46 protein-coding genes and 4 tRNA genes (2 of these 50 cut by a window edge) are annotated in these 57,671 nt (G+C 71.1%); 19 read left to right on the top strand and 31 right to left on the bottom strand.

Annotated elements, in window-relative coordinates; genetic code table 11:
- On the bottom strand, nt 1–1,367 hold the 5' portion of the coding sequence (locus H343_RS0127025) for a serine/threonine-protein kinase (protein ID WP_028433665.1). Its footprint begins 559 nt before the window's first position; only the first 1,367 of its 1,926 coding nucleotides appear in the window; the start codon lies at nt 1,365–1,367; its stop codon lies off the left edge, out of view.
- A gap of 185 nt (nt 1,368–1,552) precedes the next feature.
- The gene (locus H343_RS33140) at nt 1,553–3,436 is read right to left on the bottom strand and encodes a protein kinase domain-containing protein (protein WP_037905366.1); all 1,884 of its coding nucleotides are present in this window, start codon (nt 3,434–3,436) and stop codon (nt 1,553–1,555) included.
- Between the two features lie 401 nt (nt 3,437–3,837).
- Here H343_RS33140 and H343_RS0127015 point away from each other — a divergent pair, with 401 nt between their 5' ends.
- The 3 genes from H343_RS0127015 to H343_RS0127005 all read left to right on the top strand — a co-directional run bounded on the left by H343_RS0127015 (nt 3,838) and on the right by H343_RS0127005 (nt 6,828).
- Complete coding sequence (locus tag H343_RS0127015; protein ID WP_028433664.1) at nt 3,838–5,235, top strand: aspartate aminotransferase family protein; 1,398 nt, start codon at nt 3,838–3,840, stop codon at nt 5,233–5,235.
- A gap of 20 nt (nt 5,236–5,255) precedes the next feature.
- Nucleotides 5,256–6,023 (top strand): GntR family transcriptional regulator, encoded by a 768-nt coding sequence (locus H343_RS0127010; protein ID WP_037905364.1) that lies wholly within the window; start codon nt 5,256–5,258, stop codon nt 6,021–6,023.
- Nucleotides 6,024–6,174: 151 nt separating this feature from the next.
- Complete coding sequence (locus tag H343_RS0127005; RefSeq protein ID WP_028433662.1) at nt 6,175–6,828, top strand: hypothetical protein; 654 nt, start codon at nt 6,175–6,177, stop codon at nt 6,826–6,828.
- 25 nt (nt 6,829–6,853) lie between these two features.
- Here the strand turns inward: H343_RS0127005 and H343_RS0127000 are convergent, their stop codons facing one another.
- Nucleotides 6,854–7,597: an SLATT domain-containing protein gene (locus H343_RS0127000; protein ID WP_028433661.1), complete on the bottom strand. Its 744-nt coding sequence runs from the start codon at nt 7,595–7,597 to the stop codon at nt 6,854–6,856.
- Nucleotides 7,598–7,897: 300 nt separating this feature from the next.
- Here H343_RS0127000 and purD point away from each other — a divergent pair, with 300 nt between their 5' ends.
- Both purD and H343_RS0126990 read left to right on the top strand, forming a co-directional pair.
- On the top strand, nt 7,898–9,172 hold the full coding sequence (gene purD / locus H343_RS0126995) for a phosphoribosylamine--glycine ligase (RefSeq protein WP_028433660.1): 1,275 nt from the start codon (nt 7,898–7,900) through the stop codon (nt 9,170–9,172).
- Nucleotides 9,173–9,479: 307 nt separating this feature from the next.
- A complete protein-coding gene (locus H343_RS0126990) occupies nt 9,480–11,180 on the top strand; it encodes a hypothetical protein (RefSeq protein ID WP_486587071.1) in 1,701 nt (566 codons plus the stop codon).
- Nucleotides 11,181–11,271: 91 nt separating this feature from the next.
- Here the strand turns inward: H343_RS0126990 and H343_RS0126985 are convergent, their stop codons facing one another.
- Nucleotides 11,272–12,033 carry a phytanoyl-CoA dioxygenase family protein gene (locus H343_RS0126985; protein ID WP_028433658.1) on the bottom strand — a complete coding sequence of 254 codons (762 nt, stop codon included), beginning with the start codon at nt 12,031–12,033 and terminating at the stop codon, nt 11,272–11,274.
- Between the two features lie 201 nt (nt 12,034–12,234).
- Here H343_RS0126985 and H343_RS0126980 point away from each other — a divergent pair, with 201 nt between their 5' ends.
- The gene (locus H343_RS0126980; protein WP_028433657.1) at nt 12,235–13,749 is read left to right on the top strand and encodes a N,N-dimethylformamidase beta subunit family domain-containing protein; all 1,515 of its coding nucleotides are present in this window, start codon (nt 12,235–12,237) and stop codon (nt 13,747–13,749) included.
- A 147-nt stretch (nt 13,750–13,896) separates the two neighbouring features.
- On the top strand, nt 13,897–14,838 hold the full coding sequence (locus tag H343_RS0126975; RefSeq protein WP_028433656.1) for a phosphoribosylaminoimidazolesuccinocarboxamide synthase: 942 nt from the start codon (nt 13,897–13,899) through the stop codon (nt 14,836–14,838).
- 301 nt (nt 14,839–15,139) lie between these two features.
- Here H343_RS0126975 and H343_RS0126970 read toward each other — a convergent pair.
- Nucleotides 15,140–15,215, bottom strand: a tRNA-Gly gene (locus H343_RS0126970).
- 294 nt (nt 15,216–15,509) lie between these two features.
- On the opposite strand from H343_RS0126970, the gene H343_RS0126965 reads away from it, so the two are divergent.
- Nucleotides 15,510–16,502 (top strand): LuxR C-terminal-related transcriptional regulator, encoded by a 993-nt coding sequence (locus tag H343_RS0126965; protein WP_028433655.1) that lies wholly within the window; start codon nt 15,510–15,512, stop codon nt 16,500–16,502.
- Between the two features lie 19 nt (nt 16,503–16,521).
- Here H343_RS0126965 and H343_RS33135 read toward each other — a convergent pair whose 3' ends face one another.
- The 14 genes from H343_RS33135 to H343_RS0126890 all read right to left on the bottom strand — a co-directional run bounded on the left by H343_RS33135 (nt 16,522) and on the right by H343_RS0126890 (nt 29,546).
- A complete protein-coding gene (locus H343_RS33135; protein WP_037905356.1) occupies nt 16,522–18,075 on the bottom strand; it encodes a phytoene desaturase family protein in 1,554 nt (517 codons plus the stop codon).
- Entirely contained in the window at nt 18,072–20,066 is a 1,995-nt protein-coding gene (locus H343_RS33130) for an ABC transporter ATP-binding protein (protein ID WP_486587070.1), read from the bottom strand. Before H343_RS33130 ends, H343_RS33135 begins: the two co-directional genes overlap by 4 nt.
- Before the next feature lie 14 nt (nt 20,067–20,080).
- A complete protein-coding gene (locus H343_RS0126950) occupies nt 20,081–20,839 on the bottom strand; it encodes a class I SAM-dependent methyltransferase (protein WP_028433654.1) in 759 nt (252 codons plus the stop codon).
- Between the two features lie 196 nt (nt 20,840–21,035).
- The gene (locus tag H343_RS33125; RefSeq protein WP_486587069.1) at nt 21,036–21,743 is read right to left on the bottom strand and encodes a hypothetical protein; all 708 of its coding nucleotides are present in this window, start codon (nt 21,741–21,743) and stop codon (nt 21,036–21,038) included.
- On the bottom strand, nt 21,740–23,677 hold the full coding sequence (locus tag H343_RS33120; protein WP_051266157.1) for an alpha/beta fold hydrolase: 1,938 nt from the start codon (nt 23,675–23,677) through the stop codon (nt 21,740–21,742). The genes H343_RS33125 and H343_RS33120 overlap by 4 nt, the downstream gene beginning before the upstream one ends.
- 283 nt (nt 23,678–23,960) lie before the next feature.
- Nucleotides 23,961–24,140, bottom strand: a complete 180-nt coding sequence (locus tag H343_RS0126930) for a hypothetical protein (protein WP_028433653.1) — start codon at nt 24,138–24,140, stop codon at nt 23,961–23,963.
- Nucleotides 24,141–24,222: 82 nt separating this feature from the next.
- The gene (locus tag H343_RS35415) at nt 24,223–24,396 is read right to left on the bottom strand and encodes a hypothetical protein (protein ID WP_158679626.1); all 174 of its coding nucleotides are present in this window, start codon (nt 24,394–24,396) and stop codon (nt 24,223–24,225) included.
- Between the two features lie 547 nt (nt 24,397–24,943).
- Nucleotides 24,944–25,546, bottom strand: a complete 603-nt coding sequence (locus H343_RS0126920; protein ID WP_028433652.1) for a response regulator — start codon at nt 25,544–25,546, stop codon at nt 24,944–24,946.
- 62 nt (nt 25,547–25,608) lie between these two features.
- Entirely contained in the window at nt 25,609–26,928 is a 1,320-nt protein-coding gene (locus H343_RS33115) for a sensor histidine kinase (RefSeq protein WP_486587068.1), read from the bottom strand.
- A 20-nt stretch (nt 26,929–26,948) separates the two neighbouring features.
- The gene (locus H343_RS0126910; RefSeq protein ID WP_051266148.1) at nt 26,949–27,761 is read right to left on the bottom strand and encodes an ABC transporter permease; all 813 of its coding nucleotides are present in this window, start codon (nt 27,759–27,761) and stop codon (nt 26,949–26,951) included.
- On the bottom strand, nt 27,758–28,741 hold the full coding sequence (locus H343_RS33110; RefSeq protein ID WP_051266144.1) for an ABC transporter ATP-binding protein: 984 nt from the start codon (nt 28,739–28,741) through the stop codon (nt 27,758–27,760). The genes H343_RS0126910 and H343_RS33110 overlap by 4 nt, the downstream gene beginning before the upstream one ends.
- A gap of 155 nt (nt 28,742–28,896) precedes the next feature.
- Nucleotides 28,897–28,969, bottom strand: a tRNA-Gly gene (locus H343_RS0126900).
- Between the two features lie 80 nt (nt 28,970–29,049).
- Nucleotides 29,050–29,121: transfer RNA gene (locus tag H343_RS0126895), tRNA-Gly, on the bottom strand.
- Nucleotides 29,122–29,228: 107 nt separating this feature from the next.
- On the bottom strand, nt 29,229–29,546 hold the full coding sequence (locus tag H343_RS0126890) for a histone-like nucleoid-structuring protein Lsr2 (protein WP_028433650.1): 318 nt from the start codon (nt 29,544–29,546) through the stop codon (nt 29,229–29,231).
- Between the two features lie 410 nt (nt 29,547–29,956).
- On the opposite strand from H343_RS0126890, the gene purS reads away from it, so the two are divergent.
- The 3 genes from purS to purL are packed head-to-tail and all read left to right on the top strand — an operon-like array spanning nt 29,957 to nt 33,221.
- A complete protein-coding gene (gene purS / locus H343_RS0126880) occupies nt 29,957–30,229 on the top strand; it encodes a phosphoribosylformylglycinamidine synthase subunit PurS (RefSeq protein ID WP_028433649.1) in 273 nt (90 codons plus the stop codon).
- Nucleotides 30,226–30,912 (top strand): phosphoribosylformylglycinamidine synthase subunit PurQ, encoded by a 687-nt coding sequence (gene purQ / locus H343_RS0126875; RefSeq protein WP_028433648.1) that lies wholly within the window; start codon nt 30,226–30,228, stop codon nt 30,910–30,912. Before purS ends, purQ begins: the two co-directional genes overlap by 4 nt.
- On the top strand, nt 30,909–33,221 hold the full coding sequence (purL, locus tag H343_RS33105; RefSeq protein ID WP_051266141.1) for a phosphoribosylformylglycinamidine synthase subunit PurL: 2,313 nt from the start codon (nt 30,909–30,911) through the stop codon (nt 33,219–33,221). Before purQ ends, purL begins: the two co-directional genes overlap by 4 nt.
- 123 nt (nt 33,222–33,344) lie before the next feature.
- Here the strand turns inward: purL and H343_RS33100 are convergent, their stop codons facing one another.
- The 5 genes from H343_RS33100 to H343_RS33090 all read right to left on the bottom strand — a co-directional run bounded on the left by H343_RS33100 (nt 33,345) and on the right by H343_RS33090 (nt 39,333).
- Entirely contained in the window at nt 33,345–34,193 is an 849-nt protein-coding gene (locus H343_RS33100; protein ID WP_078506148.1) for a polysaccharide deacetylase family protein, read from the bottom strand.
- A 291-nt stretch (nt 34,194–34,484) separates the two neighbouring features.
- A complete protein-coding gene (gene arfA / locus H343_RS0126860) occupies nt 34,485–36,014 on the bottom strand; it encodes an arabinosylfuranosidase ArfA (protein ID WP_028433647.1) in 1,530 nt (509 codons plus the stop codon).
- A 177-nt stretch (nt 36,015–36,191) separates the two neighbouring features.
- Nucleotides 36,192–37,106, bottom strand: coding sequence for a carbohydrate ABC transporter permease (locus H343_RS0126855; protein ID WP_028433646.1), 915 nt, complete (start codon nt 37,104–37,106; stop codon nt 36,192–36,194).
- Nucleotides 37,107–37,111: 5 nt separating this feature from the next.
- Nucleotides 37,112–38,014, bottom strand: coding sequence for a carbohydrate ABC transporter permease (locus tag H343_RS33095; protein ID WP_051266136.1), 903 nt, complete (start codon nt 38,012–38,014; stop codon nt 37,112–37,114).
- Nucleotides 38,011–39,333 carry an extracellular solute-binding protein gene (locus H343_RS33090; RefSeq protein ID WP_486587074.1) on the bottom strand — a complete coding sequence of 441 codons (1,323 nt, stop codon included), beginning with the start codon at nt 39,331–39,333 and terminating at the stop codon, nt 38,011–38,013. Before H343_RS33090 ends, H343_RS33095 begins: the two co-directional genes overlap by 4 nt.
- Nucleotides 39,334–39,540: 207 nt before the next feature.
- On the opposite strand from H343_RS33090, the gene H343_RS0126840 reads away from it, so the two are divergent.
- The 4 genes from H343_RS0126840 (at nt 39,541) to purM (ending at nt 44,323) form a co-directional block, all read left to right on the top strand.
- The gene (locus H343_RS0126840) at nt 39,541–40,548 is read left to right on the top strand and encodes a LacI family DNA-binding transcriptional regulator (RefSeq protein WP_028433645.1); all 1,008 of its coding nucleotides are present in this window, start codon (nt 39,541–39,543) and stop codon (nt 40,546–40,548) included.
- Nucleotides 40,549–40,689: 141 nt separating this feature from the next.
- The gene (locus H343_RS0126835) at nt 40,690–41,496 is read left to right on the top strand and encodes a maleylpyruvate isomerase family mycothiol-dependent enzyme (protein WP_028433644.1); all 807 of its coding nucleotides are present in this window, start codon (nt 40,690–40,692) and stop codon (nt 41,494–41,496) included.
- 110 nt (nt 41,497–41,606) lie between these two features.
- A complete protein-coding gene (purF, locus tag H343_RS0126830) occupies nt 41,607–43,178 on the top strand; it encodes an amidophosphoribosyltransferase (RefSeq protein ID WP_028433643.1) in 1,572 nt (523 codons plus the stop codon).
- A gap of 68 nt (nt 43,179–43,246) precedes the next feature.
- Complete coding sequence (purM, locus tag H343_RS0126825; protein WP_028433642.1) at nt 43,247–44,323, top strand: phosphoribosylformylglycinamidine cyclo-ligase; 1,077 nt, start codon at nt 43,247–43,249, stop codon at nt 44,321–44,323.
- Between the two features lie 110 nt (nt 44,324–44,433).
- On the opposite strand, the gene H343_RS0126820 is transcribed toward purM, so the two are convergent.
- Complete coding sequence (locus H343_RS0126820) at nt 44,434–44,682, bottom strand: DUF3073 domain-containing protein (protein ID WP_028433641.1); 249 nt, start codon at nt 44,680–44,682, stop codon at nt 44,434–44,436.
- Between the two features lie 270 nt (nt 44,683–44,952).
- On the bottom strand, nt 44,953–46,113 hold the full coding sequence (locus H343_RS0126815; RefSeq protein WP_028433640.1) for a Glu/Leu/Phe/Val dehydrogenase dimerization domain-containing protein: 1,161 nt from the start codon (nt 46,111–46,113) through the stop codon (nt 44,953–44,955).
- 195 nt (nt 46,114–46,308) lie between these two features.
- Here H343_RS0126815 and H343_RS0126810 point away from each other — a divergent pair, with 195 nt between their 5' ends.
- Both H343_RS0126810 and bldC read left to right on the top strand, forming a co-directional pair.
- Entirely contained in the window at nt 46,309–47,184 is an 876-nt protein-coding gene (locus H343_RS0126810) for a DUF8083 family protein (protein WP_028433639.1), read from the top strand.
- 532 nt (nt 47,185–47,716) lie between these two features.
- A complete protein-coding gene (bldC, locus tag H343_RS0126805; protein WP_027749187.1) occupies nt 47,717–47,923 on the top strand; it encodes a developmental transcriptional regulator BldC in 207 nt (68 codons plus the stop codon).
- 545 nt (nt 47,924–48,468) lie between these two features.
- Here the strand turns inward: bldC and H343_RS33085 are convergent.
- The 4 genes from H343_RS33085 to hrpA all read right to left on the bottom strand — a co-directional run bounded on the left by H343_RS33085 (nt 48,469) and on the right by hrpA (nt 53,940).
- Nucleotides 48,469–48,657 (bottom strand): DUF6274 family protein, encoded by a 189-nt coding sequence (locus H343_RS33085; protein WP_037905352.1) that lies wholly within the window; start codon nt 48,655–48,657, stop codon nt 48,469–48,471.
- Nucleotides 48,658–48,703: 46 nt separating this feature from the next.
- A complete protein-coding gene (locus tag H343_RS33080) occupies nt 48,704–49,366 on the bottom strand; it encodes a DsbA family protein (protein WP_051266130.1) in 663 nt (220 codons plus the stop codon).
- Between the two features lie 161 nt (nt 49,367–49,527).
- Nucleotides 49,528–49,602, bottom strand: a tRNA-Asp gene (locus H343_RS0126790).
- A gap of 96 nt (nt 49,603–49,698) precedes the next feature.
- Nucleotides 49,699–53,940, bottom strand: coding sequence for an ATP-dependent RNA helicase HrpA (gene hrpA, locus H343_RS0126785; RefSeq protein ID WP_028433638.1), 4,242 nt, complete (start codon nt 53,938–53,940; stop codon nt 49,699–49,701).
- Nucleotides 53,941–54,108: 168 nt separating this feature from the next.
- On the opposite strand from hrpA, the gene H343_RS33075 reads away from it, so the two are divergent.
- Nucleotides 54,109–55,350 (top strand): ABC-2 transporter permease, encoded by a 1,242-nt coding sequence (locus H343_RS33075; RefSeq protein ID WP_158679624.1) that lies wholly within the window; start codon nt 54,109–54,111, stop codon nt 55,348–55,350.
- A 232-nt stretch (nt 55,351–55,582) separates the two neighbouring features.
- Here H343_RS33075 and sph read toward each other — a convergent pair whose 3' ends face one another.
- Nucleotides 55,583–56,641 (bottom strand): sphingomyelin phosphodiesterase, encoded by a 1,059-nt coding sequence (gene sph / locus H343_RS0126775; RefSeq protein WP_078506140.1) that lies wholly within the window; start codon nt 56,639–56,641, stop codon nt 55,583–55,585.
- A gap of 299 nt (nt 56,642–56,940) precedes the next feature.
- Here sph and H343_RS0126770 point away from each other — a divergent pair, with 299 nt between their 5' ends.
- Nucleotides 56,941–57,671 carry the beginning of an FG-GAP-like repeat-containing protein gene (locus tag H343_RS0126770; RefSeq protein ID WP_028433636.1) on the top strand. The gene runs 790 nt beyond the window's last position, so 731 of the gene's 1,521 nt are visible here — the first part of the coding sequence; the start codon lies at nt 56,941–56,943; its stop codon lies beyond the right edge, outside the window.

The raw sequence follows: 57,671 nt of genomic DNA, 5'->3' as shown, positions 1-57,671 counted from the left end.
CCGATGTTGCCGCGCGAGACCACGAACCGCCGGTGCTGGCCCGTGGGTTCGCCGTCCCGTTCGACCTCCCCGCTCCAGGTGCCGACGTAGCTGTCGGGGATGTCGGAGGAGGAGGCGTCCCTTCCGCCGTCCCCGGAGCCCAGCAGGGGCAGTTCGGCGCCGGACGCGGCGAAGGCGACACCCGCGACGACGACGGCGGCCAGCGCCCCGAAGAGGACACGGCGGCGCGCACGCGGCCGGGGCGGCACGGGCGCTGGCCCCTGCTCGGGTGCGGAGGGGGTGGGCAGCCGCGACGTGGCTTCCGCGGGCTGTTCCTCAGCAGCCGGATCCTCCGCGGCCTGTGCCTCCGCGGCGGGCGCGGAGGAGGCCGGCACGGACGTGGCGGACGCCGGGACCGCGGGCGCCGCGGGCGTCGCGCCGTCGGGGACCCCCGGTGCGCCGGACCCGGAGGGCGGCGTGTCCGTGTCCAGCAACTGAACCGCGTGCCGCCCCAGTTCGGCGATGAGAGTGGCCGGCAGCCACGGCGCCGCCGCCGTTCCGGTCGAGACGGGCCGCACACCCGCGATGACGTCCTCGGGCGCGGGCCGCTCCTCCGGGTCCTTGGCCAGGCACGAGGCGATCAGGCCGCGCAGCGGCTCCTCGATTCCCTCCAGATCCGGGTCCTCCGTGGCGATGCGGAACATCACCGCGTGCATGCCGCCGCCGGAGAAGGGCGTACGTCCGGTCGCCGCGTACGCCAGCACGGAACCCATGCAGAAGACGTCACTCGCGGGTGTGACCGGCAGCGCGCGGATCTGCTCGGGCGACATGTAGCTGGGGGAGCCGACGACGACGCCTGTGCTCGTCACCGTCGAATCGGGGAGGGCGTCCAGGGCCCGGACGATGCCGAAGTCGATGACGCGGGGGCCGTCGATGGTGACCAGCACGTTGGACGGCTTGAGGTCGCGGTGGACCACGCCCGCCCCGTGTATGTCGAGCAGGGCCCCGGCGAGCCCGTAGGCGAGGGTGTGGACCGAGTTCTCGGGGAGCGGGCCCTGTCCGTTCTGCACACGGCTGGAGATGACCTGCTCCAGCGAGGGCCCCGCGATGTACCCGGTCGCGACCCAGGGGGATTCGGCCTCGGTGTCGGCGTCCAGCACGGGAGCCGTCCAGCGCTGTCCCACGCGCCGTGCCGCCTCCACCTCCAGCCGGAAGCGGGAGCGGAAGACCGCCTCGGCCGCCAGTTCCGCCTTGATCAGCTTCACCGCGACGGTACGTCCGCCCTCGGAGCGCGCCAGGTAGACCCGGCCCATGCCGCCGGCGCCGAGTCTGCTCAGCAGCCGGTAACCCCCGACCGAATGCGGGTCGTCCGCCTCCAGCGGTGCCATCTTTCCCCCTCGTCGCCACATCGGGTCTGCGGCTGTGCGTCCTGGCGTCGGGTCTCTCTCACTGTCGGTCACCAAGGTCACGGTCCGGCTGCCAACCTGTTCCCGTTTGGTGCGGGTGGGCGCCGGAAGTGGTGTGCCCGTGTGCCGGTCCTTACCGCTGCGACCTGGAGGTTGCCACGGGTTCGTCAGGTGCGGCCGGCGAGGCGTCCGTCCTGGAGGGCGGTGAGGCGGGGTACGAGGAACAGCGCGAGAATCGCCGCGGGGATGCCCGTGAAGTCGGTGAAAAGGGCGAGTGCGAGGGTCCCTTCGGCGTCGTTGATGCTCGACCCCTCGTACCAGCTCTCCCAGAAGCTGAGGAATCCGATGCAGAAGTAGATGACCCACAGCGTCCACCAGCCGTTGACCAGTCCGCGCCGTGCGGTGGGGCGCGGCCCGTATCCGTACCACGGCGGAACGGCCGGATCGCTCACGGCCCAGATGTCGTTGATCACCTGCTTGGGCATGAACAGGTTGCACACCGGGATGAAGAAGGAGGCGACGGCCATCTCGGCCGGGTACCGGATGCGGCCCGGCGCGAACGCCTCCGCGTTCACCCGCACCCGCCAGAACCACACCGACCACAGGACGACCAGGGCGAGAGCGATGGGGAAGCTGACGACCTCCAGCGCCAGCGTGGCGCCCCTGAGCACGTGGAAGTCGTCGATCGTCTGCACGGCACGCTCGCTGTAGTTCTCCATGTCGGTGAGCGCGCTGTCCACGAGGATGTTGACGATCAGGCCGGCGGCGTGGACCACCAGAAGGAGGGACAGCAGCACCGTCAGGCTCTGCGCGACCTTGCGGGGCGAGCGCGCCGGACGGTTCGGCTGCCCGGCGCCCGGCGGAGGTGTGGGTCCGGCGCCGAACCCGTTGCCGACCGGGAACGTCGTCTGGCCGTGGCCCTGTTGCCAGTGCGGCTGCGGTCCCGGATAGCCGGGGCTCGGGCCGTACACGCCGGTCATGGCGTTGCCGGGCGGCGGGGTCGAGGGCGCGGAGGGAGGGGGAGGCGTCGAGACCGCCGGAGGCCCCGCCGGCGGCGGCGTCGACGGTGCGGACGGAGGCGGCGTTGAGGCGGCGGAGGCCGGCACGCTGCCCGGGGCCGTTCCCGTCTGTGTGTCCCCGGTCCCTTCCGGGTCCTCGCTGTCGAGCAGCTGCACGGCGTGCCGACCGAGCTGCGCGAGCACGTCGCCCGGCAGCCACGTGCCCTTCAACTCGCCCTCCGTGCGGGCTATGAGCGCTTCCAGCGAGGGACGCGCGGCCGGGTCCTTGGCCAGGCAGCTCGTGACCAGTTCGAGCAACTCGTCCGAGAGTCCGGACAGTTCCGGCTCCTCCGCGGCGATGCGGAACAGCAGCGCGTGCACCCCGCTCTCCGCGGTGCCGAACGGCATACGCCCGGTGGCGGCGTAGGCCAGCACGGCGCCGAGGCAGAAGATGTCGCTGGCCGGGGTGACGTGGTGGCCGCGCACCTGCTCGGGCGACATGAAGCCGGGCGACCCCACCAGCGCGCCGGTGTGTGTCAGTCCCCCCGCCGACTGCACGGCGGAGTCCAGGGCGCGGGCGATGCCGAAGTCGATGACGCGGGGGCCGTCGATGGTGATGAGGATGTTGGACGGCTTCAGGTCGCGGTGCACCAGTCCCGCGCCGTGGATGTCGCGCAGCGCACGGACCAGTCCGGTGGCCAGCGCGGAGACCGTCCCGGGCGGCAGCGGCCCGTACTGCTGGTCGACCACCTCGGCCAGTGAGGGGCCCGCTATGTAACCGGTCGCCACCCAGGGCGTCTCGGCCTCGGTGTCGGCGGCGAGCACGGGAGCCGTCCAGGTGCCGCCCACACGCTGCGCGGCCGTGATCTCCTGCGAGAACCGGCGGCGGAAGTCGGGCTGCCGGGCGAGTTCGTGCTTGACGACCTTCACCGCGACGGTGCGGCCCCGCTTCGAGCGGGCCAGGTAGACCCGGCCCATGCCGCCTTCGCCCAGCCTGCCGCGCAGCCGGAAGTCCCCGATCCAGCCCGGGTCTTCGGCGCTGAGCCGTTCCATCCGCTCCCTACCTCTCCCCCGTCGTCCCCACGCCCCCGGCCCTACGGCCGCACGGAGGGCAGGACGCCCTTCCTCCCCTCCACCGGGACTGTACGCCGGGTGCACGCCGTGGTGATGACCGTCGCTGATCTGTTACGCGATCGGGCATGTACGGACCTGCTGCGGAGATGCCGCGGACGGAGTCCCGGCGGAAGTCCCGGCTGAAGTTCCGGCGGAAGTCCCGGCCGGAGTCCCGGCTGAAGTCCCCGCCCGGGCCCGAAGCCACAGGCCGGGCCGCCGGTGACGGTGGAAAACCCCACACTTCGGTCGCGACGGAAGACGGGGCGGCGGCTGGTCCCTAGGCTGTGGGCCGTCCCACCCGGCGCCCTCCCCCAGGGGCCCGAAGTTGAGGAGCCCGCACAGTGACCAGTACGCCCTCCCACGCCACCGTCGTTCCCGATCCGGCTGCCGGCCAGGCCGTCCGGGCCGCCGACCGCGCCCACGTCTTCCACTCGTGGTCCGCGCAGGGGCTGATCGACCCCCTGCCGATCGCCGGGGGAGAGGGCTCCTACTTCTGGGACTACGACGGCAACCGGTTCCTCGACTTCTCCTCCCAGCTCGTCAACACCAACATCGGGCACCAGCACCCCAAGGTCGTCGCCGCCATCCAGGAGCAGGCGGGCCGCATGTGCACCATCGCGCCCGGATTCGCCGTCGACGTACGGGCGGAGGCGGCACGGCTCGTCGCACGACGCACCCCCGGTGACCTCGACAAGATCTTCTTCACCAACGGCGGCGCGGAAGCGGTCGAGAACGCCGTCCGCATGGCCAAACTGCACACCGGCCGCCCGAAGGTGCTCAGCACCTACCGCTCGTACCACGGCCACACCGCCGCCGCGATCCACCTCACCGGCGACCCGCGCCGCTGGGCGAACGACACCGGCGCCGCGGGCGCCGTGCACTTCTTCGGCCCGCACCTGTACCGCTCGCACTTCTACGCCGAGACCGAGGAGCAGGAGTCGGCGCGCGCCCTCGCCCACCTCGAGGAGACCATCGCCTACGAGGGCCCGGGGACGGTGGCCGCGGTCATCCTGGAGACGGTCGCGGGCACCGCGGGCGTCCTGGTGCCGCCTCCCGGCTACCTCGCGGGCGTCCGCGAGATCTGCGACCGGCACGGCATCGTCTTCATCCTGGACGAGGTCATGGCCGGTTTCGGACGCACCGGCGCGTGGTTCGCCGCCGACCACTTCGGTGTGACCCCGGACCTGATCACCTTCGCCAAGGGCGTCAACTCCGGTTACGTGCCGCTGGGCGGCGTCGCCATCTCGGAGGAGATCGCGGCCACCTTCGACCAGCGCCCGTACCCCGGCGGGCTCACCTACTCCGGACATCCGCTCGCGTGCGGCTCGGCCGTGGCGACGATGAACGTCATGGAGGAGGAGGGCATCGTCGAGAACGCCGCGTGGATCGGTGAGAACGTCATCGGCCCGGCCCTCCGGGAGATCGCCGACCGCCACCCGTCCGTGGGGGAGGTGCGCGGCATGGGCACCTTCTGGGCGCTGGACCTCGTGGCCGACAGGGAGACCCGCCGGCCGCTGGTCCCGTACAACGCGAGCGGCCCGGACAACGCGCCCATGGCCGACTTCGCGGCGGCGTGCAAGCGCGGCGGCCTGTGGCCGTTCGTCAACATGAACCGTACGCACGTGGTGCCCCCGTGCACCATCAGCGAGGCGGAGGCGAAGGAGGGGCTGGCCGTCCTGGACGAGGCGCTGAGCGTCGCGGACGCGCATACGGGCGCTGCCGCCTCCGGACGCGGCTGAGACCGGCAGAGTCCGCTCCCATGATCAAACGCAGCACCCTGCGTGCGCAGATCGCCGCCGCCCTGCGGGACGAGATCCTGGCCGGACGGCTCCCGGCCGGGAGCCACTTCACGGTCAAGGAGATCGCCGAGCAGTACGGCGTCTCGGCCACGCCCGTACGCGAGGCGCTGGTCGACCTCGCGGCGCAGGGCCTGCTGGAGATGGAGCAGCACCGGGGCTTCCGCGTCCACCAGTTCACGGTCGAGGACTACCGGTCGATGGTGCAGGCGAGGATGGTCGTCCTCGACGGGCTCTTCCACGGGTACATCGAGGGCCAGGGCTCGGTGTGCACGCTCGACGGTGATCAGGGGCGGTCCTCCGCGGGGATCGTGGGGCCGGCCGTCGACCCCTCGGTGCTGGCCTCCGTAAGGCGCCGCGCCGACGCCGCCGTACGTGCCGCGCGCGCCGGTGACCTCGATGTACTCATCGGCTACGACCTGCGCTACTGGCGGGAGTTGGGCGAGATCATCGGCAACCCCTACATCTGCGGCTTCCTCGACCGGCTCCGCGTGCAGTGCTGGGTCTTCAGCGTGCCGGGGCTGCGCGGGGAGCGCGATGTGGCCCGGCGGCTGTGGGCAGGGCACCGGGAGCTGGCGGACGCGGTGGAGCGCCGTGACGCCGTGGAGGCACGGCACATCATCGCCGCGTACCACCGGCACGCGCTGGCGCTGTCGGAGACCCTGCGGCCGGCCGGGGCGCAGGACGGAGCAGACCCGGCCGGTAGCCCGGCGATGGGGCTCTCGCCGTGACCCGGGGCCTCCCGGCCAGTGGCTCGATTCTTGGGTGAACAGGCGGCCCGGCGCCGCATTACGCTGTTGCGGCCGGCCGAGGTCCGGCCACCGGAGGTGCGCCGGTCCGGCGGCGCACGTCTACCACCGAGCTGTGGATGGGAGCACCCCCTTGGCATGTGATCTCTGGCTGGTCCCCCTCGTCGATGTGCTGTGTCACAGCGCCGACAACCCCTTCGCCGAGGAGATCGCTGCCTACGACAAGGTGCTGACGGAGGCGGGTCTGCCACCGGTCCCCGTCCACAGCTACATGCCGGGCCTCTCCGGTGACGTCGCGCCCGTCGCGGGGTTCGACTACGAGGCGCTGCACTTCCTGCGGCGCGTCCACCTGCTGCACGTGTGCGGCCTCGAGGTCACGCCGGTGGACGAACTGGGCGGTGACTACGAGCAGTTGCTGGAGATGTTCGAGACGACGGCGCAGCGCTCCCACCTCGTGTGGCACTACGACCACGCGGGCGGATACGTCCCGGTCGACTTCGCCGTGCCGCTGGCCGACGATTCACTGATGGAGGGCGGCGGCCCCCTGGGATCGAGCCACGGGCTGCTGCGTGAACTGGAAGCCCTCGCCCCGCACTTGGACATCGACCCGGGCAACCCGCCGCCGACGCCCGCACCGCCGTCGCGGCCCACGGAGCTGGAGGAGCCGGCGGAGCCCCCGGCCGGATACGGGGAGGGGCCGTTCGCCCGGGAACGGCACGTCTGGCTGGGGCTGCACGCCGCCGCCACACGCAGCCTCGCGCAGGGGTCGATGATCGTCTTCAGCTAGTGCTGTCCGGGCCGTCCTCGCGGGCTCAGCGGGTTCCCTCCGGCGGCCGCTGTCTGGGCATGGCGGGGCGGAAGCCCGGCGGGACGAGGAACCGGCGGCCGTCGGGCGGCTGGTCCCGCCCCACCGGATGCGCGAGACGCGGTCCCGCCGTCTGCAGCCGCAGCGGTGACGGGCCGGAGACGACGTCCAGCATCCAGTCGGCGGTCTCGTCCCGCACGATCTCCGAGACGTCCTCCGCGAAGCTGCGCAGCATGGTCAGGCCGCGCTCGGCGGCCTCGCTCGCGCTGCCCTCCACCGGGCCGAGCGCCCCTCGCATCGCTTCGGACGCCCAGTCGTACTGCAGGCTCTCCAGGCGCCGGTGGAGGGCCTGTGCCGTGGCGACGTCCCGTATCCAGCCCGTCGTCAGGCCGAAGCAGCGGTCGGCGCCGACGCACACGGCGGCGCACAGCAGCAGGGCGAGATAGACCCAGGCGGCGTGCCGGACCGGCAGTGTCCTCGTCAGGGTCAGCAGCGGCATCACCGCTCCCGCCGTGGCGCCCAGGGCCGCGCCCGCGCGCAGCACGCGGGCGGCGCGGCGCTTGCGTACGCGGCTGGTGAGGTAGCGGTCGGCGGCGAGCAGGGTGCGCCGCTCCACCCACAGGTACAGCGCGTCCAGACGCTCGGAGGGCTCCTCCCAGCCTCCTCGCGGGAACGCCCTGCCCGGCTCGTCCGTCCGCTCCGCGCCATTCTCGCGTGAGGCGCCCTCGGACCGCATGTCCGGCTGACTCACCCCGCCACTCCCTACGACACCCGCCCGGCGACCGGACCGGCGGCGCCCGGCCGTGCCGGGCGGGGCGCCGGAACCGCCCGAGGCACCTTTCTACCGCCATAAGTCAGGACGCAACACCGTGTTCTGCTCGAATCACCCCGAGAGCGGGCACTGTTCGGGAATGGGTAACATTCACGCCTCACCCGAAAGAGTGCGGCGACATCCGTCGCGGGTCCGCACCGCACACGCGCCGCCGGTGACGACCGGGGGTCCGCCGAGGGTGTGGTCCGGCCCCCGGGGCACGGCGTCTAGGCTGCCCCCGTGAGGATTCTGGTCATCGGCGGCGGCGCCCGCGAACACGCCCTGTGCCGCTCTCTCTCGCTCGACCCCGAGGTCACCGCCCTGCACTGCGCGCCCGGCAACGCCGGGATCGCCGAGGTGGCGACACTGCACGCCGTCGACGCACTGGACGGCGCGGCCGTCGCCGCCCTCGCGCGGACCCCGCAGGTGAGCGCCGACCTCGTCGTCATCGGCCCGGAGGCGCCCCTCGTCGCCGGCGTCGCGGACGCGGTACGGGCCTGCGGCATCGCGGTGTTCGGGCCGTCGGCCCAGGCCGCGCGGCTGGAGGGGTCGAAGGCGTTCGCCAAGGACGTGATGGCCGCCGCGGGGGTGCCCACGGCGCGCAGCCACGTGTGCGTCACCCCGGAGGAGGCGGACGAGGCGCTGGCCGGTTTCGGCCCTCCGTACGTCGTCAAGGACGACGGTCTCGCGGCCGGCAAGGGCGTCGTGGTGACCGGCGACATCGAGGAGGCCCGTGCCCACGCGCGTGCCTGCGGACGGGTCGTCATCGAGGAGTTCCTGGACGGCCCGGAGGTCTCGCTCTTCGCCGTCACGGACGGTGAGACGGTCGTCCCGCTGCAGCCCGCCCAGGACTTCAAGCGCGCCCACGACGGCGATGAGGGCCCCAACACCGGCGGCATGGGCGCCTACTCGCCGCTTCCGTGGGCGGACCCGAAGCTGGTGGAGGAGATCGAGCAGTCGGTGCTCCGGCCGACGGTCGACGAGATGCGCAGGCGGGGCACACCCTTCTCCGGGCTGCTCTACGCGGGGCTCGCGATCACCTCCCGGGGCCTCCGCGTCATCGAGTTCAACGCACGGTTCGGCGACCCTGAGACCCAGGCCGTGCTGGCGCGGCTGCGCTCCCCGCTCGCCGGTCTGCTGCGCGCAGCGGCGGACGGGCGGCTGGCCGGATTCCCGCCGCTGCGGTGGAGCGAGGAGGCCGCGGTCACCGTGGTAATCGCCGCGCACGACTATCCGGCCACTCCCCGCACGGGGGACGTCGTCGAAGGGCTGGAGGAGGTCGCGGAGCTGGACGCGCCCGCCGCCTACGTGCTGCACGCGGGCACCAAGCGGGACGCGGAGGGCAGGGTGGTCAGCTCGGGCGGCCGGGTTCTGTCCGTCACGGCCACCGGGGCGGGGCTCGCCGGTGCGCGCGAGCGCGCGTACGAGGCGGTCGGGCGCATCCGGCTGGACGGCTCGCACCACCGTACGGACATCGCCGAGAGGGCTGCCGCACGCAAGCCGCACACGGGCTGATCACGGGCATTCGGGACACCTCCCCCACCCCCCGGCAACGCAAGAGCTCTCCCCAAAGCCATTCCATCGAGTGACCGCGCGGCGGAGCGGCTGACGAGTGCGAGGGCCCCAACTAGGGTTCCGCGCAAGCCGCATGACAAGCCGCGCGAAGCGTCCCCGACTGGCCCCGCGCACGTTGCGCCGTCACCACGTGCTGCCACAGTGGGGGAAGCCGAAGTCCGGCAGTTCGGACACATCGTCTGGGGGTGAGCAGTTCGTGGTGGGCCGGCAAGCAGGCGCGCGCTCGGCGCGCTCACATGCTCTCTCCGTGCTCCGCATCCGCGGAACGGCGCTCGCGCTCGCGCTGCTCCCCGCGGCGGCCGCGGTGATCCTCCTCGCGGCAGAGATGACGGGCCGCATCGGCGCGGACTGGCGGGGGGTGCGCTGGGCCGTGACCGCCGTGGCCCTGCTGGTGCTCGCGGTGGCGGCCGGGGTGGGCGCCGTGATCGTACGGGCGAGGCCCGCCCTCACGCCCACGGTCGACATCGACGAGCGCACCGCCCCCGACCTGTACCACCTGGTGCGGGACCTCGCCGAACGGCTGGAGGTCCCCGCACCCTCCGCCGTGGCGCTCACCCCCGACTGCGACAGCTGGCTGGAGGACCGCACCCACGGCTCGCGCGGCGGACGTCAGCGCCCCGCCCCCGTCCTCGTCGTCGGTTCGCCCTTCCTGTGGTGGATGCGGGTCGCCGAACTGCGCGCCCTGCTGGCCCCCGTCGTCGCCGGTACGGGACCTTCGGCGCATCCCGACATAGCAGCCGCCCGCCGATTCGTGCGGGGGCTGGACGCCGCGGTGGCCGTCGCCGACCACGCCGCGGAGGCCGCGCCCGCCGCCCACGTACGCCCGCTGCGCCTCCCGGCGCTGCGCTTCGCGGGCGGGTGCGCCCGTCTGATGCTGCGGGCCTGTGCCCCGCACGCCGCCGAGATGGAGCGCGGCGTGGCCGCTGCCGCCGCCTTCCGCGCACAGGGTGTGGACTACGCGCTGCGCGTCGCCGCGCAGGAACAGGTCGGTCTCGCCTACGCGGGCTGGGACCGGCTGCTGACACGGGTCGCGCTGCCCGCCTGGCGCATCGGCCGGTGGCCCGCACGGCTGGACGCGGGAGTGGTCTCCGCCCTGACCGAGCTCTCCCGGCGCGACAGGCTCGCGGAGGGATTCACCTCCCGGCTCGGGGAGCGGCCCGCCTGCGACCTGCTGAACGAGCCCGGCAACGTGGACGAGGCGATCTCCCTGCTCGCCGCGCGCCTCTTCCACGGCGGTCCGGCCGAACCCGGCCCCGACTGGGCGCCGGTGGACTGGCAGGCGTACCCGGAGGAAGTCGTGGACCGCATATGGCGTACCAGCGCCGCCCGCCTCTTCCACGAGCTCTACGAACTCGACAGGCTCGGCACGGGTGACGGCGCCACGGGTGCCGGCGGCTCAGGTGACGGCGGTGGTGACGGCTCTGGTGACGGCGGTCCGGGACGCGAGGTGGCGGCGTCCCGGGGGAGCGGCACAGCCCCCGCGCGCGGTACGGACGCCCTCCCCGGCCCCACGCTCGCCCGGGTCATGGAGCGGCTCACCGCCGACGCCGGAGCCGGTACGGAAGCGCCGGCCGCCCGCATCGCCGCCCGCGTGGCCCGCGAGGCGGCGGAGACCGGGCGGGAGGGAGCCCTCGTCGGACCGCTCATAGCCGGTACGGGAGAGGGCGCGGGGGCGCCCATGGGGCTGCCGCTCCAGGCGCCGCGCGGCGGGCGGGAACTGATGACGGAGCACATCACCGCCGTGGTCTGCTGCGCGGCGGTGGACACCGCCGGCGCCTCGCCGGGGCTGGACTGGCTCGACGGTCCGGTGCTCCTCGTCGAGGGCAGGCGCGCGCCGGACCTGACGGGCCCGGTGCTCGCACTCGTGGAGAACGCGGACGACCAGCCGCTGCGCGACTGGCTCGCCGCCGTCGGCGTACGGCCCGAGAAACCCGTCCGCCTGGTCTGACCCCGTTCGGCGTCCGCCCGGTCCGGGGCGTCCCGGCGGTCCGGCGTCCGGCCGGGCACCGGGAGGCGCCGCTCAGGTGCCCCGATGCCGCTCAGTGCCGCTCCAGTCCCCTCAGGACCGCCCGCTCGACAGGTGTCGGCGACGCTCCCGTCAGGTCGAGCAGACCAGCGGGTTCCAGGGGCGGTTGAGCCAGGAACCGGGGAACCGTACCGCGGTGGGCCTGTGCGGCGTGCACGAGGAACGGATGGCACAGATACACATCACCGGCATTGCCCGTGGCGGCGACCTCCGTCCGCCCCTCACCGGCGGGGACGGCGTCCCCGCACAGCGCGAACCACTCGCGCCCCTCCTCCCCCGAACCGGCCAGCAGCGCGGGCACATCGAGGTGGGAGCCGGAACGGACGCGGGTGGGCGCGTCGGCCGGGCCGGTGTCGGAGAGCAGGAAGAGCATCAGCAGCGCCCGGCCGCGTGAGCGCAGGCTCACCCGGCCCTCTCCGCCGTCGCCGGCGAATCCGGCGTCCAGATGCCACCCGTCGTCACCGGGTTCCTTCCCGCTGGGGAAGCGGACGGGGAACGTGCCCAGCCCCCGTGGCGCCCGCCAGCGGTCCCGTCCGGCGAGCTGATCGTAAGCCTCGTGCAGCGCCGCCGTGTTGGCCGCCTCGCGGAACGGCGGGGTGGAGAAGCCGCCCAGGCGGACGACCGGCTCCGTCCACGTGGCCGCGTCGTGGGGGTCGCAGCCGGTGGCCTCCCACAGCTCCGCCCGGCACCGCTCGGCCGTCCCGCGGGAGAAGGCACCGGGCAGCCGGACGAAGCCCTCTTCGACGAACGCCTCGATCTCCTCGCCGGTCAGCATCGGCACCCCCACTCGGCACGGCTCACCGGCGCAGTCTCCGCAGCGGCGGCGACGCACCGCAACGTGTTTTCGGAATGCCGGCGGAGCGTCAACGACCGCTTCCACGACCAACGGTGACGCCCCGCTCGCGTAATGTGATGGGCGGACGCGCCGCCGGACGCGCTGTCGGGCGGGCGAGGAACAGTTGGGTGGGAGTCACACGTGGCCACGCAGGACATCCGGCGTTGGGAGTCGGGAGCACTCGCGCACGCCGTCACCGACCCGTTCGGCCAGGGACCGCTGCCCTGGCTGCGGTTCGGCGACCAGTACTTCGACAACGGCCGCATGATCCCCTGGTACGTGGACCACACCGGCCTGGAGGGCGCGGCTCCCGACGTCGGCGTCCGCCGCAGCACCCACGCGGGCCGCCCCCACGCCGCCGACGACGTGCACTGTCAGATCAAGGGCTTCGCCGGGAGCGACGGCGGGACCGCGCCGGGCGAGGCACTCGACTTCCGGATCACCGTCGACCCGCCGCAGTCCTTCCACGCCGACGTCTACCGCATCGGGCACTACGGAGGCGACGGCGCCAGGAAGATCACCACCAGCCCCCGCCTGTCCGGCATCCGCCAGCCCGCGCCGCTCACCGCCGAACGCACCGTCTCCTGCCACCACTGGTGGCTGTCCTGGCGGCTGCACATCCCCGAGCACTGGTCCACCGGCGCGTACGTCGCCGTCCTCACCACGGCCGACGGGCAGCACCGTTCGCACGTCCCCTTCACCGTTCGCGACCGCGACCCGGTCGGCGACCGCGACTCCACCGGGCTGCTGCTGGTGCTGCCCGACATCACATGGCAGGCGTACAACCTCTTCCCGGAGGACGGCCGCGACGGCGCCAGCTTCTACCACGCCTGGGACAAGGAGGGCCGGCTGCTTGGCGGGGAGGACGCCGCCGTCACGGTCTCCTTCGACCGCCCGTACGCGGGCGCCGGCCTTCCCCTGCACATCGGCCACGCCTACGACTTCATCCGCTGGGCCGAGCGCTTCGGCTACGACCTGGCCTACGCCGACGCCCGCGACCTGCACGCGGGCCGCGCCGACCCCTCGCGGCGCAGCGGCGTGATCTTCCCCGGGCACGACGAGTACTGGACCGTGCCCATGCGGCGGGCCGTGGAACGCGCCCGCGACCGGGGCTCCGCGCTGGTCTTCCTCTCGGCCAACACCATGTTCTGGCAGGCGCAGTTGGACCCGCTGCCGGGCGGCTCCCGCGACCGTCTGCTGACCTGCCGCAAGCAGCGCGGGCCCGGGCGCGGCGCCCAGTGGCGCGCCCAGGGCGAACCGGAACAGCACCTGCTGGGCATCCAGTACGAGGGCCGGGTGCCCCGGCCGACCCCGTTGGTCGTACGCAACAGCGAACACTGGCTGTGGGAGTCGACGGGCGCCGCCGACGGCGAGCAGTTGCCCGACCTCGTCGCGGGGGAGGCCGACCGCTACTTCCCCCGTACGAGCCTGCCGGACCACACCGAGCGCGTCCTGCTCGCCCACTCCCCGTACCGCGACGTGCGCGGCACCGGACGCCACCAGGAGACATCCCTCTACCGTGCGCCGTCCGGCTCGCTGGTCTTCTCCTCGGGCACCTTCGCGTGGTCGCCCGCGCTCGACCGCCCCGGCCACGTCGATCCCCGTGTTCAGCGCGCGACGTCCAACCTGCTCGACCGCGCCCTGCGGAACGGCTGAGGTGCGCTCCGTCCAACGCGGCCGTGACCGCCGGGCCTGGCGGGTGTGCGACGGCGTGTACGGGACAATCGGAACCGGAAGTCGCAACCCTCACCCGTCGGCGTGGTCTGTCGCTGCGCACGGCCTTGATGTGATCCCGGAGGAGCAGTGTCCGGATTCGTGGAGAAGCCCCGTCCCGTGCAGGTGCCCGGCCTGCTGCACCTGCACACGGGCAAGGTGCGCGATCTGTACCGGAACGAGGCCGGCGATCTCGTCATGGTGGCCAGCGACCGCGTCTCGGCCTACGACTGGGTGCTGCCCACCGAGATCCCGGACAAGGGCCGCATCCTCACGCAGCTCTCGCTGTGGTGGTTCGAGCAGCTCGCCGACCTCGTCCCGAACCATGTGATCGGCACAGAGGCGCCTCCCGGCGCGCCGGCCGACTGGGAAGGCCGCACGATGGTGTGCCGTTCGCTGCGCATGATCCCGGTCGAGTGTGTCGCACGGGGGTATCTGACGGGTTCGGGCCTGGCCGAGTACGAGGAGTCCCGTACGGTCTGCGGCCTGGCGCTGCCCGAAGGGCTCACCGACGGTTCGGAGTTGCCCGCGCCCATCTTCACGCCCGCGACGAAGGCCGCCGTCGGCGACCACGACGAGAACGTCAGCTACGAGGACGTCGCCCGCGAGGTCGGGACGGAGACGGCCACCCAGCTCCGCCAGCTCACCCTCGCCGTCTACCAGCGCGCCCGTGACGTGGCCGCGGACCGCGGCATCATCCTCGCGGACACCAAGTTCGAGTTCGGGTACGGCGAGGACCGCGAGGACGACGGAATCGGTATCCCCGCCCGTTCCGGTACCGAGCTGGTCCTCGGCGACGAGGTGCTGACCCCGGACTCCTCCCGGTTCTGGCCCGCCGACCTGTGGGAGCCGGGCAGGCAGCAGCCGTCCTTCGACAAGCAGTTCGTGCGTGACTGGCTGGCCGGGCCGGAGTCCGGCTGGGACCGCGGCAGCGGGACGCCGCCGCCCGGGCTGCCGGAGAAGACCGTGGAGCAGACCCGCGCCAAGTACGCCGAGGCGTACCGGATGCTCACCGGTCTGGAATGGTCCTGAGGCCGGTGCCCGAACGGTTGGCCCGCTGAATTCGCCTGCTCGGCCGGGTGGTTCGCGGACAATGCGAAAAAGGGCCCGGAGCGGCAGGAACGACACGGCCGACAAGAACGAACACGAACGGCACGGACGACAAAGGGAACGGACGGCGGGCAGCCGATACCGGAAACGAGTCAAAGCGGATTTCGGGCGGCAAAGGGAGCCCACTCAGGCATCCGGCACCGGACGACACGGACGAGGGCGAACGGAAGGGGCCCGGCCGACACGGCCGGGCCCCTTCAACGTTCACCGCGTCTGCGGTACATGGAGCGGACGACGAGGTTCGAACTCGCGACCTCAACCTTGGCAAGGTTGCGCTCTACCAGCTGAGCTACGTCCGCAGAGAACAACGGCGATCACCGGACACCGGACGGAACTTCGGCCGGGCCGACCGCCACCCACTATAAACCAAACTCACGGACGTACTTTCCGGAGCCGAATCCTCCGTCCAGGACGGTGCATACAGGGGCAGATGCTGACCACGTGACGGCCTCCCCCGAATTGTTGTCAGCCCGGGGGGTGTTGGACGCCTTCGTTTTTTCTATGCTCGGACTCCTGTTCAGGCTCGTGGGTACCCAAGCTTTAAAGACCACGGAGACACGGGCCGGCAGGCGACCGGACAGGGGGAGATCAGCTTGGGTACGAATGAGATGTCTCATCTCGGACTCACCGAGGAGCAGGAGCAGATCTACCGCTTGTGCCTTCGTGAGCCCGGGATCGGCCTGGACGGTCTCATCGACCAGCTCGGCCTGCCCCCGACGGCCGCCCGCAGCGAGCTGAACCGGTTGCGCGAACTGGGCCTGCTGCGCAAGCAGACGGAGGGGCTGGCCGCGGCGGACCCCGACGTGGCGGTCGCACGGCTGCTGGACCTGCGTCTGCACGAACTGCACGAGAAGTTCCAGCGGGTCACCCAGCTCCAGCCGTTGGTGGCCTCGCTGCGCGCGGAGCGAGGCGAGCAGCGAGGCCCGGCCGTGGTCGGCATCGACCAGGTCACCGACCCGGCCAAGATCCGCGACCGGGTCGACGACCTGGCGTTCTTCGCCCGCGAAGAGGTGTCACTGGTGGAGCCGGTGGCGGCGCTGCGCGAGGAGGAGATAGAAGAGGCCCGCCCGCGCGTGCTGCGCTGCCTGCGCAGAGGTCTCTGTGTACGCACGGTCCTGGTCCGCAAGGTGCTGGACGACGCGCCCACCGTCGCGTACCTGCGGGAGCTGGAGTCCCACGGCGCGCGGGTGCGGCTCATCAGCCACACCGCGGCCAGGATTCAGATGTACGACCGGCGTACCGCCGTGGTCCCTGTGCATCCCGAGGACAGTTCGCGGGGGGCGCTCTTCGCCGAGGAGAGCGTGCTGGTCTCCAACATCCTCGCCATGTTCGAGTCGATCTGGGCGGAGTCGGTCGACATGGCCTCGCTGTTGGGGGAGCAGAGACCCGACGAGGACGGGCCCTCCGAACTGGAGCGGCTGGTCCTGCGTGCGATGTGCTCGGGAGGCAAGGACGAGTCCGGGGCTCGTGAACTCGGCGTCTCCGTACGCACGTACCGCCGCTACATCGCGGATCTCATGCAGATGCTCGGCGCGGGGAACCGCCCGCAGGCGGCTCTCCTGGCGCGGGAGCGCGGCTGGATCTGAGGCAGACCCCTCCCCGCGCTCACGGCCGTGCGGAGCCCGTGGAGGGTGCCGGACCGGCTCCTTCAACCCCGGCCGGTCCGGAAGGACTCAGCGACGGCGCCGTGCGTACGCCGAAACGGTGCCGCAGCGCGGACAGCGCGGCCAGGTAGCCGGACATCCCGTGTACGCCCGGGCCCGGCGGCGTGGAGGCGGAGCACAGGAACACGCCGGGCAGCGGCGTGCGGTGAGGGTCGATGCGGGGCACCGGCCGTGCCAGCGACTGGTAGAGGGTCATCGCGCCGGCGCCGATGTCCCCGCCGACGTAGTTCGGGTTGTACGTCTCGTACTCGCCGGCCTTGATCCCCCGGGCGGCGAGAACCGTGTCCCCGAACCCGGGCGCGTACCGCTCGATCCGCGAGCGGACCAGGGCGACCGGGTCGCGGGTGTCGCCGTTGGGCACGTGGGCGTAGGCCCATACGGGCCGCTTGCCGCCCCGCGCCCGTCCCGGGTCGGTGACCGCCGGGTCGACGAGCAGGACGAAGGGCTCGTCCGTCGCCCGTCCCCGCACGGTCAGCCCTTCCTGGCGGGCGACGGCGGCGTGGGTGCCGCCCAGGTGGACGGTGCCCGCGCGGCCCAGCTCGGGGTGGGTCCAGGGGATGGGTTCCGAGACGAGGAAGTCGGCCTTGGCCGCGCCGGGGCCGTAGTGGAAACGCCTCAGAGCGCGGGCGTAGCCCTTCGGCAGCCGGTCCCCGGCCAGTTCGAGCAGCTGTGTGGGCGTGGTGTCGAGCAGCACGGCCCTGACGTCGCCGAGTTCCCGCAGGTCGGTGACGTGCCGCGAGGTGTGGAAGGTGCCGCCGTGCGCGCGGATGTCCTCGACCAGCACCTCGGCGATCCGTTCGCTCCCGCCGCGCGGCAGTGGCCAGCCCGTGCCGTGCGCGAGGTGGCCCAGCAGCATGGCGACCGCGCCGGAGGCGAGGCTGGGCAGCTTGCCCACGGCGTGCGCCGCCACACCGGTCAGCAGCGCGGGGGCGACCTCGTCGCGGAAGCCGCCCAGCAGCCGGGCGGTGGGCGAACCGGGCCGCCCGAGCGCCGTGCCGTGCGCGGGCAGTCTGCCCGCCAGCAGCAGCGGGGCCGTCAGGTCGCTCGGGAGGGAGCGCTGGCCGCTCATGAAGAACTCGACCAGACCGGCGCTGTGTTCCAGCAGCGGGGCCATCAGGCGCCGCCAGCGCGCGCCGTCCCGGCCCAGCGCCTCGCAGGTCGTCTCCAGGTCCGGGTAGGCCAGGCCCGCGCGTCCGTCGTCGAGCGGTTGCGCGTAGCTGACGGGAGGGTCGAGCAGGTCTACGCCTCGTTCGGCGAGTGCGAACTCGCGGAAGAACGGCGAGGCCGCGGCCATCGGGTGCACCGCGGAGCACACGTCGTGCCGGATCTCGCTGTCGAAGTACGCCTCGCCGCGCAGGCCGCCGCCGACGGTGGCGGCGGCCTCGTGGAGCTCGACCCGCAGACCGGCGCGGGCCAGGGTGACGGCTGCGGCGAGCCCGTTGGGTCCTGTGCCGACGATCGCCACGTCCGTGGAGGTGCTGCCGCCGTTCTTCACAGCGAGCCGCCCACCGACACCGTCTCCTGTGTCTGTGTCTGGTCCTGTGTCTGGCCCTGCGCCTGATCCTGCGCCTGATCCTGCGCCTGGTCCTGCGCCTGTGTCCGGGCAGTGGGGCCCGCCGCGGTGTTGGCCGCCTGCAGCTGCGAGTTCGCGAGCCGGTGGTAGAGCGGGTCGCTGCGCATCAGCTCGTCGTGCTTGCCGGAGGACTGCACGCGGCCCTCGTTGAGCACGACGATCTTCTCCGCGTCCACCACCGTGGAGATGCGGTGCGCGATCGCGATGACGGCGCAGCGGCCGGAGACCTTGCTCAGCGTCTCCCGGAACTCCCGTTCGGAGTCGGAGTCCAGATGGGAGGTGGCCTCGTCCAGGAGCAGCACGGCCGGCTTCTGCAGCAGCGCGCGGGCGATGCACAGGCGCTGGCGCTGACCGCCGGAGAGGCCGCTTCCCTGGTCGCCCAGTTCGGTCTCCAGTCCCTGCGGGAGGCCGTCGATGACCTTAGTGAGACCCGCGAGTTCGATCACTTCACGGATGTCGATCTCGCTGGCGTCGGGCTGGGCGTAGACGACGTTGTCCCGGACGGTGCCCCGCATGGCGGCGGTGTCCTGCTGTACGTAGCCCACCAGTTCGCGCAGGGTGTCCAGGGGCATCGACTCGATGTCCTTGCCGCCGACCTTGATGGTTCCGGCGTCCAGCGCGTGGAAGCGTTCGATCAGCTGGAAGAGTGTGGTCTTGCCGGCGCCCGACGGACCGACGATGGCGGTCATCCCCCGTGGCGGCACCGTGAAGGAGATGTCGGAGATCGTCTCCGGACTCTCCTCCGCCTCGGACTTCTTGTAGCTGAAGTGCACCGAGCGGAACTCCACCGCGTCCCTGTCCTCGGACAGCGACGACGGCGAGGCCGAGGACGGGGGCCGCAGCCTGTTGCGCATACGGTCGATGACGCCGCCCTCCTGCGGGAGGACGGTCAGTTCGTCCACGCGGCGGATCGCGGCGCGTCCCTGCTGGAACTGGCCGATGGCCAGGAAGAACAGCACGAGCGGCGAGACCATGTAGAAGAGATACATCACGAAAGCCGTGAGGTCCGCCATCGACATCGTCCCGCGCGTCACCCGCGTCATGCCGACGCCGACGACGACGGCGAGCGCCGCCTGCGTCCCCACGTTCATGGCAGGCATGAACAGGGCGTTGAGCCCGTTGACCCGTACGCCGGAAGTGCGCGCGCGCCAGGCGAGCCGACCTATTCGCTGCGTCTCGCGCTCCTCCGCGCGGGACGCCTTGACGGTGGGCAGCGCCGAGAGCGCACGCTGCACGTCCGAGCCGTAGGCGCTGGTGTCCTCGCGGTTGACGATCGCGGCCCGGCGGACGCTGCGCGCCAGCACGAGGGAGACGGCGCTGGCGAGGCCGAGGCACGCCAGGGTGATGAGCATCATCCACACGTCGATGAGGAACATGACGATGACACCGCCCACGACGGTGAAGCCGTTGATGACGAGTTGCGCCAGGCTCTGCGACAGCGCGATCTTCGCCAGCGAGGTGTCGGCGACGGTACGTGTGAGGACGTCGCCCTGCTGCTGCTTGCTGTAGGCGGCCAGGTCCACGCGCAGCAACCGCCGCGTGAGAAGCATCCGTACGTCGTAGACGATGTTCTCGCCGGCGCGCCCGATCAGGTACGCCTGGAGGGCGGAGAAGCCGCCGTCCACGCAGAACAGCACGACGAGCAGGAGGATCGACCAGGTGAGCGGGTTGTTCTGTCCCGCTTCCTTGATCAGTTCACCGATCGCGTACGGCTGTGCGAGCTGGGCGGAAACACCGATCAGGCCGACGAAGATGCCGGCCACCAGGAGCCCCCGGTGGCGCCGTGCCAGGTACCACACGGCGGCCGGGCCGGTTCCGCCGCCGCGCCTGCGGGCGTGCGCCGGACCGACCCACTCTTCCGAACCCTCCACGTGGAGGGTTCTGGAGCTCGCCTTCGCCTCCAGGGTGCTCACGGGCGGTCACCACCTCACTTGCGGGTGTATGTGCTGATGAACATGGGGGAGTCCTCCACCCAGGGCGTCTCCGCCCAGTCCGCCCAGCGCTCGACGGGCTGCAGCCCGGCGGCCGCAGCGTACTCGTCCACCTCCTCCGGCGTGGTGAGACGGGCGAGTTCGGAGCCCACGTTGGAGGTGCCGTTGTCGAACCAGATGTGCGAGGCGTGCCACAGCTTCCGGTCCTCGAAGACCGTGGAATACGTCAGCAGCCCGGTGTTCGGTTCCGGATACGGGATGAAGTACGAGGTGCGCTGCCGGCCCTCGTGCAGGGCCCGCAGGCCCTCCGGGTTCGACGTCTCCACCACGAGGAGGCCGTCCGGTGCGAGCCGGTCGGCGGCGTGCTGGATCGTGGCCCGCTGGTCACCGGCGTCCAGGATCATGGACAGCGTCGCGCAGACGCAGTAGACCAGCGGGTACTGGGCGTCGTCGGAGTAGCTGCGGATGTCGCCGTGCACCGCCTCGACGTCCGCGTCCGCCTCCTTGGCCTTGGCTCTCAGGTCCTCCAGCATCTCCGGCGAGGAGTCCACGCCGGTGACGGGGAAGGCGCGCTGGGCCAGCGGCACCGCCAGCCGGCCTGTGCCGACGCCGAGTTCCAGGGCGCGTTCACCGGGCCGGGGGTTGAGGGAAGCGAGCTTCCGCACGGTCGGCTCGGTGTAGTCACCGCCCGGGAAGATCCGGTCGTAGAAGCCTTTGAACTCCCGCCCGTAGCCGATGTCGTCCACGGCGCTCATCGGGGGCCTCCTCTCGGTCGCGGTCTGGCGGCGGACTTACTTCTTCTTCTTGGAGATCGACAGGGCGATGTAACCGGCGATGGCGATACCGATGACGGCGATGACGAGAGAAGCGGTGGACATGTGACCCCTTTCGGGAATCCGGTTGTGGTTCACCCGTCCTCACCGGTTCGAGGACGGACACTTCGGTGCCGGCTCAGGCAGGCTGCGCGGGCATGGCCTCGCGCGAGTCGTCCCGTATGTGGCTGTCGTAGGAGGGCCGGGAGGAGTGCGCGCCGCCGTTCTCGGCGTGGTCGCCCGGTGCCATGGGGGTGTAGGGCGAGACGAAGATGACCTCGGGGTCGTTCTCCTCGAAGCCCGTCGCCCTCACGAGCGTGAACTGGAAGCCCTTCACCCCCTCCGCCTGGCCGTCGTCCCGGATGCGGTGACGCAGGAACGCACACAGCATGCGGTAGGAAGGCAGCTTCACCATCGCGCTGAAACCCTTGTCCAGCTGGGTGATCAGCTCGGTGACGATGTCGAAGATCGCCTTCTCGGGCCTGCGTCCCGGGAACCAGAAGATCTGCGGCAGTTTACGGCCCACGATGACCTCCACCATCCGCCAGGACGAGGTCTCCCCGTTCTCATTGAGCGTGCGGTAGAGGATGTGGTAGTCGTGCTGCGCCGGAGTGGGCGCGAAGAAGCGCCAGTTGGGGAAGAGCGCCGAGAAGATGTCCATCTTCTGCGCCCTGTTGAACAGAGGGTTGGGGTGCTGCGCCGAGAGCGTGCCGAGCAGTACGGCCGCGGCGGCGGCCCGGGTGACGCCGCCCGGTCCCGTGAACGCGCGGGAGAGAGCGGACTGTCCGCCCTTGGCCGTACGGGCCAGGGTTCCGGCCAACGAGGCCGGAGTCTGCGAGCTGGTCATCGTGCCTCCTTGGACTGGTTCCCCGTGGAGCGGCCGGGACCGCCGCGCCGTCCGGTGGCCTTCTTCTCGTCCTTCTTCCCGTCGTCCTCGTGTGCCCCGACCTCGCCGAGGAACTCCAGGATGCGGTCTCCCACGTCGGTGCCGAGGCGGGCGTCGGTGAGCATGCTGTCGTGGTCCGCGCCCTCGATGACGGCGTTGCGGACGATGCGTCCCTCGCCGCGGTGGGCGGCGGCCAGTTCGTTGTGCATCAGCAGCTGTTCGGGGTCGCGGTCGACGGTGCGCTGCGCGGAGAGCACCAGTGCGTGTCCCCCGACAGGCGGGAGGGCTCCGCTGAAGGCGTAGAAGTCCTGCTCCGTCGCGTCCCATTCGCGCATTCCCGCCTCCCACAGACGGCTGTCGGCGTACTGCGCGAAGGCCCGGCTGCGGACCTCGACCGGGAGGCTGTGCACCCAGCGCGGGCGCACCAGTGTGGCTCCCAGGCCGGCGCGCAGGCTGCGCGTGAACATGTTCAGCCCGTCCTTGAGGCGGTCCGCCGCTTCCTGCTGCTGCTTGGAGCGGTTCAGCTCCTCGGGGTGCGAGCTGTCGAGGTAGATGACGCCGCTCACGCGGTCACCGAGTTCGCGGGCCGCGCGGCGTGCGAACTCGCCGCCGAGCGAGTGGCCGGCCAGGTACACCTCGCGGCCCTCGTCGACCGCCCCGTTGACGAGGTCGACCAGGTCGTCCACCGACTCCTGCAGCGTGTAGGGCGTTTCGCAGCGGCGCTTGCTGGGGCCGTAGCCGGCGCGGCTGTAGGTGACGATGCCGACGTCGCTCTCCTCGACCAGCTTGTCGGTGATCCAGCCGAAGTGCTCGGCCGTGGAGATCATGCCGGTGCCGAAGACCAGGACCGGTGAGTCGTCCTTCTCGGGAACGCGCTCGTTGTAGTGCAGTTCGTTGCCGTGGCGGGTGGTGACCACCCGTCCGTTCGGCCACGGGTCGGTCGCCCGCGCCCGGCGCATCGCGGCGAGGAACCCGGCGACGGTGATGCCGACGGCCGCCATGGACGCGGCGGCGGTCAGCATCCGGTCGTCCCGGCCGGTGACCGAGGGGTGGCTCTTGGGCGCGCTGGTGTAGGCGACCATCGGGTGCATCGCCTCGAACGCGGTGATGAAGCGGCCCAGGCCCATGAAGTAGCCGTTGGCCACGTGGAACGCGGCGGCGCTGGCCATGATGGGACGCGCCAGGGCGCCGCCCTTGAGGTAGGCGACCGGGAAGAGGCACTCCAGCGCGAGCACGCCGTGCGCCAGGTAACGGGCGGGCATGGGGTAGCGGTTGGTGAGGTTCCACAGGCCCTCGTGCCCGTAGGTGCGGGTACGCATGATGCCGTTGAGGGCCGAGCCGTCCCGCCAGGGCTGGCCGAGCAGCTTCACCCAGCCGGAGACGAGGTAGGAGAGGTTGGCCTGCAGCGCCACGTACCACAGCAGCGCGTCCTGCACCGCGGGCTGGGTGGACAGCCGGGCCATGCCCGCCGCGGTCTGCACGAACGAGGAGACCTGGTCGGAGCCGTCGGTGCCGTAGCGGTGGCGCGGGTAGAGCGCGGCGTTGCTCAGCCCGAGGAACATGTTGGCCGCGCCCCGCCAGCGGGAGTTGCCCGGTGCCAGCAGCGCGGCGCCCGCAGCGATGCGGCCGATGTGCAGAGCCTTCGTCACCTTGGGGTTGCCCACGGTGTCGAGGAGGCGCCGGGTGGGGCGGGTCGAACCGGCGTGCATGCCGCGGGCGATGGTCCAGTCGTTGAGCCCGCCGCGCCGGATCTGCCGCTGGTGGGTGATGTATTCGAGACTGGACGTGAGTGACGTGACAGCTGTGAGCCGCTCGGATATGCCGAGCGTACGGTCACGAGAGATCGGGACCGGCCCGAGAACTGTCGAGGTCAGCTTTTTGGCAAGCGATTTCACGTCGGTCTCCTCGGTGCCGGTGTCCCTGGGTGGGGGCCGCCTGGAATGTGGGGGAATCAGGCAGGAGGCGTGGTGCGAAGAATATGGGGAATTATCGGGTGGAACTGGAGTTCAAAAAACAGTTGAAATATATACGGAAACAACCGCGGAAAGATCGGCCCGGGAATGAGGGCTACCCGGCCGGCCGGTGCGATGACCGGCCGACCGGGAGAGTCCCGATATCACGTGGTCGCGCAGAAGGGGGTACTACGTGACCGCCTGATTACGGGGCTGCTGCAGGGATTCAGCCCTGGCCCGCCTCGAAGGCCGCGACCGTCGCCGAAGCGATGGCGACGCCGCCCAGGAAGGCGCCCGGGGTACCCATCACGGGGGTGTAGTCGGTGAAGACGACGCCGTCGGCGTCGGTGATCTCGACAGCGGACAGCTCCGCGGACTTGTTGATGTGCGAAGTAACGTCGTTCATGCGCACACTCCTGTTCTGGTCGATGTCTTTCGGCGGTGGTTCCGGCCGCAGGTCAGGTGACGGCCGGCGTGTGGTGCGGTGGTCAGCCGACAGCCTGGCCGGCCGCGTACGCGCCGGTCACGACGGCCGCGCCGCCGACGAAGGCACCGGCGAGGGCCGGGGTGGCGAGCACCGGGGTGGCCTCTTCGGCGATCTCGCCGGTGTGGCCCTCGTGGAGCTCGTCCTGGATCCGAAGGTTCAGCTTCTCTTCCAGCATGGGATTCCTCCTGTGCTCTTCGTGAGACGTGGCTGGCAGTTGTGCACGAAAGGCCTCGAAGCCAGGAACCCCGGGATGGAAACGAGCGCGGTCCCCCGTCGGGTGAGTTTTCGGTCGTCACCGAAAAACTCGAGCGAAGCGGGTATCTGTGCGCACGCTCACCCCGGCATCAATGTCTGGGTTCGCTTCCGCAGGGATGAAGATGCCAGTATCGGCCGAGCCGTTGAAGAGGAATTCGTGACAGTTTGCTGCAGGGCAGCACGACAGCTTCATGCCACGGAAGGTGAAGGTCTGAACCAGGATGTTACTGGCCAGTGTTGGGTTTCCAGGCCGCCGGAAACTAAGCTCAAGTAAAGCTCAATCCTGAGGAATTCGCACGGGGTTCGGCAAGGGTAAATCTGGATGGTGAAGGATATCCGGGTCCGCTCTGCTTCCACCGGCTTCGACCGTGCGGCCGAGAAAGTCCGGATTGGCCCCGGCCGGGTGGTTGGCACGGGCCCTGTACCGCCGTGTCCCGCCCTGTACCGCCGTGTACGGCCATGTGCCGTTACAGCCAGCCCCGCTCGCGGGCGATGCGCGCGGCCGCGTGTCTGTTCTCCGCGCCCAGCTTCGCCGCGGCCGCCGAGAGGTAGTTGCGCACCGTCCCAGACGTCAGCGAGGCCCGCTGAGCGATCTCCGCGACCGGAGCGCCGTTCGCGGCCAGATCCAGCAGCTCCGCCTCACGGGCCGTCAGCGGCGAGTCGCCGGCGCTGATCGCGTCCGCCGCCAACTCCGGGTCCACGTAGCGGACTCCGGAGTGCACCGCGCGGATGATCTCCGCGAGCTGCTGTGCGGAAGCCGTCTTGGGCACAAAACCCCGCACCCCCGCCGCGAGTGCCCGCTTGAGATGTCCCGGACGCGCGTGGCTGGTCACGATCATGTTCCTGCACGCGGGCAGCGCGTCGCGCAGCTGCGTCGCGACCTTCACACCGTCCGCCCCCGGCATCTGCAGATCGAGCACGGCCACGTCCGGCTCGTTCGCGCGCGCCATCGCCACCGCCTCCGGACCGGACGCGGCCTCGGCGACGATCGTCAGGTCCCCCTCCAGCGCGAGGAGGGCGGCCAGAGCACCGCGGATCAGATGCTCGTCGTCGGCCAGGAGCACGCGGATGGGACGGGCTCCGCCGCCCGCCGTGTCGTCACTCCGCCGTGCCGGAGACTCCTGATTCCCGCTCACTCCGCCGTTCCCTTCCCGCCCGGGGCCGTGCCGCCGTCCCCCGCCCGACGGCCGCCGAGTGGAACCTCGGCCGTCAACCGGAACGTACCCCTCTCGCCCTCTCCCGCCACACGCAGTGTGCCGTCCAGCCCGGCGAGACGCTCCCGCAGTCCCGCCAGCCCCGAGCCGCCGCGCGCACCGGCGGGCGCGTGAACCCCGTCGTTCTCCATCACCAGCAGCGCGTTGCCGCCGGTCTCGTCCGTGCCCACCCGCACCGTGCACCAGGTGGCGTCCGCGTGCCGCAGCACGTTCGTCGCACCCTCACGCACGACCCAGCCGAGAGCCGCCTGCACCGTCCCCGGAAGGCGCGAGTCGTCGGTCTCGGCCCGGCAGTCGACGCCGGCGGCACGCAGGATGCCACGGGCGCCGGCGACCTCGGTGGCCAGGTCGGCCTCGCGGTAGCCGCGCACCACCGCCCGTACCTCCGCCTGCGACTCACGTGCGATCCGCTGCACCTCGGTCATCTGCTCCACGGACGTCTCCGCGGGCGCCCCGCGCCGCACCAGCTGGACGGCCAGTTCGCCCTTGAGCGCGATCGCCGAGAGGTTCCGTCCCATCACATCGTGCAGGTCGCGGGCGAAGCGCAGCCGCTCCTCCGCGACCGCCAGCCGTGCCTGCACGCCGCGCGCCTCCTCCAACTCACGGACGACGGCGATGTACCAGGCGGAGGACCTGCCGGTGAAGACGGAGATCAAGTTGCCCAGGCCCAGCACGATGGCCGCCGCCGCCACGTTCGCCCACGGCATGCCGGCGGCGGCCAGTGCTGTCACTGCGATGACGACGAACACGCCGAGCGTCAACGCGGCCGTACGGCGCGGCACCGCCAGACCGAAGGTCAGGGCGAACGGCGCCAGTGTGCCGTACAGCGCAAGGCCGACGGTGACACCCCCTTCGACCGCATCGAGTGCGACCAGGGTCACCGTCAGCGCGGACATGACCCCCATCGGCCCGGCCAGCAGTCCCAGCCGGGCCCAGGAGATGGTGCGCGTGCCCAGGTAGCTGTCCATGGCCTGCTGCAGCAGCCCCGTGCACAGCAGGCACTGCACCAGACCCATCACGAGGACGGACCACGCGAGCGCGAGCGGAAGCGCGCCCGGGCCGGTGTTCGGCAGGAGCTGGACGACGAAGCCGATCAGCATCGCCCACGCGTAGAGGACGAGCATCCACCGTGTCGACGCCTCGACCTGCTCGTGGCTGCTGCGTTCCTGCCACCGGCGGTACCTGGGCGACATCCACCAGCCGATCACGTGGCCGCGCTCCTCACCGGAACTCCTCACCGGTCGTCCCGTGTCTGTGTCTATCGCCGCGGCTCCCAGCGGAACCACTGGCGTACAGCAAACACCGCGAGCACGATCCAAACGACCGCGACACCCAGCGCCTTGAGCGTGTCCATGCCGTCCAGCGTGCCGACCCAGCCGCCGCGCACCAGTTCCATGACGGGCGAGACCGGCAGCAGCGAGCAGATGTTGGCCAGCGTGTCCGGCATCACGTCGAGCGGAACCACGATGCCCGAACCGACGAAGGAGACCGCCATGAACGGGAACGAGGTGATCTGCGACGCCTCGGTGGTCTTGGTGAACGCGGCGGAGACCGCGGCGATCAGCACCATCATCGCCAGCCCCAGCAGCAGCCCCGCGGCGACGAGTTCGGGCCGCTCGGGCGCCTTGAGGTCGAGCAGGACGGCACCCACCCCGAGCAGCAGCACACACTGCCCGAGCGCGAGGATCACCGACGGCAGCGAGGCTCCGGTGAGGATCTCGTTGTCGCTGGCCTCACCGGTACGCAGCCGTTTGAGCACCAACTCCTCGCGACGGGTGACGTAGATGCCCGTCATGTTGGCGTACACGGCGAAGACCAGGACGTAGCCGATCGACCCCGGCACCAGCACGGTGCCCATGGACAGCCCGGTGCCCGAGAGGTTCATACCGTCGGCGGTCTGCCGCATCAGGACCGTCAGCAGCACGGGAGTTGCGAGGGCGACGAAGAGCGCCGCCTTGTTCCGCATCAGCAGTGTCAGTTCGGCCCGGCCGAGGGAGCGCAGCCGGCGCCCCGTGCCCGAGCTGGTGACCTTGCGGGGTGCGTTCATCGTGGTCGCGTCCGTGGTGGTCATACGGGCGACACCTCCTTCTCGTCGGGCGCCGCCGCGCCGGGCTCGCCCTCGCCGCCGGCCGTGCCGGCCTCGTCCTCGTCGGAGGCCAGCTGAGCGATCTCCAGGAACACCTCTTCGAGCGTCGCGGTACGCGCGTGCAGGCCGTGCAGCTCGACACCGGTCTGCCGGGCCCACAGCAGCAGGTCGGTCAGGGCGTCCTGGAGCTGCGGCGTACGGACCTCCACGCGCTGCCCCCGCAGCGTGGGTTGCGGCAGCGTGTGCGGCAGCGTCTGCGGCGGTACGCCCTCCGGCAGCGTGAAGCGGATGCTGGACGGCCGCTCGGCGACGACCTGGTCCGGGGTGCCGGCGGTGACGATGCGACCGGAGCGCATGATGGCCAGCCGGTCGGCCAGCTCCTCGGCCTCCTCCAGATAGTGCGTCGTCAGCAGGACGGTCGTGCCGGCCGCCCGCAGCTGGCGCACCAACTCCCAGGTGTCCCGGCGCCCTTCGGGGTCCATGCCGGTGGTCGGCTCGTCCAGGAAGAGCACCTCGGGACGGCCGATGAGCGCCATCGCCAGGTCCAGGCGCCTGCGTTCACCGCCGGAGAGCTGCTTCACGCGTACGTCCGCACGCCGGCCGGAGAGGCCGACCTGTTCGAGTACCTCGCCGATGGGGCGTGCGTCGCTGGTGCAGCCCGCCCACATCCGTACGGTCTCGGTGACCGTCAGTTCGGAGGGGAAGCCGCCTTCCTGCAGCATCACGCCGGTACGCGGACGTACCGCGGTGCGCTCCGAGTACGGGTCGAAACCCAGCACCCGGACCTGACCCCCGCTCGGCCGGGCGAGCCCTTCGAGGAGCTCGACCGTGGAGGTCTTGCCCGCACCGTTCGTCCCGAGCAGCGCGAAGATCTCTCCTTCGCGCACCGAGAACGAGACGCCGCGCACGGCTTCGAAACCCTTTGAGTATCGCCGTTTGAGTCCTTCGACCTCGATCGCATCCATGGCCACATCCTTCCGCGCGGACGGGCCGGTGGGGAGTGGCCGCTGTCATGAGTGCGGATGACGAACGTCATACGGCGGCCGTGCGGAACGCACGGAGGGCGGCGCGTAAGGCAACAGCAGGGCCCCGGCCGATGACCGGGGCCCTGTCTGAACCGAGCGGACGACGAGGTTCGAACTCGCGACCTCAACCTTGGCAAGGTTGCGCTCTACCAGCTGAGCTACGTCCGCGTGCTTCCACCCGGCTTTCCACCGAGTGGCGCGTCCCTCACCTTACCTGATCGTTTCCGATGCAGGCCGGTGAAGGAGAGAGCGGGTGACAGGAATCGCACACTGCGCCTCCCCCTTGGAAAGGGGGCGCTCTACTACTGAGCTACACCCGCGTGGCCCCGGAAGGTTTCCCTTGCGGCGACGGGCCAGACTCTAGCGGATCACCCGGGGTGTGTGGCAAGTCGGGCCGCCCGGCCCGTCGTACGGGCCGGGCCAGGAGTCAGCGGGAGGCGTTGAAGGCGTCGTAGATCTTCTTCGGGATGCGGCCGCGCGCGGGCACCTCGAAGCCGTTGGACTCGGCCCAGGCGCGTACGGCCCGCGGGTCCGGGGCGACCGAGGTGCGGTGGTAGGCCTTGCCCGACTTGGCACGCTTGCGGCCGGCCTCCACGAAGCGGGCCAGCTCCTCCCTCAGTTTCTTCGCGTTGTCGAGGTTGAGGTCGACCTCGTACGACTTCCCGTCGAGCCCGAAGGAGACCGTTTCCGATGCCTCTCCGCCGTCGATGTCGTCGGAGAGTGTCACCACTACGCGTTGCGCCACGGATATCGGACCTTCCATCAGGTTCACGAATTGGATCACTCGGCTTTCGTACCCGCACGCCGCAGCCAGGGTGCGAGTGATCCGGAGGATTGGGGGCGGTGTCTTTATCTTTTGTACAGCGGCGGGCTTTGCAATGTGAAGCGAGAGTATTTCGACTCGCGTGTCAGACCGCAATCGGGACCATACTTTTTTCACGGCATTTTTCCCAGAGCTGCGGGTGGCCGCCGCGATCCGGCAGGGCCGCGGAAAGCCGCGGCGGGCGGGATATCAACACGCGTAGATTCTCCGGACCGGTACGCTTGCGGACGCGTCGCCCCGTTCCTGGCCGGTGCGTTCCTCCTCGGAGGCACTTCCGGCCGGCCGCGGCACGTACCAGCGCTCCAGCACCACCACCATCACCGGGAGTACCTGTGGCTCGCGTCGTAGTCGACGTCATGCTGAAGCCGGAGATCCTCGACCCGCAGGGACAGGCGGTGCAGCGCGCACTGCCCCGTCTCGGTTTCGGGGGCGTCGACGGCGTACGCCAGGGCAAGCGCTTCGAACTCGAGGTGGCGGAGCCCGTCACCGACGACGTGCTGGCCCGCATCCGCGAACTCGCCGAGACCTTCCTGGCGAACACCGTGATCGAGAACTTCACCGTCCGCGTCGAGGACGGCGAGCCCGCTCAGGGAACACCGGCGTGAGCGGCGGTATCGGCCGTATCGGGGTCGTCACCTTCCCCGGATCGCTCGACGACAGCGACGCACGGCGCGCCGTCTCTCTCGCGGGCGGCGAACCCGTCGCCCTCTGGCACCGCGACAAGAATCTGCACCAGGTGGACGCGGTCGTTCTGCCAGGAGGATTCTCCTACGGCGACTATCTGCGCTGCGGAGCCATCGCCCGTTTCTCCCCCGTCATGGAACCGCTGCTCGAACAGGCGCGTGCGGGCATGCCGGTGCTGGGTATCTGCAACGGCTTCCAGGTGCTGTGCGAGTCGCATCTGCTGCCGGGCGCCCTGACCCGCAACGACCACCTGCACTTCGTCTGCCGCGACCAGAGACTCCGCGTCGAGCGCGCGGACACCGCCTGGACGGCCGACTACGCCCCGGGCCAGGAGATCACCGTCCCGCTGAAGAACGGCGAGGGCGGCTACGTCGCCGACGAGCGCACCCTGGACGCCCTGGAGGCCGAGGGCCGTGTCGTCTTCCGGTACACCGGCGGCAACCCCAACGGCTCCCGCCGCGACATAGCGGGCATCACCAACGAGGCCGGGAACGTGGTCGGCCTCATGCCGCATCCCGAGCACGCCGTCGAGACCCTGACCGGGCCGACGACCGACGGGCTGGGCTTCTTCACCTCGGTACTCAAGAGGCTGGTCACCGCATGACGCCGTCCCCGCAGCAGCCCGCGTCCTCCCAGCCGCCCGCGTCCCGTGCGGCTCTCGACACCGTCAAGCACGCCGCGGACACCCCGGCCACCGGCCAGCCCTGGGCCGAACTCGGCCTCAAGGAGGACGAGTACGCACGCATCCGCGAGATCCTCGGCCGCCGCCCCACGGGCGCCGAACTCGCCATGTACTCGGTGATGTGGTCCGAGCACTGCTCCTACAAGAGCAGCAAGGTGCATCTGAAGCAGTTCGGCGAGAAGGCACCGCGGAGCGACGCGCTGCTCGTCGGCATCGGAGAGAACGCCGGCGTCGTCGACATCGGCCAGGACTACGCGGTCACCTTCAAGGTCGAGTCGCACAACCACCCCAGCTACATCGAGCCCTACCAGGGCGCCGCCACCGGCATCGGCGGCATCGTCCGCGACATCCTCGCCATGGGTGCCCGCCCCGTGGCCGTGATGGACCCGCTGCGCTTCGGCGCCGCCGGCCACCCCGACACCAGGAGGGTGCTGCCCGGCGTCGTCGCGGGCATCGGCGGCTACGGCAACTGCCTGGGCCTGCCCAACATCGGCGGCGAAGCCGTCTTCGACGACTGCTACCAGGGAAACCCACTGGTCAACGCCTTGTGCGTGGGTGTGATGAAGCATGAGGACATCCACCTTGCCCAGGCATCCGGCACCGGCAACAAGGTCGTCCTCTACGGCGCCCGCACCGGCGGCGACGGGATCGGCGGGGTCTCCGTGCTCGCGTCCGAGACCTTCGAAGAAGCCAGTCCCGACCGGGGGCCCGCCAAGCGCCCCGCCGTGCAGGTCGGCGACCCCTTCCAGGAGAAGCTGCTCATCGAGTGCACCCTGGAGATCTTCCGGGAGAGGCTCGTCGCGGGCATCCAGGACCTCGGCGGGGCGGGCCTGTCCTGTGCCACGTCCGAACTGGCGAGCGCCGGCAGCGGCGGCATGCGCGTCGAGCTGGACACCGTGCCGCTGCGCGACTCCTCGCTCTCCCCCGAGGAGATCCTGATGAGCGAGTCGCAGGAGCGGATGTGCGCCGTGGTCGAGCCGGACAAGGTCGGCCGCTTCATGGAGATCTGCGAGAAGTGGGACGTCACCGCCACCGTCATCGGAGAGGTCACCGAGGGCGAGCGGCTGGAGATCCACTGGCACGGCGAGCAGATCGTCGACGTGCCGCCGCGCACCGTCGCACACGAAGGCCCGGTCTACCACCGGCCGTACGAGCGCCCCTCCTGGCAGGACGGGCTCCAGGCCGACGACCCCGCCGCGCTGCCGCGCCCCGGCACCGGTGAGGAGCTGCGCGCCGCCGTCCTCGCGATGATCTCGTCGCCGAACCAGGCCGCCAAGTCCTGGATCACGGACCAGTACGACCGCTACGTCCTCGGCAACACCGTGCTCGCGCAGCCCGAGGACGGCGGCATGATCCGCGTCGACGCCGGGACGGGCCTCGGCGTCGCCGTGGCCACCGACGGGAACGGCCGCTACGCCAAGCTCGATCCCTACACCGGTGCGCAGCTCGCGCTTGCGGAGTCCTACCGCAACGTCGCCGCGACCGGCGCGCGTCCGCTGGCCGTCACCGACTGCCTCAACTTCGGCTCGCCGGAGGACCCGGCGGCGATGTGGCAGTTCGCCGAGGCATGCCGCGGCCTGGCCGACGCCTGTCGTGAGCTGGGCACCCCCGTCACCGGCGGCAACGTCTCGCTCTACAACCAGACGGGCGAGGCCGCGATCCACCCGACGCCGGTCGTGGGCGTGCTCGGCGTCATCGACGACGTGAGCCGCCGCACGCCGATCGGCTTCGCGCAGGAGGGCAGCCTGCTTTACCTGCTGGGGGACACCCGCGAGGAGCTGGGCGGCTCGGCCTGGTCGCAGGTCGCGCACGGTCACCTGGGCGGGCTGCCGCCGGCCGTCGACCTGGAGCGGGAGCGCCTGCTCGCCGAGATCCTCATCGCCGCCTCCCGGGACGGCATGGTCGACGCAGCCCACGACCTGAGCGACGGCGGCTTCGTGCAGGCGCTCGCCGAGTCCTGCCTCAAGGGCGGCAGGGGCGCCCGCGTCGTCGTGCCGGAGGGGCTGTCGCCGTTCGTCTTCCTCTTCTCCGAGTCGCAGGGACGCGCGCTGGTCGCGGTTCCGCGCAGCGAGGAGGTCCGCTTCAACGACATGTGCGCGGCCCGCGGAATGCCGGCCGCGCGCGTGGGCGTGGTGGACGGGGACGCGATCGAGGTGCAGGGCTCGTTCAGCATTCCGCTGGAGGAGATCCGCGAGGCGCACGAGGCCACGCTCCCGGCCCTCTTCGGCTGAGAGCCGGCCGCGCACGGGGGTGCGGGCATCGCACGCGGTGCCCGCGGGCCGGGTGGTGCCCGCATGCCGGGTGGCGGGTACGGGCCGGGCGGTGTCCGCGGCGGGCGCGGCGCGGATGGGCGGTCACGTCAGTGCCGGGCTCATACGGGCCCGTACGGCGGCGCTGTGCGGCACGGGCGGCAGTACGGGGCTCCAGCCGGAGTCCAGGAGCCGCGGAAGGTAGTGGCGCAGCGCGGTGACGCTCTGCGAGCAGTCCGCACCGCCGTCGTGGGAGAGGACGACCGCTCCCGGAGTGACGTTCTCCAGGACCGTCGAGACGATCTGCGGCACCCCGGGCTGTTTCCAGTCGCACGTGTCGACCGACCATCCCAGCGGGCTCATGCCGAGTTCGGCGGATATCGCCAGCGTCTCCTCGTTCCACGCGCCGTACGGGGCGCGTGAGAGGGCGGGCGGGGCCCCCACCGCGCCGGTGATGAGTTCGCTCGTACGGACGAACTCCTCGCGGGCCTCCTCGTTGCTGAGCCGGGTCAGCAGGGGGTGGCTCCACGAGTGGTTGCCTATTCGGTGGCCGCCGTCCGCTATCGCCTGGAGGAGTCCGGGGTTGGCCTCGGCGTTCTCGCCGAGTACGAAGAACGTCGCGTGCACCCGGTGTCTGCGCAGTACCTCCAGCACCTCGGGGGTGTGGGCGGGGTCGGGCCCGTCGTCGAAGGTCAGCGCGACCTCGCCTCCCTCCGGGGCGTCCACGGTGTAGGTGACGGCCGCGCTCGCGCGAGGTGCGTGAGTCGCCGCACCGGTCTGCGGCCGCAGCCGGTAGTTCTGCGGACCGCCTGCCGCACGGTGCCCGCCGGCGGCGCTCGTGCCGGGGGCGCGGCTCGCGGCGGCGGCACCGGTGACGTGGGTGGCGCAGGCTCCGGCGAGGAGCGCTCCGCCCAGGAAGATGCGTCGGGAGGTGGTGTGTGAGCGAGAAGTCATGCGTACGTACTGCCGTGCCTGAGCGTGTTCACACATGAACAGAAGGTGATATCACCCGTACGCCTCAGCCCGCCTCCGCCGCGCGCGGGTGGGGTGCTGCTAGTGCTGTGGCCGGGAAGGTTTGCCGGGTAGCTCGCGGCGTCCGGTGCGGTGCATCGCAAGGCGGAGGATCGTCCTCGTACTGGGCGTACTCGGGCGACTCCGACAACGCAGCGAGGTGCCGTGCCGGGCGTCGCGAGCCGGTGAACCTTCCCGGCCACAGCACTAGGTCAGTCCTTCCCGGAGAGAGCGTCAGTCCAGGGGCGCCAGCCGGATCATGCTCCAGGAGACGGGCGGCAGGACCGCTTCCAGTTCGCCCTCGCCCGTGACCCGGGTGCCGTCGGCCGGGCGGGGCCTGACACGGTCGGGGTCGTCCTGGGTGTTCACCGCGTCCGGGTCGTCGTCGGCGATCACGAGGTGCTCGACGACGCGGTACGCCGGGCCGAAACCGCGCAGCGCCGCCCGCAGCCCCAGACTCTGCTCCTGGGCCCGGTTGACCGCCAGCACGGTCAGGGCCCCGGTCTCCTCGTCCAGCGTGGCGGCCGAGTCCAGGGCCGCCACGGGCCCGTGCTGCCGCGTCTCGATGACCGGTGCGGCCACCTCCGTACGCAGCACCGTGCCGCGCGCGTACCGGGCGGTCAGCGCGAAGGGGTGGAAGGTGGCCTGCCGCCAGGAGGGGCCACCCGGCTCGGTGCGTATCGGGCCGATGACGTTGACGAGCTGCGCGAGGCAGGCGATGGCCACCCTGTCCGCGTGCCGCAGCAGCGTCATCAGCAGCGAGCCGACGACGGCGGCGTCCGTGACGCTGTAGGTGTCCTCGATGAGGCGTGGCGTCTCCTCCAGCGGGAGGGCGCGCTCGCCGGGGAAACGGGACTGGTACCAGACGTTCCACTCGTCGAAGGAGAGCAGCATCCGCTTGCGTGCGCGGCGCACGGCCCGCACGTGGTCGGCGGTGGCGACGATGCCGGCGATGTAGGCGTCCATCTGGGCGCCGCTGGCGAGGAAACTGGCCCGGTCGCCGTCCTTCTCCTCGTAGTAGGCGTGCAGCGAGAGGTAGTCGACCTCGTCGTAGGTCTGGTGCAGGACCTCCCGCTCCCACTCGCCGAGCGTCGGCATTCCCGCGTTGGAACTTCCGCACGCGACAAGCTCGATGGAGGGGTCGACCTGGCGCATCGCCTTCCCCGCCTCGGCCGCGAGCCGCCCGTACCCGGTGGCCGTGGTGTGGCCTGTCTGCCACGGGCCGTCCATCTCGTTGCCCAGGCACCACAGCCGAACGCCGTGCGGGTCGCGGGTGCCGTGCTGTACGCGCAGATCCGACCAGGCAGTGCCGCCGGGGATGTTGCAGTACTCGACGAGGGCCCGGGCCGCGTCTATGCCGCGGGTGCCGAGGTTGACGGCCATCATCGGGTCCAGGTCCTGCCGGCGGGCCCAGCCGAGGAACTCGTCGGTGCCGACCTGGTTCGTCTCGATGCTGCGCCAGGCCAGGTCGAGGCGGCGGGGGCGGGACGCGGCGGGGCCCACGCCGTCCTCCCAGTGGTAGCCGGAGACGAAGTTCCCGCCGGGGTAGCGCACGAGTCCGGTGCCCAGCTCCCGTACGAGAGCGGCCACGTCGTCGCGGAAGCCGTGCTCGTCGGCGGCGGCGTGGGAGGGCTCGTAGATGCCCGTGTAGACGCAGCGGCCCATGTGCTCGACGAAGGTCCCATACAGGCGCGGGTCCACGGTGCCGAGGGTGAAGTCGGCGTCGAGGGTGATGCGGGCGGTGGCGGCAGGCTGGTCGGTCATGCGGTGGATGCCTCTCCCTGGACTAGAGGGGTCGTGTCGGGGACGCGCTCGGACGGTCGGTCGTGCGGGCGGGGCACGACGAGGCGGCGGGCGGCGGGCGGCCGGTCGCTCCGGGTCCGTCCCGGGCGGTCACTTGAGCCCCGTGCCGGGCGGTCACTCGAACCCTGTGCCGGGCGGTCACTTGAGCCCCGTGCCCGCGATGCCCTCGACGATCCGGCGCTGGAAGAAGAGGAAGACGGTCAGCAGCGGCAGCGCGCCCAGTACCGCCGAGGCCATCAGCTGGGCCTGGGGCAGGCCGAAGGCGTCCTGCACCGAGGTCAGCCCGACGGGCAGCGTCATCATCTGCGGGTCCGTGACGGCCAGCAGAGGCCACAGGAAGTTGTTCCAGGTCCAGACGAAGACGAAGATCGTCACCGCGGAGACGGCGGGCCGGGACAGCGGCATCACGATCTGCGCGTAGACGCGCAGCCAGCTCGCGCCGTCCGCCCTCGCGGCGTCGGTCAGCTCGGACGGGATGCCGTCGAAGAACTGCTTGAAGACGAAGACGGCGACGACGTTCGGCACCTGCGGCAGGATGACCGCCCAGTACGTGTTGAGCATCCCGGTGGCCTGCAGCGTCAGGAAGTGCGGAATCATCAGCAGCTGCGGCGGGATCATGACGCCCGCGAGGATGAGCAGGAAGACCGGCCTGCGGTAGCGGAAGTTCAGCCGGGAGAGCGCGAAGGCCGCCAGCGAGGCGGTGCCCACAGTCAGCAGCGTCGTCAGCGCCGCGGTGATGAAGCTGTTGACGTACCAGTACGGGATGCGGCCCCCCGCCAGGACCTCCCGGTAGTTGGCGAGTGTCGGGTTGTCCGCGATCCACGAGGTGGGATCGGTGGCGAGTTCGCCGGGGGGACGGATCGAGGTGGCCCCCGCCCACGCGAGCGGGAGCAGCCACAGCAGCGCGAGGGCGATCAGCGCGCCGAGAGTGACCCTGTTGAAGAGCCGTTCGGAGTCGGCGCGTGCCGGCCGGTTGCCGCCCCGTCCCGCGCTGCCCGTACGTCCGTGCGCCGCGTCCGGGGTGCCGGCGCCCGCCGAGGTGACGGTGGCCATCGCGCTCAGCCCTCCTTCTCGGTGCGCCGGATCAGGGCGAACCAGACGAGTGAGATCAGCAGGATGATGACGAACAGCAGCAGCGCCACCGTCGAGGCGTAGCCGACCCGGCTGTCGGTGAAGCCGGTCTGGTAGACGTACAGCAGCGAGGGCCTCGTGGAGTCCTCCGGGCCGCCGTTCGTCATCATGTAGATCTGGTCGAAGACCTTGAGCGACGCGACGAGTTGCAGCACCGCCACCAGCGTCGTCGCCCGCCCCAGCATCGGGACGACGATGAGCCGCATCCGCTGCCAGGGCCCCGCGCCGTCGATCGCGGCGGCCTCGTGCACCTCGCGGGGTATCTCCTGCAGCGCGGCCAGATAGATGACGAAGTTGAAGCCGACCGTCCACCAGACGGTCGCGACGGCGATCGAGATCATCGCCCAGTCGGGGTCGCCCAGCCAGGAGGGCGCCGTCCGCGCGCCGAGCAGCTTGACCGTGGCCTGGGCCAGCCCGATCTCGTCCGCGTAGATCCACATGAACAGCATCGAGATCACCGAGGACGGCAGCATGAAGGGTGCGAAGAAGGCCAGCCGGAAGAACCACTTGCCGCGTGAGAAGCGGTCCGTCATCAGGGCCAGTACCAGCGCGAGGACGACCAGCGGCACTGTCGTCAGCACCGTGAACCACAGGGTGTTGCCCAGGCTGGACCAGAACTCCGCGGCGCCCAGCGCCTCCGCGTAGTTGCCCACGCCGACCCAGTCGCCCAGTCCGTCCTTGACCAGGCTGCCGTTGAAGAGGCCGGCGACTGCCGTGTAGACGATCGGGCCGAGCAGGAAGACCACATAGAACGCCCCGAAGGGCAGCAGCATCCCGGAAGCCGTCCAGCGGCTGCCCGTGGTCGTGCGTGCGCCGGTCACGGTGCTCATACGGGCGCCTCCATCCTGGCCAGTTCGCGCACGGCGGCGTGGACGCGGTCCGCCGCCGGGCCCGGGCGGGTGCGGCCGCCCAGCACGGAGGAGATGACGCTCGCGCACCGCCGGTAGAGGAGGCTGTCCGCGCCCGAGTACCAGGCGGCCGGGTCGTAGGCCGCTCCGTCCGCGGCGGAGGCGTAGTTCGTCTGCGGGGTCAGGCCGCGGTAGGCGTCCGAGCGTGCGGTCGGCTGCCACGCGGGGATGTGGCCGCCCTTGGCCCACTCCAGACTGGCGTCGAGCATCGAACGGGTGAAATCCAGCGCCGTGTCAGCCCGTTGGGCCTCCTTGGACGGGGCTGCCGGCAGGACGAAGGCGTGCGAGTCGGCGGCGCAGGCGTACGGACCGTCGTGGAAGATCCGCGGGAAGGTGCGCATGTCGAAGTCGTCCTTCACCGCGTCCCGCACGGCGGGGAGCTGCCACTCGCCGTCCATCAGGAATCCGGCCTTGCCCGAGGTCAGCAGTGTCAGCGAGCTGGTGTAGTCGATGCCGGTGGGAATCAGCTTCTCCGCGCTCATCCGCCGGATGTAGGCGAGGGCCTCCTCCGCGGCTCCCACGTCCATCACCACCTTGCGGCCGCCGTCGGTGACGAGGTCGGCGCCGAGCTGCCGGTAGAGGGACCAGAAGAGCCGCCAGTTGGTGCCGGGGTCCTTGATGGAGGCGACGGAGCCGCCCCAGACGCCGGTGACCTCCTTGGCCGCACGCATCGCGTCGATGAACTTGTCCGGGCCGTCGATGTCCGTCAGCCTGCCCCCGCCGTCGAGCAGCCCGGCCTTCTCGGCGATCTCCTTGCGGAAGAAGAGCACGAAGGGGTGGGTGTCCAGCGGGAGCGCGTAGAGCCTCCCGTCGAGCTGGGCCCTGCCGAAGGCGGGCTTGCTGAAGCGGCTCGCGGGCATGCCGTGCCCGGCCAGTTCGGAGCGGGATATCTCCCGCAGCAGACCGGACGCGGCCAGCGTGGGCAGCCGCGACATGTGGGTGATGGCCACCTGGGGCGGGCGGTCCCCGAGCGTCGCGAGGGTGAGCTTCGTGTAGTACGGGGCGCCCCAGACCAGGGTGGTCGACTTCAGGTCGGTGCCGGGGTTGCGCCTGCGGTAGGTGTCCTGCATGGCGACGAGCTGGGCGCCGTCCCCTCCGGTGAAGGGGTGCCAGAAGTTCAGCAGCGAGGACGGGCCGGCGGACCCGGTGAAGGCCTGACCGACCGTGGTGCTGCATCCGCTGAGCGCCCCGGCGGCGGCGAGCGAACCGACAGCGCCGAGGAAACTCCTCCTGCCATGCATGCGCACCACGCCCGTCCAACGTTGGAATCAACAGCAGCGGACGGCCGGCAGTCGCCCCTCGGGCCCCGCTCAGCCGTTGTTGCAACGTTGTACTGAGGGCGTAATCTGACGTCAACACATCGGACGGATCTTTCTGGCCGCGGGGTGAGCGGCAGGGCGGAGCGGGACCGGGCAGGGCGGGAGCGGCCAGGTCCCGAGGGGAGCGGAATGTCAGGGGCGAGACTCAAGGACGTCGCCGCGCGGGCGGGCGTCTCGATCAAGACGGTCTCCAACGTCGTACGGGGAAACACCCGCGTCGCCGAATCCACCCGCCGGCGTGTCCTCAGCGCCGTCGCCGAGCTGGACTACCGCCCCAACGCCTCGGCCCGCCACCTGCGTACCGGCCGCAGCGGCGTCATCGCGCTGGCCGTCCCCGAGCTCGTGCAGCCCTACTTCGCCGAACTGGCCACCGCGGTGATCAACGCAGCCCGTGAGCACGACGTCTCCGTCCTCATCGAGGACACCGGTGGCGACCCCGCGGCCGAACTGCGCGTCGCCTGCGGCCTCTCCGACCCCCTCATCGACGGGGTGCTCCTCTCCCCGGTCCGGCTCGACCAGGTCACCCTGGCCCGCCGTGAGCGGCGCGTCCCCCTCGTCCTGCTAGGCGAGCGCGACTACGAGGTGCCCGCCGACCACGTCCTGATCGACAACGTCCTCGCCGCGCAGGAGGCCACCGCCCATCTGATCGCCGGGGGCCGCCGCCGCGTCGCCGCCGTCGGCTTCCAGTCCGACCCGCTCTTCACCACCTCCCACCAGCGCGCCCGCGGCTATCTCAGGGCACTGGAGTCGGCCGGCCTGCCGCACCGGCCGGAGCTGACCCCGCTCGTCCCCGCCTTCACACGCACCGACGGCATGAACGCGATGCACGCCCTGCTCGCCCTCCGGGAGCCGCCGGACGCGGTCTTCTGCTTCTCCGACCTGCTCGCCTCCGGCGTCGTACGCGCCGTCCACGACGCGGGCCGCACGGTCCCGGGCGACGTCGCCGTGATCGGCTTCGACGACGTGGAGGAGACACGCTTCAGCGTCCCCTCCCTCAGCACCGTCGCCCCCGACAAGCCGCAGCTCGCACAGCTCGCCGTGGAGGCACTCCTGGCCCGCATAGCGGGCGACCCGGAGGCACCGCACTCCACGCTGCACGCCGCGCACAGGCTGGTCTCCCGCGAGAGCACGGCCTGACGCGCACGGCCCCGGCGTCCCACGCCCCCCGCCCACGCCCCCACGTCCCATGCACACCCCCCACGGGACGGGACGCCCCGCCGCGGGAGGGAACGCTCCGCGCGTGACGGGACCACAGCCGCACCCTCTAACCTCATGACCATGCCGCCAGCCAGACGCAGCAAGCCCCGTGGCTACGACCCGGCCAGGGTCCGCCAGGCCCTCATCGGCCAGGTCGAGGCCGTCACCGCCGCCGCGCACGCGCTCACCGCCGGGCAGCGCGCCCTCCCTTCGGGGCTGCCCGGCTGGGACGTGCACCACCTCCTCGTCCACATCGCGCTGCAGATCGACGCGCTGCCGCGCTTCCTGGCCGGCCCCGAGTCCACCGCCGGAACGCCCCGGGTGGACCTCCCCGCCTGGGCGCTCTCCACCGCGAAGGCGGCGGACGCCCTGGACCGCGAGACCCGCGAGGAGGCGGAGCGCACGGCGGACGCCCCCGCCCGCATCGACGAGGCCGTCGCGCAGCTGGAACCGGTGCTGGAGTCGGCCGTACGGGAGGACCTGCTCATCCCGCACGGAGCGGGCGCCATGCGGATGCTCGACTTCACCGTGACCCGGCTCGTCGAGCTCGTCGTCCACAGTGACGACCTGGCCCGCGCCACCGGGGGCGCGGTCACTCTGGACCGCCGGGCGCTCGCGGCCACCGTGCGGCTGCTCACGGACACCCTGGCGGTCAAGGCCCCCGGCGGCTCCGTCGAGGTGCGGGTGCCGCCGTTCGCCGTCGTCCAGTGCGTCGAGGGGCCGAGGCACACCCGCGGCACGCCCCCCAACGTCGTCGAGACCGATCCGCTGACATGGGTGAGGCTCGCCACGGGCCGGGTCGCCTGGACGGACGCCCGCAAGGCCGGCGCGGTCTCGGCAGGCGGCGAACGGGCCGATCTGCGGGGCCTGTTGCCGCTGCTCGGCTGAGCCGGAAGGGGCGCTCCCGGCGCGTGACCACAGGTAGCGGGGGTGTCACCCGTTCCGCTGGCCCTGTCCCCGATTCGGAGCAAGGCGCCACCTGTCCTAGACTCGGTGACGTGCCACGTGGTGACGGACGACTCAGCCACGACCTGCTCCCCGCTGAGAAGGGCCCCCAGGACGCTTGCGGCGTCTTCGGAGTCTGGGCCCCCGGGGAAGAGGTCGCGAAGCTCTCATATTTCGGTCTGTACGCGCTGCAGCACCGCGGTCAGGAGTCCGCGGGTATCGCTGTGAGCAACGGTTCCCAGATTCTGGTCTTCAAGGACATGGGCCTGGTCTCTCAGGTCTTCGACGAGACCTCCCTCGGCTCCCTGCGCGGCCACATCGCCGTGGGGCACGCCCGCTACTCGACGACGGGCGCGTCCGTGTGGGAGAACGCCCAGCCGACCTTCCGCGCCACGGGGCACGGCTCGGTCGCCCTCGGGCACAACGGCAACCTCGTCAACACCGTCGAGCTCGCCGGGATGGTGGCCGAGCAGGTCACCGAACCGGGCAGCCGCCGTGCGACACGTGTCGCGGCGACGAACGACACCGACCTGGTGACCGCCCTGCTGGCGGGCCAGACCGACGAGGACGGCACCCCGCTCACCGTCGAGCAGGCGGCCCCGCTGGTCCTGCCCCGGGTGAAGGGTGCCTTCTCCTTCGTCTTCATGGACGAGCACACGCTCTACGCGGCCCGTGACGCCCAGGGCGTACGCCCCCTCGTCCTGGGCCGCCTCGAGCGCGGCTGGGTCGTGGCGAGCGAGACCTCCGCCCTGGACATCGTGGGCGCGAGCTTCATCCGCGAGATCGAGCCGGGTGAGCTGGTCGCCATCGACGAGGACGGTCTCCGCTCCAGCCGTTTCGCGGAGGCAAAGCCCAAGGGCTGCGTCTTCGAGTACGTCTATCTCGCCCGCCCGGACACCGACATCGCCGGCCGCAACGTCTACCTCTCGCGCGTGGAGATGGGCCGCAAGCTCGCGGCGGAGGCACCGGCCGAGGCAGACCTCGTCATTGCGACACCCGAGTCGGGCACTCCCGCCGCCATCGGCTACGCCGAGGCCAGCGGCATCCCCTACGGCAGCGGCCTGGTGAAGAACAGCTACGTGGGCCGTACGTTCATCCAGCCCAGCCAGACCATCCGGCAGCTCGGCATCCGCCTCAAGCTCAACCCGCTCAAGGAAGTCATCAGCGGCAGGCGTCTCGTCGTGGTCGACGACTCGATCGTGCGGGGCAACACCCAGCGCGCCCTGGTGAGGATGCTGCGCGAGGCCGGCGCGGCCGAGGTGCACGTGCGCATCTCCTCGCCGCCCATCAAGTGGCCCTGCTTCTTCGGCATCGACTTCGCCAACCGCGCCGAACTGATCGCGAACGGTCTCACCGTCGACGAGATCGGCAAGTCCCTCGGCGCGGACACCCTGGCGTACATCTCGATCGACGGCATGACCGAGGCGACCACGATCGCCAAGCCGCAGCTGTGCCGCGCCTGCTTCGACGGCGAGTACCCGATGGAGCTGCCCGACCCGGAGCTGCTCGGCAAGCATCTGCGGGAGCCGGAGGCGCCCGCCCCCTCTCCCTCGGACGCCGACGTCGACGGTGTCGGGAGGCTGACCGCGGGCATCGGCGGTGCCGACGCCCTGCGCCGCCCGTAGCCCCGGCCGCTCCCGCCGCGCCGCGCCCCCTCCCCATGCCAACAGACGATCCGAGAGAGCTGACGGTCATGCCTGCTGAATCTTCCGGTTCCGGTGCCAGCTACGCCGCGGCCGGCGTGGACATCGAGGCGGGTGACCGCGCCGTCCAGCTCATGAAGGAATGGGTCAGGAAGGCCCAGCGCCCGGAGTCGGTGGGCGCGCTCGGCGGCTTCGCCGGGCTCTTCGACGCCTCCGCGCTCAAGCGCTACGAACGCCCCCTGCTGGCCTCGGCCACCGACGGTGTGGGCACCAAGGTCGCCGTCGCCCAGCGCATGGACCAGCACGACAGCATCGGCCACGACCTCGTGGCGATGGTCGTCGACGATCTGGTCGTCTGCGGCGCGGAGCCGCTGTTCATGACCGACTACATCTGCGTCGGCAAGGTCGTCCCCGAACGCGTCGCTCAGATCGTCAAGGGCATCGCCGAGGGCTGCGCCCTGGCGGGATGCGCGCTGGTCGGCGGCGAGACCGCCGAGCACCCCGGCCTGCTGGGTCCCGACGAGTACGACGTCGCCGGCGCCGGTACGGGCGTGGTGGAGGCCGATGCCCTGCTGGGCGCGGATCGCATCCGTACGGGGGACGCGGTGATCGCGATGGCCTCCTCCGGTCTTCACTCCAACGGGTACTCGCTGGTGCGGCACGTGCTCTTCGAACGCGCCGGCTGGGCCCTGGAGCGGTACGTACCGGAGTTCGGCCGCACCCTCGGCGAGGAGCTGCTGGAGCCCACCAGGATCTACTCGCTCGACTGCCTGGCCCTCACCCGTACGATCGAGGTGCACGCCTTCGCACACATCACCGGCGGCGGGCTCGCCGGCAACCTCGCCCGCGTCGTGCCCGAAGCCCTCCACGCGCGGGTCGACCGCGGCACATGGACGCCCGCCCCGGTCTTCTCCCTTGTCGGCAAGGCAGGCGAGGTCGCCCGTCCGGAGCTGGAGGCCACGCTCAACATGGGCGTCGGCATGGTCGCCGTCGTCCCGCAGGAGTCGGTGGCGGCGTCGCTGGCGACGCTCGAGGAGCGCGGTGTCCACGCCTGGGTCGCGGGAGAGATCACCGAACGGGTGAACGAGGCCGAGGCGGTAACTCTCGCGGGTGACTATGCGCGCTGAGCGCACCGGCCGTGGGGCCGGCGGCGGGGAATGCGCGCCGCGGAACCACTCCCCGGAACAGCACAGAACCCGGTCCGGCTTCCGCCGGACCGGGCAGGGATCTGTGGACGTCAGCCCCGGCGCTGTTGCGCCGAAGAGTCGGAGGACTTGTCGTCCTCCTCGTCGTTGTACCCGTCCGCGTACTGTGCGTACGGATCGTTCTCCAGCTCATCGTCCTCGAAGCGGTCGCCGTTCGGCGGCTCGTTCGACGTCGATGCGCCCAGCTCCTCAGCCAGGCGCGACAGATCAGTCCCACCGCTGTTGTACTTCAGCTGGCGGGCGACCTTCGTCTGCTTGGCCTTGGCCCGGCCGCGCCCCATGGCTCGACCCCCTCAACGACGGGGCTCGACGGCCCCAGAGTCTTGACACGCGTTCATAATTCAGTGCGGACCCTCGAAGGAGAGAGAGGCCCGTAGGGCTTCAACGGTACCTGCTTCCGCGGCCCTACGGTACGTCGCCCGCACGACACGAGCGCCGACCGGCGTACCCGACGCTTCTCTCTTCGCTGGTCAGCTTCTGATTTTACCGTGTGCCCGAGTATCGACCCGCCGAGGGGTCGTGGGAAGACTTCCCGCACGGTCGTCCGGCTGTCATTTCCCGCCGGCCATGAGCGTCTCCGCGATGCGGTCCGCCGCGGCTGCCGGGGGCACGCCGTCCGTCCGCGCCCGGTCGAAGATCGACAGAGTGGTGTCGAAGATCTTTGCAGCCTTTGCTTCGGCACGTGCGAAGTCGAAGCCCAGCAACTCGTCGGCGACCTGGATCACGCCACCGGCGTTCACGACGTAGTCCGGCGCGTAGAGGATGCCGCGGTCGTCGAGATCCTTCTCGACGCCGGGGTGCGCGAGCTGGTTGTTGGCCGCGCCGCACACGGCACGGGCGGTGAGCACCGGCACCGTGGCGTCGTCGAGGGCGCCGCCCAGGGCGCACGGCGAGTAGATGTCCAGGCCCTCGAACCGCACCAGCGCCTCCGTGCCGGCGGCCACCTCGACCTGCGGATGCGCCGCACGCACCCGCTCCACGGACTCCTGCCGTACGTCCGTGACCACGACGCGTGCCCCGTCCTCCAGGAGGTGCCTCACCAGATGGCGGCCCACCTTGCCGACCCCCGCGATGCCCACCGTGCGGTCGCGCAGCGTGGGGGCGCCCCACAGGTGCTGCGCGCTGGCGCGCATGCCCTGGAAGACGCCGAAGGCGGTGAGCACGGAGGAGTCGCCGGCGCCGCCCTGCTCCGGGGAGCGGCCGGTCGTCCAGCGGCACTCGCGGGCGACGACGTCCATGTCCTGCACATATGTGCCCACGTCGCAGGCGGTGACGTAGCGGCCGCCCAGGGAGGCCACGAAGCGTCCGTAGGCCAGGAGGAGTTCCTCCGTCTTGGCCCTCCCGGGGTCGCCGATGATCACGGCCTTGCCGCCTCCGTGCGGGAGGCCGGCCATCGCGTTCTTGTAGGACATGCCGCGGGCGAGGTTGAGCGCGTCGAGCAGCGCCGCCTCCTCGGGGTGCTCCTCGTCGGCGTAGTCGTGGAACCTGGTCCCGCCGAGGCCGGGCCCGAGGGCGGTGGAGTGGAGGGCGATCACCGCCTTGAGGCCGCTCGCGCGGTCCTGGCACAGCACCACCTGCTCGTGGCCGCCCTGCTCGGACTGGAAGAGGGTCCCCAGGACCGTGGAACCGCTCGCTCCCTCGGCGCTGACGGTGGGCGCCTGCGAGGAGTGCTGCGGGGAGGGACGTACGTCAGTCACGGTAGTGACTCCTATGTCGCGGTGTACGCCCTCTTTGTCGCCTTCCGTGCTTGTGGCGCGGAACGGCGGGGAGGGCCGGTCGACAGCAGGGTACGGCCTGCGGGCGGCGGCATCGTTGCGGTGCAACGATCGGTGGTAGTCAACTGTCTCCGTAGCCCGTCCGCGAGGGTGCGGACGGGGGTCCCGCCCCGGAACACTTGGAGGAAACGCGTGGCTCAGCAGGCGTCGGCCATCGTCCCGTACGCGGCGTATCTGCGGGTGTACGAGCCACTGGCAGCGTTTCCGGAAGCGGAGCGCGCGCACTGGGTGCGGTACTCGAAGCGGGAGCGCGTGCCGACGGCTCAGGACGAGCTGCGGCGCTCGCTGGCCGATCTGCTGCCGGTGCCGCCTGTCGCGGTGCCCGAGCGGGAGAGTGCCGACGCCTTCGTGGCGGAAGTGGACGGAGTGGTCTGCGTATGCCCCTGGCGTACCCGGCTGCGCGGCTGGCAGGCGCTCTCGGCGCTGTCGCAGGCGGCGGGTGAGCAGGAGGTGGCGATGCCGCAGACGGTGCTGGACGCGGCGGTGCCGCCGGTGGTCAGGCGCCAGGCCGCGGCGGACTACGAGCGCTGGCTGACCCGCAACCCCGACGCCCGTCCGTGGATCAGAACGGCGCTCTGGCATGTGCCCGTGCGCTGGTTCGTTCTTTTTTCTTCGGAAGAGAAAGAGTTTGCGAAGCCCGGAAGCGGTGAGGAGAGCGTTCAGCAGTTCGTCCTCCGCTATCGCACACCGATGGTCCAGGCGAGGCGCCGTCTCGCCCGTGGTCTGAAGGTGCTCCGCGAGGAGTTGGAGGAGGGGCCGCTCGTCGAAGGCCTGGTAGACGTGGGTCGGTGGCTGGAGGAATTCCATCCGCGCTCTCTCGTCGAACTGGACTACGGCGGCCTGGCGCACGCGATCCCTGAAGAGCAGCTGGCCGAGGACCACTCCGCGGCGGATGTCGCGGAGGGGATCGAGGCACTGCGCGAGGGAGACGGGGAACGGGCCGGCGTCGCGTACGAGCGGCTGACGGACCGCTGGCGGGCTGTGCGGGAACTGCAGTTCGGGAACTGACCACGCGGGTCGGTGTCTCGGTTCACGGTGCGTTCGTGAACTGAACGCGGGCAAGCGATCACGGGGTTTGCAGAACGTCACGGACCTCCAGGACCAAGGTCCCGAAAGGGGCCAAAGCCTCAAGCGTGACGGACAGCACTTTCCGGGGCCTTGCTCTCAGACCCGTCCCTCGTGTCAAAATAGGACAAGGAGCTCGACGGGGGCTTCATCCATCCAACTTTGGTCGGATAGATCGGTATTGCCCTCCTTGGTGGGGCTGGTGCTGTTTGGTCCTGCTGTGACTGATCGTCACGGTGGGGTGACTGTCCGCTATGGGACGGTCCATCGGCTTCCGTCGAGGTTGGACACCTCGGAGGGCAATTCCATCGGTTTGGCCGACGTGGCTGGACAGATGGTGTAGTTGTAGTGCCGAGGACAAGCCGTTCGTCCTATAACCGACTCGGCCCGCGTACGTCCATATCGGGCAACACGGGCCAAGGTGCAGAATTTAAGGAAAGAACCGTATGGTTCGGTTCCTCCGAGGAGGCCGCTCATGACCGCTCGCACCCCTGATGCCGAGCCGCTGTTGACCCCGGCTGAGGTAGCCACGATGTTCCGCGTGGACCCGAAGACGGTCACACGCTGGGCAAAGGCAGGCAAACTCACGTCGATCCGCACGCTCGGCGGCCACCGCCGTTACCGCGAGGCGGAGGTGCGCGCACTGCTGGCGGGCATCCCGCAGCAGCGCAGTGAGGTTTGATCAGGCGAAATAACTGCATATCCGGGCGCATTCGGGGCCCACACCCCGTGTCGGCGCCCTCAGCACCAAACGTCAGGCCGCTGTCCCCAACAGCGCTTGGTCGTTGATCGCGCTGGACTCCGCCGGGTCCGGCGCGATCTTTTTGTGCTTCTCTGGCGTGGGGCGATGCCCGTACGCGGGTGTCCTCGTCCGTGCCTGCCCGTTCGGGCCGCACCTTGCGGACGGCCCGACTGGCGTAGGAGGCAGGTGAGTTGGGAGCGACGGAGCGCCTGTGGAGGTTGCCGGCGGCGCCTGCGGGGCGTGGTGCAATTGCACATATTAAATTGACGGGTAGTGAGAAGCCCGTAAGTTCCGCCACATCCGCAGCGGAATCGGTGACTCCCGTCACATCCTCCGCCACTTGTGAGGGGCCGCTGCTCCGGGGTATTGGGCGGCCCGCTGGGGGCCGGGCCCGTCGTCCCGGTCCGTCGTCCCGGTCCGTCGTCCCGGCTCGGGCACGTCGCCCGGGAGCCGGGTCCAACTCCCGCAAGCGGAACGGGCGTTGACTACTTGGACGCAGCGTTGCCGGCGCCGTCCGTGGGCCCGTCCGTCTCGCGTTCCATCGCGAGGCGCACCAGCCGGTGGCAGATCGGGCAGTGGCGCGTCACGTGACGGTACCGGGTGGCGGCCGACAGATGTGCGCGCAACAGTGCCCGGGTCTCGTGGTGCCGGGGGCCCCGTGAAGCCGTACCCACGATCGCTCACCTCCCCTTGGAGGCGTACCTGCGCAGCGGGATGCCGTCAAGGAGTGGTGCGTGTCGCCGGTGCCGCTCGCTGTCCGGACAGCGGTTGCCTCGACCGGAGTTCGCAGAACCCCGCCGTCCCCGCCGTGAGCAGGACTCCGTCCCACAGGCGCGCGGCCTCCTGCCCGGTCGGGACGCGCGAGATGACGGGCCCGAAGAAGGCCGTACGTCCCCCGCCGTCGGCCCGGTCCACGGCGATCACAGGCGTCCCGGCATCGGGGCCGACGAGCGAGACCGCCTCGTCGTGCGATGCGCGTACGGCCGCGTCGTACGCCTCCGACGTGCCGGCAGCGGCCAGTGCCGGGGGGAGCCCGGCCCGCTCGAGCGAGTCACGCAGGTCGTTGAGCCATTCCCGCCCGACGCCCTCCTCCGGCTCGCTCCCGCCCGTCCACAGGGCTGTGTAGAACCTTGCGAGGGCCTCCTGCCCGTACTCCTGCCGCACGGCGGCGCATATCCGCACCGGCACCCGCAGCCAGCCTTCCGGGTCGCCCTCCGGGTCGTCCTCGCGCCCCTCGTTGAGCACCGAGAGGCTCATCAGGTTCCAACGCACCTCCACCGGGCGGACCTTGGTGACCTCCACGAGCCACTGCGAGGTCAGCCACGTGTACGGGCAGGAAGGGTCGAACCAGAAATCGGCCGTCGCACACCGGGGGACCGTCATCGCTCGCTCCGCGTCGCCGGGGTCTCGTCGGATTCCGTATGTCCGGGCCGGGGCCGCAGGGGCACGCCCCGCCCGGCACGGACGACGAAAGCCGCAAGGATACGACAACGAAAACAGCCCGCCCCTGGAAAGGGAACGGGCTGTCGATCGTTCGCACTCTGCGGTCCTGACGGGATTTGAACCCGCGGCCTCCACCTTGACAGGGTGGCGAGCACTCCAAACTGCTCCACAGGACCTTGCCGGTACGGCGCCCGGGCCAGGCCCGGCGACGCGAGACGAGACTCTACAGCAGCCCACAGGGCAGCGCGAACTCACCGTCCGCGACGCTCTCGTCACGCTCCCGGGGCCGCCGCGTCCACCGCCTTCATGATGCGTTTGTCCGAGACCGGGAAGGCCGTTCCCAGCGCATGGGCGAAGTAGCTGACGCGCAGCTCCTCGATCATCCAGCGAATGTCCCGGGCCCCCCGCGGGACGGGACGCCCCCGCGGGAACTGCTCCAGCAGCCAGAGGTATTCGTCCTGCATCTCCTGCACCTTGGCCATCCGCGTACGGTCGCGTTCGGCGTTGTTCGGCATCTGCTGGAGGCGGCGGTCGGCGGCGACCAGATAGCGCAGCAGATCCGGCAGCCGCCCCGCCCCGTGCCGGGTGACGAATCCGGGGCAGACGAGAGCGGCGAGCTGCTCGGCCACATCCGTACGGGACGCGGCCAGGGCCGGGCTGGTGAGGCCGCGCAGCCGCTGCTCGCACGAGTGCCACGCGGCCAGTACCTCCTGGACCTGCCTGACCGTCCTGAGCGTGGCGTCGACCAGATCCGTCCGCACGGCGTCGAAGAGCTTGCGGAAGCTCTCCTCGTCCCAGGCCGGTCCGCCGTGCACGGCCACAAGGCGGTCCGCGGCGGCCGTCACACAGTCCTCGAAGAGGGCCTGCACGCTGCCGTGCGGGGAGCGGGAGAGCGCCAGCTTCTGCGGGTTGGACATCTTCGAGGCGGCGAACTTGGCCGGATCGGAGGGGATGTTGAGCAGGATCAGCCTGCGGGTGCCGTCCCACATGGCCTGCTGCTGCTCGGTCTCCGTGTCGAAGAGCCGTACGGACACGGAGTCGCCGTCGTCGGTGAGGGCCGGGTAGGCCCGGACGGGCTGGCCCGCGCGTCTGGTCTCGAAGATGCGGGGGAGCGTGCCCAGACTCCAGTCGGTCAGGCCCGTCCGGGGGGAGAGCGCGGCCGCGGCGTCACCGGCCCCGTCGCCTTCGCCCGTGCCGGAAGCGCCGGATGCAGCCGTGCCGGCCTGTGCCGTCGCCGCCGTCCGCGCGGTCTCGGGGGTGTTCCCAAGGCTCTCCTGAGGCCCCTTGCTCTTCCCCCGCCCCCGCTGCTGGCGGGTACGTGAGGAGGACTCGAAGGCGCGGGCGAGAGCGGCCTGCGTCTTGTCCCGCAGCCGCAGTTGGAGTTCCTCCAGGTCCTTGGACTCGGCAAGGGTGCGGTGCCGTTCGTCCAGCACACGGAAGCTGACCTTGAGGTGGTCGGGGACCTTCTCCAGCGCGAAGTCCTCGCCGGAGAAGGGCACTCCGACCATGCGCTGCAGTTCGCGGGCGAGGGTGGCTGTCAGCGGCCCGTGGAGGGGAGGCGCGGCGGCGAGGAAGCGGGCGGCGAAGTCGGGCGCCGGTACGTAGTGACGCCGAACCGCCTTGGGCAGTGAGCGGATCAACTCGGTGACCAGCGCGTGGCGCAGCCCGGGGATCTGCCAGTCGAAGCCCTCGGGGGTGATCTGGTTGAGCACCTGGAGGGGTACGTGCACCGTCACGCCGTCCGCGTCCGTACCGGGCTCGAACTGGTAGGTGACGCGCAGTGAGAGCTGCCCCTGCTGCCACACGTCCGGATAGTCGCTGCTGCTGATCTCGTCCGCCCGCTCGTTGATGAGCATGGACTTCTCGAAACTGAGCAGATCCGGGTCCTGGCGGCGCTGCTTCTTCCACCAGGAGTCGAAGTGGGCGCCGGAGACGACGTCCTCCGGTACGCGCTCGTCGTAGAAGTCGAAGAGCGTCTCGTCGTCGACGAGGATGTCGCGGCGCCGGGCGCGGTGCTCCAACTCCTCCACCTCGTCGAGGAGTTTGCGATTGTCATGGAAGAACTGGTGGTGCGTGCGCCAGTCGCCCTCGACCAGCGCGTGGCGGATGAACAGGTCGCGTGCCGTCTCCGGGTCGATGCTCCCGTAGCTGACCTTGCGCTGGGCGACGAGCGGGACGCCGTAGAGGGTGACCCGCTCGTACGCCATCACAGCAGCCTGCTTCTGCTCCCAGTGCGGCTCGCTGTAGGTGTGCTTGACCAGGTGCTGGGCCAGCGGCTCGATCCACTCCGGCTCGACGCGGGCGTTGACGCGGGCCCACAGCCGGGACGTCTCCACCAGCTCGGCGGACATCAGCCAGCGCGGCTGCTTCTTGAAGAGCGCCGATCCGGGGAAGACCGCGAACTTGGCGCTCCGCGCGCCCAGATACTCGTTCTTCTCCGTGTCCTTCAGGCCGACGTGCGAGAGCAGCCCGGCCAGCAGCGACTGGTGCACGGCCTCGGGCGGCGCCTCGCGGTCGGCGGGGGCCAGCTCGATGCCCATGGTCCGGGCGACCTGGCGCAGTTGGGCGTGGATGTCCTGCCACTCCCGTATACGCAGGTAGTTGAGGAACTCCGCCTTGCACATCCGCCGGAAGGCCGAGGAGGACAGCTCCCGCTGGCGTTCGCGCACGTAGCGCCACAGGTTGAGGAACGCGAGGAAGTCGCTGGTCTCGTCCCGGAACCGGGCGTGCTGCTGGTCGGCCTGCTGCTGCTTGTCGGCGGGACGCTCGCGAGGGTCCTGGATGGACAGCGCCGCGACGATGACCATGACCTCGCGCACGCAGCCGTTGCGGTCCGCCTCCAGCACCATCCTCGCCAGGCGCGGGTCGACGGGGAGTTGGGCGAGCTTGCGGCCAGTGCCGGTGAGGCGGCTGCGGCCGTCCCCGGTGCCGCGGGCGGGCCTGCCGGTCCTGCCTCGCCCGGTCTCCCTGCCGTCCTTGCCGCCCCTGCCGCCCCTGCCGTCCTTGCTGTCCGCGGCTGCGGCGCCATCCCCGGCGCCCTTCCCCGCGGCCTCGAACGCGTGCAGCTCTTCGAGGAGTTGGACGCCGGCCTTGATACTGCGGTGGTCCGGCGGGTCGATGAAGGGGAACTTCTCGATGTCGCCGAGCCCGGCCGAGGTCATCTGGAGGATGACGGACGCGAGGTTCGTGCGCAGGATCTCGGCGTCGGTGAACTCCGGCCGTGAGAGGAAGTCCTCCTCGGAGTAGAGCCGGACGCAGATGCCGTCGGAGGTACGTCCGCAGCGGCCCTTGCGCTGGTTGGCGCTCGCCTGGCTGACCGGCTCGATGGGCAGCCGCTGGACCTTGGTGCGGTGGCTGTAGCGGGAGATGCGGGCGGTGCCCGGGTCCACGACGTACTTGATGCCGGGGACGGTGAGGGAGGTCTCGGCGACGTTCGTGGCCAGGACCACGCGGCGGCCGGTGTGGCGCTGGAAGACGCGGTGCTGTTCGGCGTGGGAGAGGCGGGCGTAGAGGGGGAGGATCTCCGTACTGTCCGCTGCCGCGCGGTGTCCCCGCACCCGGGTGAGGTGTTTCTCCAGCGCGTCCGCGGTGTCGCGGATCTCCCGCTCGCCGGAGAGGAAGACGAGGATGTCGCCCGGCCCTTCGGCCGTCAGCTCGTCGACGGCGTCGCAGACGGCGGTGATCTGGTCCCGGTCCTTCTCCTCGGACGCCTCTTCGAGGAGCGGTCTGTAGCGCACCTCTACCGGGTACGTACGGCCGCTGACCTCGACGATGGGCGCGTCGCCGAAGTGCCGTGAGAAGCGTTCGGGGTCGATCGTCGCGGAGGTGATGATCACCTTCAACTCGGGGCGTCTGGGGAGCAGTTGCGCCAGATAGCCGAGCAGGAAGTCGATGTTGAGGCTGCGTTCGTGCGCCTCGTCGATGATGATCGTGTCGTACCGGCGCAGCTCGCGGTCCTGCTGGATCTCGGCGAGGAGGATGCCGTCCGTCATCAGCTTGACCAGGGTGTGGTCCTTGACCTGGTCGGTGAAGCGGACCTTCCAGCCGACGGCCTCGCCGAGCGGCGTCCTCAACTCGTCGGCGACGCGCTCGGCGACCGTACGCGCCGCGAGCCGGCGGGGCTGGGTGTGGCCGATGACACCGTGGATGCCGCGGCCCAGCTCCATGCAGATCTTCGGGATCTGCGTGGTCTTCCCCGAGCCGGTCTCGCCCGCGACGATCACTACTTGATGATCGCGTACGGCCTCCAGGATCTCGTCCTTCTTCTGGCTGACGGGCAGCTGCTCCGGATAGCTGATCGCGGGGAGCGCCTCGCGCCGTGCGGCCACCTTCAGTTCCGAGTCGTCCATGGCGGCGGAGATCTCGGCGAGCACGGCCTCGCGCGCCTCGGGCTTACGGATCTTCCGGGCGCCCTCGAGCCGCCGCCCCAGCCGCTGCTGGTCGCGGAGCAGCAGCTCGGGCAGGCGTTCGCGCAGTGCGTCGAAGGACGGTGACGGTGATGTGGAAGTCGGCATACCTGCTCCAGGATCGCACCTCGGCGAACGAGGCTGCCAGCCGATTCTCCCCGGGCACTCCGGGGCGCCTCCCGGCGCACGCCGCGGACGAGAAGCGCAATAGGTGCAAACAGTCTCAATAGTTCTCAATAGGTATAAACAGCGCACGGCGGACCTAGGGTGGCCCGCATGAGCGAGCACCACGAACCGGAAGAACCGGACCTCTCCGGCGGCCCGGACCACCGGCGGGACGACGGCCCGGCCCGCGGGGACGGCGGCGGCGCAGGCGGAGACCGTGGTGCCGGCGGAGGCGGCGGAGACCGTGGTGCCGGCGGAGGCGGCGGGGACCGTGGTGCCGGCCGCGAGGCCCACACCGCCCGGGTCGTCCACCGTCCGCACGCCGGTCTGCGCGCCGGATGGCGGCACTTCACGCACTCGCCCTTCTTCCCCGCCTCGGTGCTGGTGCTCATCGTCGCGGCGGCAGCCGGACTCTTCGCCGGCTCCTACACCTACGCCATGGCCGACCCCACCCCGCGCGACATCCCGGCGGCCGTGGTGAGCCCCGTGCACGACCGGCAGCAGGCACGCGACTTCGTGAACGGCCTGGAGAAGGAGCTCGGTTCCTCGCTCGAGCTGCGGCGCTACCGCTCGTACGCCCAGGCGAAGCGCGCCGTCGAGGACCAGGAGATCTTCACGGTCCTGCGCTCCCGCACCCCGGGCCGTGTCGAGATGGACCTCTCCAGCGCCGCCGGCGCCTCGGTGGCCGAGGTGCTGCGGGAAGCGGCACCGAAAGTGGGGGAGAAGGTGGGCGTCCGGGTGACCTTCAGGGACCTCAAACCGCTCGGCCCGGGCGACCCGCGCGGCCTGACGATCTTCTACATCACTCTCGCCGCCGGGATCATCGGCTTCATCGGCGCGATCCAACTCAGTGTCAACGTCCCCGACCTCACTCCCGTCGTCCGCCTCTGCTTCATCGCCGTCTACGCGGTGCTCGGCGGCTTCGTCATCGCCGCGACGGTCGGCTGGCTGCTCAAGGCGGTGACGCTGCCGTTCCTCCACTCGTGGCTGATCCTGTCGCTGACGATGTTCACCTCGGCCATGGTCTTCCAGATGTTCAACACCCTCGTCGGGCGCTGGGCGATGATCCCCACCTGGCTCGTGATGGTGCTGATCGGCAACCCTTCCTCGGGCGGTGCGGTGTCCTGGCCGCTGCTGCCGTCCGTACTTGGAGCGGTCGGCCGCTGGCTCCCGCCGGGCGCGTCCGTCAACGCCCAGCACACCGCCGTCTACTTCCCCGACAACGAGCACCTTCTGCCGTATCTGGTGCTGGCCGCCTGGGCGTCGGCGGGGATGGCGGTCTTCCTCACTCTCGACGGCCGTCTGCGGGACGACGGTGACGAGTCCGCGCCGGCGTCGCCCGCGCCGGCGTGACGGGTGCCGCGTCCGCGCTCACGGGGGCGGGCCGGTCCGCTCGCGCCGGTCCGTGCAGGGCCTCGCCGGCCGGTGTACCCGGTCTCGCCGGTCCGTGCCCGTCCGTGCCGACGCGTCCGGAGACGGCTGAGACCCCCGGCCGGGGCGGCGGCCGGGGGTCTCACTCCTGCCGGTGTCACTTCTTCCCGCAGTCCACAAGGACGGGCCGTGTTCTACGAGGAGGGACCGCGTTCTACGAGGAGGGACCGGCGATCACGGGATAGTGGTCGGAGAGGTTCGTGAACGTCCCCTCGGAGGTCTCCCAGGGCGCGGCCTCCTCCTTGACGACCTCGTTCTCCCAGCCCGCCGGGCGGGCGTGGCCGTTGCGGTGCAGCACGTAGTCGAGATCTGACCTGCCCCCGTCCGGGCTCCGCTTCGCCGCGATGGTGTTCTCCTCGTGGTCCATGGAGTAGGGGTGACCCGTACGCGCGTCGGCGGGGGCGAGATCGGCGTCGGCCAGCATCGACCCGTACTCGGAGCCGCGCGAGTCGACGTTGAAGTCGCCCGCGACCATGACCTGTTCGTCCGCGGGGATCGACTTGGAGTCGAGGAAGGAGTCGATCGCCCGGAACTGCTCGGAGCGTATCGACTGCGGCTCACCTTCCCCGCATGCCGAGTCGCCCGCCTGTACGTGTGTGCCGACGACGTGCACGTTGGTGCCGTTCACATCGAGGACGGCATACACGAAGCCCTTGTTGGAGAGGTAGTCGGCGCCGCAGCCGTGGTCGTAGACGAACTGTTCCTTGCGCAGGACCGGCCACTTGCTGAGGATCGTGACGCCGCCGTCCTCGGGGGCGATGTCCGACCAGGAGCCGCCCGTGGCGTCCCATCCGTCCTTGCTCCTGCCCAGCACCGGTGTCTGATGCGGGTACTGGGCGGCGGCCTTCTCCTGGAGGGTGTCCGAGGCGGAGTTCTCGAACGCCTCCTGCAGGACGACGACGTCGTGGCCCTGGAAGAAGTCCGCGTCCGGGATGGCCTCGGACCGGTGGTCCTGGCCCCAGTTGGGGTAGATGAGTTTGTTGAAGAGGAAGGTGTTGTACGACAGCACCTTCAGCCCCGGTGCGTCGGCCTCCGCGGCCGTGGAGCCGCCGGCGGCGGGCGCGGGCGCCGGAGTGCGGGCCTGGTGGCTGTGGGGGGCGGCCGAGGCGCCGGGCGCGCTCAGGGCTACGGCTGCCGCGGCGAACGCCGTCATGGCCGCAACGCCCTTGAGACGGCCGAGTTTTCGCACCCGGCGCGGTGAAGTGGAGGACATCGCATCTCCCGTGGGGGGTGGGGGACTGGTCGGTAACAATCCAATCAAGCGGGCTTGCTCCGTGTAAGCGGTGTGCGCGCAAACTTCTTGCCAACGGGAGGAGTTCGCGGCCTCCGGCGATGCGGGTCCGCGGCAACGCCGCAGGTGAGGGGTCGTGGGGCCGAGCTCCGGCCGGGCCCACGGCCCCGTCCGTCCCGGCCCTGCCGCACCGGTCGCCGGGCAGCCGCGCGAGCACAACTATCGGCACACCGTGCGTGTCTCACTTCCGAACCGTCGCATACGGCGGAGTTGGAGGAATCATGCGCAAACGCTCGCTGTCCACAGGCTTCGTCGGCCTGGCCGTCGCGCTCACCGGCGGCCTCGCCCCCACGGCGGGTGCAGCGCAGCCGTCTTCCGCGTCGGCTTCGGCCTCGTCCGCCACCGCGGCGGCCGGCGAGGCGGGGGCGTCCGTACGGGAGGACTTCAACGGCGACGGCTACCAGGACCTGGCCGTCACCGCCCCCGAGAGTCCCGTCTCCGGCCGCGCCAGGGCCGGTTACATCGTCGTCATGTACGGCTCGCCGACCGGACTCGACGCCGGGTCCAGGACGTTGATCAGCCAGAACACCGCCGGTGTGCCCGGCGCCGCCGAGACCGACGACCGCTTCGGCCAGAAGACGGTCGCCCGGGACCTCGACGGGGACGGACTCACCGACCTCGCGGTCCACAGCTCCGGCGAGGCCGTCGACGCCACGGGCAGCTACGGCACGGTCACCGTCCTGTGGGGCAGCGCGAGCGGAATCAGCGGACAGGGCGCCGCGGTCATCCAGGCGCCCGCCGGCACCAGCGGCTGGGCGGTCGGTGAGAACCTCGCCGCCGGCGACTTCGACGGCGACGGCGACTCCGACCTGGTGATGCGGCACGGCGACGACTGGGAGATGCGCTCCGTACTGTCCGGGCCGTTCACCCGTGCCGGTGCTCCCGCCGCCGAGCAGCAGGTCGACATGTTCAGCACCGACAACGACATCTTCGCCGTTGCCGCGGGCGACAT

The sequence above is a fragment of the Streptomyces sp. TAA204 genome (genome assembly GCF_000424965.1).
The sequence above is the reverse complement of the archived record's forward strand: the minus strand, read 5'-3'. Positions and strand labels throughout refer to the sequence as shown.

Bases quoted from the DNA above. Each gene is read 5' to 3' on its own strand.
- H343_RS0127010 (WP_037905364.1), top strand. From the start codon at position 5,256: ATGATCAAACGCAGCACCCTGCGTGCGCAGATCGCCGCCGCCCTGCGG.
- arfA (WP_028433647.1), bottom strand. From the start codon at position 36,014: ATGACCGACCAGCCTGCCGCCACCGCCCGCATCACCCTCGACGCCGAC.
- H343_RS33125 (WP_486587069.1), bottom strand. From the start codon at position 21,743: ATGACCAGCTCGCAGACTCCGGCCTCGTTGGCCGGAACCCTGGCCCGT.
- H343_RS0126910 (WP_051266148.1), bottom strand. From the start codon at position 27,761: ATGACCACCACGGACGCGACCACGATGAACGCACCCCGCAAGGTCACC.
- H343_RS0126835 (WP_028433644.1), top strand. From the start codon at position 40,690: ATGCCGCCAGCCAGACGCAGCAAGCCCCGTGGCTACGACCCGGCCAGG.
- H343_RS33110 (WP_051266144.1), bottom strand. From the start codon at position 28,741: ATGGATGCGATCGAGGTCGAAGGACTCAAACGGCGATACTCAAAGGGT.
- H343_RS33075 (WP_158679624.1), top strand. From the start codon at position 54,109: ATGAGCGAGCACCACGAACCGGAAGAACCGGACCTCTCCGGCGGCCCG.
- bldC (WP_027749187.1), top strand. From the start codon at position 47,717: ATGACCGCTCGCACCCCTGATGCCGAGCCGCTGTTGACCCCGGCTGAG.
- purM (WP_028433642.1), top strand. From the start codon at position 43,247: ATGCCTGCTGAATCTTCCGGTTCCGGTGCCAGCTACGCCGCGGCCGGC.
- H343_RS0126930 (WP_028433653.1), bottom strand. From the start codon at position 24,140: ATGAACGACGTTACTTCGCACATCAACAAGTCCGCGGAGCTGTCCGCT.
- H343_RS0126950 (WP_028433654.1), bottom strand. From the start codon at position 20,839: ATGAGCGCCGTGGACGACATCGGCTACGGGCGGGAGTTCAAAGGCTTC.
- H343_RS0126985 (WP_028433658.1), bottom strand. From the start codon at position 12,033: ATGCTGACCGGCGAGGAGATCGAGGCGTTCGTCGAAGAGGGCTTCGTC.
- H343_RS33080 (WP_051266130.1), bottom strand. From the start codon at position 49,366: ATGACGGTCCCCCGGTGTGCGACGGCCGATTTCTGGTTCGACCCTTCC.
- H343_RS35415 (WP_158679626.1), bottom strand. From the start codon at position 24,396: ATGCTGGAAGAGAAGCTGAACCTTCGGATCCAGGACGAGCTCCACGAG.
- H343_RS33100 (WP_078506148.1), bottom strand. From the start codon at position 34,193: ATGACTTCTCGCTCACACACCACCTCCCGACGCATCTTCCTGGGCGGA.
- H343_RS0126855 (WP_028433646.1), bottom strand. From the start codon at position 37,106: ATGGCCACCGTCACCTCGGCGGGCGCCGGCACCCCGGACGCGGCGCAC.
- H343_RS33095 (WP_051266136.1), bottom strand. From the start codon at position 38,014: ATGAGCACCGTGACCGGCGCACGCACGACCACGGGCAGCCGCTGGACG.
- hrpA (WP_028433638.1), bottom strand. From the start codon at position 53,940: ATGCCGACTTCCACATCACCGTCACCGTCCTTCGACGCACTGCGCGAA.
- H343_RS0126820 (WP_028433641.1), bottom strand. From the start codon at position 44,682: ATGGGGCGCGGCCGGGCCAAGGCCAAGCAGACGAAGGTCGCCCGCCAG.
- sph (WP_078506140.1), bottom strand. From the start codon at position 56,641: ATGTCCTCCACTTCACCGCGCCGGGTGCGAAAACTCGGCCGTCTCAAG.
- H343_RS0126840 (WP_028433645.1), top strand. From the start codon at position 39,541: ATGTCAGGGGCGAGACTCAAGGACGTCGCCGCGCGGGCGGGCGTCTCG.
- purL (WP_051266141.1), top strand. From the start codon at position 30,909: ATGACGCCGTCCCCGCAGCAGCCCGCGTCCTCCCAGCCGCCCGCGTCC.
- H343_RS33140 (WP_037905366.1), bottom strand. From the start codon at position 3,436: ATGGAACGGCTCAGCGCCGAAGACCCGGGCTGGATCGGGGACTTCCGG.
- H343_RS33090 (WP_486587074.1), bottom strand. From the start codon at position 39,333: ATGCATGGCAGGAGGAGTTTCCTCGGCGCTGTCGGTTCGCTCGCCGCC.